At 43.0% G+C, this 57,671-nt stretch carries 49 protein-coding genes (2 of these 49 only partly in view); 23 read left to right on the top strand and 26 right to left on the bottom strand.

Annotated elements, in window-relative coordinates:
- The 5 genes from BLW16_RS03365 to pyrR form a co-directional block, all read right to left on the bottom strand.
- A protein-coding gene (locus BLW16_RS03365) for a hypothetical protein (protein ID WP_139298249.1) crosses the window boundary here: on the bottom strand, positions 1-700 show its 5' portion. 689 nt of this gene lie to the left of the window's left edge; 700 of the gene's 1,389 nt are visible here — the first part of the coding sequence; it begins with the start codon at positions 698-700; its stop codon lies off the left edge, out of view.
- 53 nt (positions 701-753) lie between these two features.
- Positions 754-2,508, bottom strand: a complete 1,755-nt coding sequence (locus BLW16_RS03360; RefSeq protein WP_090555132.1) for a porin family protein — start codon at positions 2,506-2,508, stop codon at positions 754-756.
- Between the two features lie 11 nt (positions 2,509-2,519).
- Entirely contained in the window at positions 2,520-5,537 is a 3,018-nt protein-coding gene (locus tag BLW16_RS03355; RefSeq protein ID WP_090555130.1) for a tetratricopeptide repeat protein, read from the bottom strand.
- A 129-nt stretch (positions 5,538-5,666) separates the two neighbouring features.
- Positions 5,667-6,599 carry an aspartate carbamoyltransferase catalytic subunit gene (locus BLW16_RS03350; protein ID WP_090555127.1) on the bottom strand — a complete coding sequence of 311 codons (933 nt, stop codon included), beginning with the start codon at positions 6,597-6,599 and terminating at the stop codon, positions 5,667-5,669.
- A gap of 3 nt (positions 6,600-6,602) precedes the next feature.
- Positions 6,603-7,151, bottom strand: coding sequence for a bifunctional pyr operon transcriptional regulator/uracil phosphoribosyltransferase PyrR (gene pyrR, locus BLW16_RS03345; RefSeq protein WP_090555124.1), 549 nt, complete (start codon positions 7,149-7,151; stop codon positions 6,603-6,605).
- Between the two features lie 121 nt (positions 7,152-7,272).
- Between pyrR and BLW16_RS03340 the strand changes: the two genes are divergently transcribed.
- A complete protein-coding gene (locus BLW16_RS03340) occupies positions 7,273-7,668 on the top strand; it encodes a thiol-disulfide oxidoreductase DCC family protein (RefSeq protein ID WP_090555123.1) in 396 nt (131 codons plus the stop codon).
- Positions 7,669-7,849: 181 nt separating this feature from the next.
- On the opposite strand, the gene rpsA is transcribed toward BLW16_RS03340, so the two are convergent.
- Positions 7,850-9,784, bottom strand: a complete 1,935-nt coding sequence (rpsA, locus tag BLW16_RS03335) for a 30S ribosomal protein S1 (protein WP_090555121.1) — start codon at positions 9,782-9,784, stop codon at positions 7,850-7,852.
- Between the two features lie 162 nt (positions 9,785-9,946).
- Positions 9,947-10,633, bottom strand: a complete 687-nt coding sequence (gene cmk / locus BLW16_RS03330) for a (d)CMP kinase (RefSeq protein WP_090555119.1) — start codon at positions 10,631-10,633, stop codon at positions 9,947-9,949.
- A gap of 141 nt (positions 10,634-10,774) precedes the next feature.
- On the opposite strand from cmk, the gene BLW16_RS03325 reads away from it, so the two are divergent.
- Positions 10,775-11,188: a peptide chain release factor-like protein gene (locus tag BLW16_RS03325; RefSeq protein ID WP_090555117.1), complete on the top strand. Its 414-nt coding sequence runs from the start codon at positions 10,775-10,777 to the stop codon at positions 11,186-11,188.
- 18 nt (positions 11,189-11,206) lie between these two features.
- Here the strand turns inward: BLW16_RS03325 and BLW16_RS03320 are convergent, their stop codons facing one another.
- On the bottom strand, positions 11,207-12,163 hold the full coding sequence (locus BLW16_RS03320; RefSeq protein WP_090555114.1) for a lipid A deacylase LpxR family protein: 957 nt from the start codon (positions 12,161-12,163) through the stop codon (positions 11,207-11,209).
- A 68-nt stretch (positions 12,164-12,231) separates the two neighbouring features.
- Positions 12,232-14,703, bottom strand: coding sequence for an endopeptidase La (gene lon / locus BLW16_RS03315; RefSeq protein ID WP_090555112.1), 2,472 nt, complete (start codon positions 14,701-14,703; stop codon positions 12,232-12,234).
- Between the two features lie 274 nt (positions 14,704-14,977).
- Here lon and BLW16_RS03310 point away from each other — a divergent pair, with 274 nt between their 5' ends.
- Positions 14,978-15,604, top strand: a complete 627-nt coding sequence (locus BLW16_RS03310; protein ID WP_090555110.1) for a tetratricopeptide repeat protein — start codon at positions 14,978-14,980, stop codon at positions 15,602-15,604.
- Between the two features lie 258 nt (positions 15,605-15,862).
- On the opposite strand, the gene BLW16_RS03305 is transcribed toward BLW16_RS03310, so the two are convergent.
- From BLW16_RS03305 to gpmI, 3 genes are all read right to left on the bottom strand, one after another.
- Complete coding sequence (locus tag BLW16_RS03305; RefSeq protein WP_090555108.1) at positions 15,863-16,255, bottom strand: hypothetical protein; 393 nt, start codon at positions 16,253-16,255, stop codon at positions 15,863-15,865.
- 117 nt (positions 16,256-16,372) lie between these two features.
- Complete coding sequence (locus BLW16_RS03300; RefSeq protein ID WP_090555106.1) at positions 16,373-16,903, bottom strand: hypothetical protein; 531 nt, start codon at positions 16,901-16,903, stop codon at positions 16,373-16,375.
- On the bottom strand, positions 16,903-18,423 hold the full coding sequence (gene gpmI / locus BLW16_RS03295) for a 2,3-bisphosphoglycerate-independent phosphoglycerate mutase (RefSeq protein ID WP_090555104.1): 1,521 nt from the start codon (positions 18,421-18,423) through the stop codon (positions 16,903-16,905). The genes BLW16_RS03300 and gpmI overlap by 1 nt, the downstream gene beginning before the upstream one ends.
- A gap of 137 nt (positions 18,424-18,560) precedes the next feature.
- On the opposite strand from gpmI, the gene BLW16_RS03290 reads away from it, so the two are divergent.
- Genes BLW16_RS03290 through BLW16_RS03275 form a run of 4 tightly spaced genes read left to right on the top strand, consistent with a single transcriptional unit; the run spans position 18,561 to position 21,338 of the window.
- Positions 18,561-18,956: a DUF4783 domain-containing protein gene (locus BLW16_RS03290; protein WP_245735110.1), complete on the top strand. Its 396-nt coding sequence runs from the start codon at positions 18,561-18,563 to the stop codon at positions 18,954-18,956.
- A 49-nt stretch (positions 18,957-19,005) separates the two neighbouring features.
- Positions 19,006-19,848: a carboxylating nicotinate-nucleotide diphosphorylase gene (nadC, locus tag BLW16_RS03285; RefSeq protein ID WP_090555098.1), complete on the top strand. Its 843-nt coding sequence runs from the start codon at positions 19,006-19,008 to the stop codon at positions 19,846-19,848.
- A gap of 4 nt (positions 19,849-19,852) precedes the next feature.
- Positions 19,853-20,500: a glycerol-3-phosphate 1-O-acyltransferase PlsY gene (gene plsY / locus BLW16_RS03280; protein WP_090555097.1), complete on the top strand. Its 648-nt coding sequence runs from the start codon at positions 19,853-19,855 to the stop codon at positions 20,498-20,500.
- Between the two features lie 10 nt (positions 20,501-20,510).
- Complete coding sequence (locus BLW16_RS03275; protein WP_090555096.1) at positions 20,511-21,338, top strand: M48 family metallopeptidase; 828 nt, start codon at positions 20,511-20,513, stop codon at positions 21,336-21,338.
- A gap of 46 nt (positions 21,339-21,384) precedes the next feature.
- Here BLW16_RS03275 and BLW16_RS03270 read toward each other — a convergent pair whose 3' ends face one another.
- From BLW16_RS03270 to BLW16_RS03255, 4 genes are all read right to left on the bottom strand, one after another.
- Positions 21,385-22,647, bottom strand: a complete 1,263-nt coding sequence (locus BLW16_RS03270; RefSeq protein WP_090555095.1) for an anthranilate synthase component I family protein — start codon at positions 22,645-22,647, stop codon at positions 21,385-21,387.
- A 69-nt stretch (positions 22,648-22,716) separates the two neighbouring features.
- On the bottom strand, positions 22,717-23,994 hold the full coding sequence (locus BLW16_RS03265) for an adenylosuccinate synthase (protein WP_090555094.1): 1,278 nt from the start codon (positions 23,992-23,994) through the stop codon (positions 22,717-22,719).
- A 115-nt stretch (positions 23,995-24,109) separates the two neighbouring features.
- On the bottom strand, positions 24,110-24,598 hold the full coding sequence (locus BLW16_RS03260; protein ID WP_090555093.1) for a Fur family transcriptional regulator: 489 nt from the start codon (positions 24,596-24,598) through the stop codon (positions 24,110-24,112).
- A gap of 63 nt (positions 24,599-24,661) precedes the next feature.
- Positions 24,662-26,869, bottom strand: a complete 2,208-nt coding sequence (locus BLW16_RS03255) for a RelA/SpoT family protein (protein WP_090555092.1) — start codon at positions 26,867-26,869, stop codon at positions 24,662-24,664.
- A gap of 109 nt (positions 26,870-26,978) precedes the next feature.
- Between BLW16_RS03255 and BLW16_RS03250 the strand changes: the two genes are divergently transcribed.
- From BLW16_RS03250 to BLW16_RS03235, 4 genes are all read left to right on the top strand, one after another.
- Complete coding sequence (locus BLW16_RS03250) at positions 26,979-27,599, top strand: DUF4294 domain-containing protein (protein WP_090555091.1); 621 nt, start codon at positions 26,979-26,981, stop codon at positions 27,597-27,599.
- Positions 27,600-27,601: 2 nt separating this feature from the next.
- Positions 27,602-28,099, top strand: a complete 498-nt coding sequence (locus BLW16_RS03245) for a glutathione peroxidase (RefSeq protein WP_090555090.1) — start codon at positions 27,602-27,604, stop codon at positions 28,097-28,099.
- A gap of 78 nt (positions 28,100-28,177) precedes the next feature.
- Entirely contained in the window at positions 28,178-28,894 is a 717-nt protein-coding gene (gene bshB1, locus BLW16_RS03240) for a bacillithiol biosynthesis deacetylase BshB1 (RefSeq protein ID WP_090555089.1), read from the top strand.
- Positions 28,895-28,988: 94 nt separating this feature from the next.
- Positions 28,989-30,128, top strand: a complete 1,140-nt coding sequence (locus tag BLW16_RS03235; RefSeq protein ID WP_090555088.1) for a TlpA disulfide reductase family protein — start codon at positions 28,989-28,991, stop codon at positions 30,126-30,128.
- A 105-nt stretch (positions 30,129-30,233) separates the two neighbouring features.
- Here BLW16_RS03235 and BLW16_RS03230 read toward each other — a convergent pair whose 3' ends face one another.
- The 7 genes from BLW16_RS03230 to BLW16_RS03195 all read right to left on the bottom strand — a co-directional run bounded on the left by BLW16_RS03230 (position 30,234) and on the right by BLW16_RS03195 (position 41,177).
- The gene (locus BLW16_RS03230; protein ID WP_090555087.1) at positions 30,234-30,638 is read right to left on the bottom strand and encodes a hypothetical protein; all 405 of its coding nucleotides are present in this window, start codon (positions 30,636-30,638) and stop codon (positions 30,234-30,236) included.
- Positions 30,635-31,966, bottom strand: a complete 1,332-nt coding sequence (gene lat / locus BLW16_RS03225) for an L-lysine 6-transaminase (RefSeq protein ID WP_090555086.1) — start codon at positions 31,964-31,966, stop codon at positions 30,635-30,637. The genes BLW16_RS03230 and lat overlap by 4 nt, the downstream gene beginning before the upstream one ends.
- Before the next feature lie 621 nt (positions 31,967-32,587).
- Positions 32,588-33,739 (bottom strand): acetyltransferase domain-containing protein, encoded by a 1,152-nt coding sequence (locus BLW16_RS03215; protein WP_090555084.1) that lies wholly within the window; start codon positions 33,737-33,739, stop codon positions 32,588-32,590.
- 161 nt (positions 33,740-33,900) lie between these two features.
- Entirely contained in the window at positions 33,901-36,300 is a 2,400-nt protein-coding gene (locus BLW16_RS03210; RefSeq protein ID WP_090555083.1) for a TonB-dependent receptor, read from the bottom strand.
- A gap of 32 nt (positions 36,301-36,332) precedes the next feature.
- Positions 36,333-38,177, bottom strand: a complete 1,845-nt coding sequence (locus BLW16_RS03205; protein ID WP_090555081.1) for an IucA/IucC family protein — start codon at positions 38,175-38,177, stop codon at positions 36,333-36,335.
- 39 nt (positions 38,178-38,216) lie between these two features.
- The gene (locus tag BLW16_RS03200; RefSeq protein ID WP_245735109.1) at positions 38,217-40,058 is read right to left on the bottom strand and encodes an IucA/IucC family protein; all 1,842 of its coding nucleotides are present in this window, start codon (positions 40,056-40,058) and stop codon (positions 38,217-38,219) included.
- A 24-nt stretch (positions 40,059-40,082) separates the two neighbouring features.
- Positions 40,083-41,177 (bottom strand): TauD/TfdA family dioxygenase, encoded by a 1,095-nt coding sequence (locus tag BLW16_RS03195; RefSeq protein WP_090555079.1) that lies wholly within the window; start codon positions 41,175-41,177, stop codon positions 40,083-40,085.
- Between the two features lie 292 nt (positions 41,178-41,469).
- On the opposite strand from BLW16_RS03195, the gene BLW16_RS03190 reads away from it, so the two are divergent.
- The 9 genes from BLW16_RS03190 to BLW16_RS03150 all read left to right on the top strand — a co-directional run bounded on the left by BLW16_RS03190 (position 41,470) and on the right by BLW16_RS03150 (position 50,720).
- Entirely contained in the window at positions 41,470-42,096 is a 627-nt protein-coding gene (locus tag BLW16_RS03190) for a nitroreductase family protein (protein ID WP_090555077.1), read from the top strand.
- A gap of 21 nt (positions 42,097-42,117) precedes the next feature.
- On the top strand, positions 42,118-43,647 hold the full coding sequence (locus tag BLW16_RS03185) for a pyridoxal phosphate-dependent decarboxylase family protein (protein ID WP_090555075.1): 1,530 nt from the start codon (positions 42,118-42,120) through the stop codon (positions 43,645-43,647).
- Positions 43,622-45,064 (top strand): GNAT family N-acetyltransferase, encoded by a 1,443-nt coding sequence (locus BLW16_RS03180; protein ID WP_090555073.1) that lies wholly within the window; start codon positions 43,622-43,624, stop codon positions 45,062-45,064. Before BLW16_RS03185 ends, BLW16_RS03180 begins: the two co-directional genes overlap by 26 nt.
- Entirely contained in the window at positions 45,051-46,406 is a 1,356-nt protein-coding gene (locus tag BLW16_RS03175; RefSeq protein ID WP_090555071.1) for a lysine N(6)-hydroxylase/L-ornithine N(5)-oxygenase family protein, read from the top strand. The genes BLW16_RS03180 and BLW16_RS03175 overlap by 14 nt, the downstream gene beginning before the upstream one ends.
- Positions 46,407-46,416: 10 nt before the next feature.
- Positions 46,417-47,814, top strand: a complete 1,398-nt coding sequence (locus tag BLW16_RS03170; RefSeq protein ID WP_090555068.1) for an MATE family efflux transporter — start codon at positions 46,417-46,419, stop codon at positions 47,812-47,814.
- Between the two features lie 41 nt (positions 47,815-47,855).
- Entirely contained in the window at positions 47,856-48,098 is a 243-nt protein-coding gene (locus BLW16_RS03165; RefSeq protein ID WP_090555066.1) for an acyl carrier protein, read from the top strand.
- A 15-nt stretch (positions 48,099-48,113) separates the two neighbouring features.
- The gene (locus BLW16_RS03160; RefSeq protein ID WP_217631502.1) at positions 48,114-49,508 is read left to right on the top strand and encodes an AMP-binding protein; all 1,395 of its coding nucleotides are present in this window, start codon (positions 48,114-48,116) and stop codon (positions 49,506-49,508) included.
- A 181-nt stretch (positions 49,509-49,689) separates the two neighbouring features.
- Positions 49,690-50,187 (top strand): sigma-70 RNA polymerase sigma factor region 4 domain-containing protein, encoded by a 498-nt coding sequence (locus BLW16_RS03155; RefSeq protein ID WP_139298248.1) that lies wholly within the window; start codon positions 49,690-49,692, stop codon positions 50,185-50,187.
- 20 nt (positions 50,188-50,207) lie between these two features.
- Positions 50,208-50,720, top strand: a complete 513-nt coding sequence (locus tag BLW16_RS03150; protein ID WP_245735108.1) for a hypothetical protein — start codon at positions 50,208-50,210, stop codon at positions 50,718-50,720.
- Between the two features lie 60 nt (positions 50,721-50,780).
- Here BLW16_RS03150 and BLW16_RS03145 read toward each other — a convergent pair whose 3' ends face one another.
- Both BLW16_RS03145 and BLW16_RS03140 read right to left on the bottom strand, forming a co-directional pair.
- Positions 50,781-51,647: an SDR family NAD(P)-dependent oxidoreductase gene (locus BLW16_RS03145; protein ID WP_090555062.1), complete on the bottom strand. Its 867-nt coding sequence runs from the start codon at positions 51,645-51,647 to the stop codon at positions 50,781-50,783.
- A 131-nt stretch (positions 51,648-51,778) separates the two neighbouring features.
- Positions 51,779-54,223 carry an outer membrane beta-barrel protein gene (locus tag BLW16_RS03140; RefSeq protein WP_090555060.1) on the bottom strand — a complete coding sequence of 815 codons (2,445 nt, stop codon included), beginning with the start codon at positions 54,221-54,223 and terminating at the stop codon, positions 51,779-51,781.
- A 235-nt stretch (positions 54,224-54,458) separates the two neighbouring features.
- Here BLW16_RS03140 and pxpB point away from each other — a divergent pair, with 235 nt between their 5' ends.
- Both pxpB and BLW16_RS03130 read left to right on the top strand, forming a co-directional pair.
- Positions 54,459-55,169: a 5-oxoprolinase subunit PxpB gene (gene pxpB / locus BLW16_RS03135; RefSeq protein ID WP_090555059.1), complete on the top strand. Its 711-nt coding sequence runs from the start codon at positions 54,459-54,461 to the stop codon at positions 55,167-55,169.
- A complete protein-coding gene (locus BLW16_RS03130; RefSeq protein ID WP_090555057.1) occupies positions 55,159-56,130 on the top strand; it encodes a 5-oxoprolinase subunit C family protein in 972 nt (323 codons plus the stop codon). The genes pxpB and BLW16_RS03130 overlap by 11 nt, the downstream gene beginning before the upstream one ends.
- Positions 56,131-56,194: 64 nt before the next feature.
- Here the strand turns inward: BLW16_RS03130 and BLW16_RS03125 are convergent, their stop codons facing one another.
- The gene (locus BLW16_RS03125; RefSeq protein WP_245735107.1) at positions 56,195-57,100 is read right to left on the bottom strand and encodes a 1-aminocyclopropane-1-carboxylate deaminase/D-cysteine desulfhydrase; all 906 of its coding nucleotides are present in this window, start codon (positions 57,098-57,100) and stop codon (positions 56,195-56,197) included.
- 161 nt (positions 57,101-57,261) lie between these two features.
- Between BLW16_RS03125 and BLW16_RS03120 the strand changes: the two genes are divergently transcribed.
- On the top strand, positions 57,262-57,671 hold the 5' portion of the coding sequence (locus BLW16_RS03120) for an RluA family pseudouridine synthase (RefSeq protein ID WP_090555194.1). It continues 619 nt past the right edge of the window; 410 of the gene's 1,029 nt are visible here — the first part of the coding sequence; its start codon is at positions 57,262-57,264; its stop codon lies off the right edge, out of view.

Below are 57,671 nucleotides of genomic sequence, written 5' to 3'. Positions count from 1 at the left end.
CGATCTCCTCGCGCAGCTGCTGCTCGTTCTTTTTGTATTGTGCAAATGGATTTACCGGTTCCGTGGCAGGTGTTTCCTGGTTTTCCTGCGGTACCTCAGTTTCCGTTGGTGCAGTCGCTTCCGGGGCGGCAGGAGTTTCCCCGTCGCCGGGATTTTCTTCCATGCTGGTATTGTCTGCTATTACGGATTCAATTGTCGGTTCTTCTGTTTCAGCAGGAGGCAGCGGTTCAACAGGATCTGCAGGAGTTTCCTCTACATCCTGAATATCTGCCAGGATCTCGTCCGGCGGCAGTTCCTGTTCGTCCTTAACCACGGGCAGGCCATAGAAATCGAAGCCGTAATTGATAGACTCCGCTGGTTCAAATCTGATCTGTTCCTCGACCTTTACCAGTTTGCCCAGTCCGGCAAAATCTGCCTCATGGTCATTATTTAATCTTCTGAGCGTGTCGGCGCTGAATTCGCTGATAAAATAGGTTGCAGTGTCACTGGAAACATTTCTCTTTTTACCAATATAGGCCGCAAGTATGACATCCTCTTTCACCTCTGTGGTAAAATCCAGCGTATAGCTGGGCGGGACGAATGAATGCGTTTCCGCATCATACCTTCCGGGTATTTTCTTTTTAAACACAGTTCCCAAACCGGTAATCCCAACTGCTTTACGCGTTTGAATAAGCTCTGAGAGATAAGACAAGACATCCATTCTGGTAAAAATAAATTTTAATTCCGTATCAACCAATTATAAAATCGATTTGCTTAGAATGAGTAGCTGATTCCGCCGAAAACATTAACGCCGATCACCTGGTAATACAAATATCTGCTGTATTTGGTATTCAGTAAGTTGTTTGCTTTAACGAAAGCCGAGAACCTGTCGTTGATCTTGTAGGTAGCACCAATTCCAAGGTCAACAAAACCTTTCACATTTGCAACGGTTTCAATGGCCTGGTTTGGAATCACATAAGGACTGGCAGGGGCAGCGGTGTATATTTTCGCGTTGCTTGCATCCTGGATCACTACAGCTGCATTAAAGCCAATCTTATCAGTCACATTATACAGCAGGTTAGAGCTGATGCGCAACTGAGGTTTAAACCAACTATAACTTTCCGAAGCCGGTTTGTAATCTTCAAGGTTTAACTTACCTGTCCACCTTAGCTGGTCGCTCACCTGTACAGACAATTCGCCTTCCAGTCCGAGTATTTTGGTATTTCCAAAATCGTAGATCACATCAAATTTTGTAGGATCATTAAAGTTGTTGACAAAAAGTGGCATGTCTGTAATCTCTTTGCGGTATACCCTTACTTTGTAGCCAAAACCTGGTCCGCCTGTACCTTTAATACCTGCGCTGAAACTTAGCTTTTCAATCGAATTCTTAATGGCAATATTGCCGTTCAGGAAAGGGTTGTCATCGGTAAGGTCTTTCATTGAATTCCTGTTCACATCTCCTTTTAACTCAGCAAAAATCTGCAGGTAATCGGGGATCACCGTGAAGTCGGCCGTTACAGCAGGGAATAAATGGCCTGCCGAAACGGTACCAAACTCCTGCACGTAATTAATTCCCGCATTGATCTTTATTCCATTTGCCTCTAACCTGATATAAGGATTCAAGCGCAGCAGGTTATTGGATACATTTGTCAGTTCATCTTTGGTATTTCCAAATTCTGTAGATGCAGCCAGGCCTAAATTAAAGCTGCTGATCCTTTTGTTCAGGTATCCGTTTACTACCACTGAGTTCTCCTTTGCTGACAGCTGATCGCCCCATACATAACCGTTCACCTTCGCGGCGTAACTCAGTGCATCAGGATCTTCAGTATATTTATTAACCACCTCGGCTTCAGCTTCAATAAAGTTAAAAGCCTGTTTGCCCGGGGTCAGGTTCCTCAGTGGGTTATTCTCATCAAAGCCATAGAAATAGAAACCTTTTCTCTCGTAGTTCACACGGCCGCTTAATATTGGCTTATCGCCGATACTGCGTCCAAAAACGCTTACCTGCTGCTGATTGAACTTCTGGCCTTCCAGTTTGCCATCCTGGCTGAAATGCCTGAAAAAACCGCCTGCCTGTAAAGCTTCATCGCGGCCCAGGTTGATATATGCCTCTCCCAGGATCGTACTTGCAGAACCAAGGCCTCCTTTCACGTAATTGTTGATCAGTTCGGCTTGTTTTTCTGCGGCTACATCCTGTGCATACAGTTTATCGATATCAGAGTTCAGCTGCAGCTTCCTGTCCGTCAGCGCATAATTGAAACGGGCCTTGTAAGTTTTAACGTCATTCAGGTCGGGGCTTCTTCTCAGTTTTACGGCTTCAGCCAGAATCGGCTTATAGGGCCTTACGACTTCGATCTCTTCCGTTACCGCCTTGTCGTCGTTTTTCTCTTCCGGTTTTTGTTCAGTTTTTTTATCGGTCTTCTTCTCGGTAGTTTTTTTATCCGTAGTTTTCTTATCCTGGGCATTTACGGTCAGGGTGCCTGCCGTTAGGAAGAATATTGATAGATATAATAATTTGCTCAATCTCATGATGCTTGGTCTTATTTAATTTTTTCTAATTTTTCTTTGGCAGTAGCTACAATTTCGTCTTTACCGTCATAGTTGTCGATAATACTGAGCAGTGTACTTTTTGCCTGCAGGTTATCTTTCAGTGCAACGTAATTGTCTGCCAGTAAAATGAATGCTTTAGCTACCCAATAATCGTAAGAAGGCATATTGTTGATGATATCGAAACAAGTTTTTTGTGAAGTTTTGTATTCACGTTTATTGTACTGGATCTGGGCAAGTGTATACTTTGATTCAGCTGCTGCCAGGGTTTTTGTTTTACTGGCTACATTAGCGAAGGCTTTTACCGCTGATGCGGTATCTGCTTTTAACAGATAAGCTTTACCGGCATACAGGTCTGCACTGTTGATCTCCTCTTCCGAAGCCTTGTCAGACTCTTTCGTGAGCTGGACATACTTGAGCATGTCATCAGCACTGTTCAGCTCCGTATATGCTTTCAGCAGGTTGTTGATGGCAAAAGAATAGTGCGATTTATAATCGGCCGTAGTTTCCAGTCTTTTCAGATAAACGATTGCCTCATTGTATTTCTTCTGGTCCAGGAATAATTTAGAGATACTGATCAGCGAGCGTTCTGTATAATCGCTGGTCCAGTCGTTCAGAATAAATTCATAGTCCGGCACTGCTTCATCCGGGCGGTTCAGTTTTACGAGTGACTCAGCTCTGATGAACCTGGCTTCTTTGGCATGTATCGCTTTGGGGTACTTATCAAAATAAGCATTGATACTTTCCACAGTTCCCTGGGCATCACCTTTCAGGTACCTGGTATTGGCTGCCTGGAAAACGATATTGTCCTGATCAGCTACAGTGTAGTTCCCGATAGGGGTAGTGGCAGCATAGGTGATGAACCCATTCGCATCCCCGCGGTCTACATAGATGTTTTTGATCGATTCCAATGCCTGTTTCGCCTCCTCTGTGCTTGCATAATCTGCGATTACCTTCTTGAAGGTTTCCAGTGCTGCATCATCCTGGTCCTGGTTGTATTGTACCAGGCCTATGGTTACCAGTGCCCTTGGCACGTAACTGCTGTTTGGATATTTTGCAATCAGTGCTGTCAGGTCATTTTTGGATTTATCCAGTTCCCCTTTATTGAAATAGGTATAGGCTGTTTCAAAACCTGCGTCATCTGCATAGTTTGATGAAGGGAATTGTTGCAGCAGGCTTTGCATGGTAGCGATTTTGGTATCGTTCTGATCCTGCAGCCCCTGGATCATTCCTCTCTGGAAAAGTGCGTAATCATCACCGGTAGATTTATCGCTGATGATCCTGTTGTAATAGGTTAAGGCATTGCCATAACTTTTATTGACGAAGTATGAATCTGCCAGACGTACTGTAGCATCCACAACCGTGTTTTTATCTTTATCATCCCCGCTGAGGAAACGTTCAAAATAATTGGCAGCTTTTGAATATTTTTCATCTTCGAAGGCTGCGTAGGCCAGTGCATAATTGGCGAAGTTGTATACTTTCGTTTTATCCGCGTCAGGCATGGTGAGGAACTTCTCAAATGTTTTTACGGCTTCGCCATACTTGCGCAGTTCATACATGGACTCTGCCATCCAATACGTACTTAAGGCATGGATCTCTTTGTCGTCCGGAAAAGTATTTGAGCGGATGAACATCGAAAGCGCATTCGGGAAGGCACGTTCATTGTAAAATTCAAGTCCTCTGAAGTAGGTTACTTTCTGATAAGCTTCTTCAGCTTCAGGTGATTTTTTTGCAATAGGCTCCAGGATATCGATTGCTGCCTGGTAGTTCTTGCTGGTCAGCAGGATCTCTCCCAGTAACGTTTTGGCTTCATTGATCTTTGCCGATCTTGGAAACTGTTTCAGGAAACTCTGTGTGGATTCCAGCGCCTGCTGATTAAAATCAAGCTCATAGCTCAGTCTTGCATAATTGATCCAGGATTCTTCCTGTATGCCTTTGTCGAACTCTAAGCGGGAAGCCCTGAAAAATGCGCTTCTTGCTTTTTCTTTATCGGCCAGTTTAATGAAAGCGCGGCCCAGTGTGTACATACCACTTTGCAGGTATACATCATCAGTATTTAACTGCGACAGGATGGTAACTGCTTCTTTAGTCTTGTTTAACTGGAAGAGGGAATATCCGTACTGGTAAATAAAGAGGTTATTTTTCTTTTCTGATTTATCTTTGGAATAGAAATCCCTGAAGTAGAGCTCTGCATTTTTAAAGTCAGACTTTGCAAAGTAGGAAGCCGCGATCAGGCTCAGCATTTCTGCTTCGAACTGCTGTTTAGAGCTTTTCAGTATGGGGATAGCGTAGCTGATCACATCGTCATATCTTTCATCCAGGTAATACATGGAGGTGATATAATAAGGATAGCTGGCCTCATAGGTTTTAGAACCTTTTAGCTTTTCGAAATTTGTTAAAGCTGTTTTATAGTCCTTGTTCTGGTATCTGATATAGGCAAAATAGTAAGTAGCGCTTTCCTGGAAAGGGCCTTCTTCATTCTTCACCTGTTCGAACAAAGGCTCCGCTTTTACGATATCTTTCTGTACAAAGTAAGAATAGCCCTGTTTGAACTGGTATTCTGTACGTTGTTTTTTTGAAAGGGTAGAAGGATCTGTTTTCTCAAACCATTCCAGTGCCTTTGCATAGTTCTTTTGTGCAAAGTATGATTTACCGACATGGAAGAATGCCAGTTTGGTGTTCGGGTTTAGCGGGTAGTCCCTGATAAAAGTCTGGAAGAGGCTTTCAGCATCGTTATTACCCAATTCAAGGGCACAAACGGCGGCGTAGAACTTCGCATTTTCTTTTAAGAGGGAAAGCTCAGCGTTACTTTCCTGCTGAGTTCCCGGTTTTTGTCTCAGCTGTTCCACCAGTCTGAACTGTTGAGCGGCAGCAACATATTTTTCGTTATCGAGTAATTCGAGGCCAGTCTGATAATTTTTATTGAGGTTTACTAACGCACTTACCTGCGCATAACCTGCGGTAAGGTTACCGGCTAATAAAAGCGGAATAAAAAGGTATTTTTTCTGCATTTGGTTTAAATATATTGGTGCTAATATAAAAATTGTAGAATCACTTGTTAACACTAGAAGTTAACAAGTGTTAATAACACTGTTTAACGTAAAGTTCTCCGAAATGGTATTAAGAAAGTTACAAAGAGGCTAATCTCTCTGAGAAGCAAGCAAATAGAGTACTGCCATTCGTACAGCTACGCCATTTTCCACCTGGTCTAAAATGATGGACTGTTTACTGTCTGCCACATCGCTGGTGATCTCCACACCCCTGTTGATCGGCCCAGGATGCATCACTATGATCTCCTTATCCAGGTTATCAAGGATCTGTTTGTTAAGACCGTACATCATTGCATACTCTCTTAAAGAAGGGAAATATTTGATGTCCTGTCTTTCCATCTGAATCCTCAGCATATTGGCCACATCACACCAGTTCAGTGCCTTGATCAGGTTGTGCTCTACCTTTACCCCGAGGCTTTCAATATGTTTCGGGATCAGTGTAGTAGGCCCGCAGACCATCACCTCGGCACCCAGTTTCTGCAGGCAGAGGATATTGGATATCGCCACCCGTGAATGCAGGATATCTCCAACGATCACTACCTTCTTGCCCCTGACCTCTCCGAGTTTATGGCGGATGGAATAGGCGTCCAGCAGTGCCTGCGTAGGATGCTCATGTGCCCCGTCTCCTGCATTAACGATCTGTGCGTTGATATGTTTGCTCAAAAATACACCAGCCCCTGCATAGGGATGTCTCATTACCACCATATCTACTTTCATCGCCAGGATATTGTTCACCGTATCAATCAGCGTTTCTCCTTTACTGACAGAAGAGGAAGATGCAGCGAAGTTGATCACATCTGCAGACAACCTTTTTTCTGCAAGTTCGAAAGAAAGTTTGGTACGGGTAGAATTTTCGAAGAAGATATTCGCGATAGTGATATCACGCAGAGAAGGAACTCTTTTGATCGGCCTGTTGATCACGTCCCTGAAATTATCTGCAGTTTCAAAAATCAATTCAATATCATTCAGGTTGATGTCTTTGATGCCCAAAAGATGTCGTGTTGATAGTTTTTCTGCTGCCATTTCTTATTTATTTCGTTCTGATAATAAAATTACTTTGTCTTCACCCTCGGTTTCTTTCCAGCTCACTTTTACCAGCTGTGAGTCCAGGCTGTCCACCTGCTGCCCGATATAATCAGGTTCTATAGGTACATGTCTGGAAAACCGTCTGTCGATCAGTACCATGAGCTCAACCTTCGCCGGGCGCCCGTAAGCCAGTAAGGCATCTAAAGCTGCCCTGATGGTCCGGCCGGTCCACAACACGTCGTCAATCAGGACTACATTACATCCTTCAATAATAAAATCGATAGTGTTGCTGCTTGCGGATACGATTCCGTCCTTTCTCCTGAAGTCATCCCTGAAGAAAGTGATGTCAAGATTACCTTTTCTGATGTTCTCTGTTTTGAGTATTTCGGAGAGTTCCTGCTTTACCCGGTCAGCGAAGTAACTGCCGCGGGGTTGTATGCCAATCAGTACAGTATTAGAAAAATCGGTATGATTCTCAATTAATTGATGACAAAGTCGCTTAATTGTGATTTGGAACTTATTACCGTCTAGCAGGGTTCTTTTTTGCATTGACAAATTGATTAGGCAAATATAAAAAATCGGATTGAATTACTGGGATGCAATTTCAATTAATTTGAGAAGGTCATCCTGAACAAGGCTCAAACTTATGCTAATTAATTAACTTTGAGGCATGGAGCATTCTATAATTTTTTTTGACGGGGTATGTAACCTGTGTACCGGCTCTGTGAAATTTGTGATCAAAAGGGATAAAAAAGATGTCTTCAGATTTGCTCCCCTACAGAGTGATGTGGCCCGGCAGTACCTGGCGCCTGCGGATACTTTGGAGGTAATGCCAAGTTCTATCATCCTGGTAGAAAAGGGTAAGGTTTATAAACGTTCCACGGCGGCATTACGCATTGCTGCCCATTTAGGAGGCGGATGGAACCTGTTGTATGGCTTCCTTATTGTTCCTGCATTTATCCGCGATTTTGTTTACGACCAGATTGCCAGAAGGAGATACCGCATCTGGGGTAAAGAGGAGAGCTGTATGGTTCCCACTGCGGAGCTGAAAGCTAAATTCCTGTAATGATACATGAATATTGATATCCTTATCTTATGATATCAATATTTATATATATCTGCAGGCATAAAACAGGCGAGGTATACGGTCTTATACCATATCAAAAGATAACGTACCCATTTAAAATACAAGACATAAAAAAAGCATCCCGGTTAGGGGATGCTTTTCAAATATATAAGCTTTAAGATTATTTAGCTTTGTTTTTGCTTTCTTCGCCTTCCATTTGTTCTTTCAATTGTGCAAGAACACCCAGGTCACCAAGAGTTGATTTCTCAACTGAATCTTTAACTTTTTTAACTGCATTGCTGGATGCTTTAGCGTCTTTTTTCTTAGAAGCTCTTTCTTCAGCAGCAACTTCAGCTTTAGCCTCTTCCCAGATACGGGCGTGAGAAACAACGATACGTTTGGCATCTTTGTTAAACTCAATGATTTTGAAGTCATTGGTTTCTTCAGCTTTGATTGTAGTACCGTCTTCTTTAGCCATGTGTTTAGTTGGTACGAAACCTTCTACACCATATGGTAAAGCAATCACAGCGCCTTTATCCGTTACTTTAACAACAGTTCCCTGGTGGATTGAATCTAACGTGAAGATAGTTTCAAAAGTATCCCAAGGGTTTTCTTCTAATTGTTTATGGCCTAAGCTTAATTTACGGCTATCCACGTCTAATTCTAAAACAACTACGTCTAATGTATCACCAACTTTAGTGAATTCGTTAGGGTGGTTAACTTTTTTAGACCATGAAAGATCAGAGATATGGATTAAACCATCAATACCTTCTTCAATTTCAACGAATACACCGAAGTTAGTCATGTTTTTAACTACAGCAGTATGTTTGCTTCCAATAGGGTATCTTTCAGCAACATTTTGCCAAGGATCCTGAGTTAATTGCTTAATACCTAAGCTCATTTTGCGTTCATCGCGGTCTAAAGTCAATACTTCAGCTTCGATTTCATCGCCAACTTTAAGGAATTCCTGTGGACTGCGTAAGTTTTGTGACCAGGACATTTCTGAAACGTGGATTAAACCTTCAACGCCAGGAATGATCTCTAAGAATGCACCGTAATCAGCTACAGTAACGATTTTACCTTTAACTTTAGATCCAACAACAAGGTTAGTATCTAAACTTTCCCAAGGGTGTGGAGTTAATTGTTTCAAGCCTAAAGCAATACGTTTTTTCTCGTCATCAAAGTCAAGAACAACAACATTGATTTTCTCATCTAAGCTTAATACTTCTTTCGGATGCTCTATGCGGCCCCAGGAAATATCAGTAATGTGCAGTAAACCGTCAACACCACCTAAATCGATGAATACACCGAAGTCTGTAATGTTTTTAACAGTTCCTTCCAGTACCTGACCTTTTTCAAGTTTAGATACGATCTCAACTTTTTGACTTTCCAAATCGTCTTCGATTAAGATTTTGTGCGATACTACAACGTTTTTAAATTCGTGGTTGATTTTCACAACTTTGAATTCCATTGTTTTACCTACATAAACATCGTAATCACGGATCGGTTTGATGTCGATCTGAGAACCAGGTAAGAAAGCTTCAACACCCATGATGTCAACGATAAGACCACCTTTAGTACGGCTTTTAACAAATCCGTTGATGATTCTGTCATTGTCAAGGGCTTCGTTGATAGATTCCCATGATCTTTGTGTTTTAGCTCTTTTACGAGATAAAATCAACTGACCATTTGCATCTTCAGGAGCTTCTACGAATACATCAACTGTATCGCCAATCTTTAAATCAGGAGTATCACGGAATTCAGATGTTGATACTAAACCGTCAGATTTAAATCCTACGTTTAATACAACGTCTTTATTGTTGATTGATACAACAATACCGCTGATAATTTCACCCTGGTTGATTTGATTGAAAGTATCGGTATACATGTCCTCAAACTTTTTACGGTCTTCGTCAGAGTATTTTCCGAAAGCTTTGTCGTCTGCATCCCAGTCAAAATCCTGATCTGGTGTTGCTAAAGATGATTTGATCTGTTCGATCGATAATGAATCAGCTTCTGATTCAATAGTTTCTCTTTCAGTGAGACGGGCGTCTGCACCTTGTAATTCGGCTTTTTTAGCCTCTAATTCTTTTTCTGCTACTTGTTTTTTTGCCATTAATCATTTAATCTCCTTTTCCCTTTAGGGATTGCAAAGATAGAAATTATTCTTTTTAATGAAAGAATTTTTTAATAAATGTTGTTGATTTTGAACTGCTTGTGGGTATAAAGCTTGAATTCAAATGACAATAGGTGCAGATTTTGCCTTCTGGTTTGGTGCTTAATCCGGCTGGTGTAAATGGGGCGTAACCTTGTTCAGCGCAAATTCCAGTTGTTCTTCCGGCGTAATATCAGTGTTGTCAAGGATAATCGCATCTTCGGCACGCACCAGCGGGCTTTCCTTCCGGGTAGTGTCTGCATAATCGCGGTGTGCGAGGTTTTCAAACACATCCTCCAGCGAAGTTTCCGTATCGCCCTTGCTTTGTAATTCCTTAAATCTCCGCTCTGCCCTGATCTTTGGATCGGCCGTCATAAAGAACTTTACCTGTGCATCTTCAAATACAGTAGTGCCGATATCCCGTCCGTCCATTACAATATTTTTAGATTTACCCATCCGCTGCTGTTGTCTTACCATTTCCTTGCGAACTTCTTTAATGGCAGAAACTTCGCTTACATTTTCAGAGACAGGCATCTTTCTGATTTCTTCTGATACCTCTTCACCGTTCAGGGTAATGTGCGACTCATAATCCCTCGAATGAAAGTTCAGTTCTATATGCTGTAATGCATCGGTCACGGCGTCATGGTCATTTGCATTGACATGGTTGCGGATAAAATATAAGGTTACTGCACGGTACATTGCGCCGCTATCGATATAAATAAAACCTAATTTCTTAGCGAGTGCCTTTGCCAATGTACTTTTGCCGCAGGAAGAATAACCATCAATAGCCACAACCAGATTTTTTCTCATATGCCGCAAAGTTAGTCTTTTGGCGATTTTTTGAAACATTATTCAGATTATTTATGAGGTTTTGCTTTCAGGTCCTGCAGACGGGGGTGCCTGCCAGTATTTTGTTTCACATTTATTCCTGAAAAGAATTATTTTTGCCTGATGTTACCAGATAGAAAAGACCTTGTTAAAGCTGTATCCTTTAAAACTTCGCGAAGCGGAGGTAAGGGCGGGCAGAATGTGAACAAGGTATCCAGCAAAGTAGAGCTGATAATGAATATTGAAGCGGCTGAGTTCTTCAGCCCTGAAGAAAGGCAATTGTTAGCTGCGCGGCTGGCGCACCGGCTGGACCAGGAAGGTAACCTGCATGTGGTTTCCCAGGATGACCGCAGTCAGCTGGTGAACAAGGAAAATACGGTGGATAAACTAATCGCACTCTTAACATCCGCTCTTCACGTAGATAAATTAAGAAAGCCCACCCGCACACCCCGCAGTGTGATCATGAAAAGGAAAAGTGATAAAAAATCAATTGCCCTCAAGAAGGAGAGCCGGAAGCGGCCCGGGCTTGATGCGTAGCCCGGTGTATCATCAAAGTTATTTGTCGAACCTGTAATACAGGCCAATTGATCCCCACTGATGGGCCCTCGCTGTACTTTTGATCTCCCTGGTTTTAAAGAGTACACTAAAATCAAATGTGAAACGCTGCGAGCTGTAATCCACACCCAGCTGCTGCGCAAATACTAAGGGTTCCCGGCCAAAGGTTACAGGGCTGTTATTGTTAAACAGACTTCCCTGTATAGTGGCATCATATCCCACAAAGTTTAGCTGCGGTTTGGCATAAAAGAAGATCTCTCTCTTCACCAGTGCTTTTGTTTTGGCATGATTGCCGATAACCGAGTTGGTATAAGCAGAATTGAAGAGCTGGTTCAGGCTACCCGTTCTGAAAAGTAATCCTGCGCCTGCCCCGGTAAGGGTGGTTCCCAGGTTAGCATATCCTTCAAAAGAGAATTCTACGGCATTATCCGCTATGCGCGTCAGTAATTTTGAGTATTGCCCGGAAAGGTTCAGGGCCAGTTCATTTTTTATTTGGTAGTCCCAGCCCTCGATATCATAGAAGCCAATGGCCCTATGTAATAATTTCTGGCCTGCTTCGCCCAGGGAGTTTTTTCCGGTAGTACCGATCTGGGCACTGGCTTTAATAATGCTTTCATTGCTGTAGAACCAGTTCATTGCTCCCTCAACATACAGATATCCGGCAAATGGGCGGTCCTGTGTGGCCGGGTCAGGGGCATATCCCGAATACGGATTGAACATCTTTTGTCCGAGCGAGATCTCGTAAGTTTTCTTTTCCAGGTTTTGCGGCAGCTTTTGCTGATCCAGTGCATGACGGAAATTAAAGAACAGACCATTGGTATAATAGCGGTCGGAACCCTGCCCGAGGTAAGAATCGTTGTCGCTCCTGAGGCCTAATTCATTTTTGTAGGTTTGAGCATTGGCAAGGGTTGATAATAATAACAGGAACAGCAGGAACGAATAACCGGTGTATTTCATATAAATTCAAAAAAAAGCCCCGGTTATTCCGGAGCTTTAAAGATATGAGTTAAAATTTATCTGTGCAATTAGTTTGCTGAGGGTTTAAGTTTAATACTCAGATCCTGTGGATCTTTAACCTTATCCTTAGTCAGCGCCAGGTCTATCACTTCTTTCATCTCAGTAACATAGTGAAAGTTGAGGTCCTTAATATAACTTTCTTTGATCTCAAGGATATCCTTACGGTTAGATTTGCATAGGATGATATCTTTGATATTCGCTCTTTTTGCGGCAAGTATCTTTTCTTTGATTCCGCCTACAGGTAAAACTTTACCGCGCAGTGTGATCTCGCCTGTCATGGCCAGGTTGGATTTTACCTTACGCTGGGTAAAAGCAGAAGTTAATGCGGTAAGCATGGTTATGCCTGCAGAAGGGCCATCTTTTGGCGTTGCTCCGGCGGGAACGTGTACATGGATATCCCACAGGTCAAACAACTGGTTGTCGATATTGAATGCAGCTGCATGTGCCCTGAGGTAAGCCAGTGCAATTACGGCAGATTCTTTCATTACATCACCAAGGTTACCGGTCAGCGTTAATTTTCCTTTTCCGGGGCTAAGGCTGGCTTCGATAAACAGAATATCACCTCCAACCTGTGTCCAGGCCAGTCCGGTAACCACACCTGCCACTTCATTGCCTTCATACAGGTCTTTGTCATATATAGGAGCACCCAAAATACGCTCTACATCCTCCAGGGTAAGGGTTACCTCGTAGGTTTCTTCCATGGCAATTTTTGTTGCGATTCCGCGCACCAGTGAGCCAATTTTCTTTTCTAATCCCCTTACACCGGATTCGCGGGTGTAATCTTCGATTACCTTTTCAATCAGGCTGTTTTTTAATACAATGTCTTTGGTTTTGATACCATGCTGTTCCTTTTGTTTTGGCAGCAGGTATTTTTTTGCGATCTCTATCTTTTCTTCGACGGTGTAACCGTTCACTTCAATGATCTCCATACGGTCCAGCAGAGCCGGTTGAATATTGCTCAGAGAGTTGGCGGTAGCGATGAACAATACGTTAGAAAGGTCGTAATCCGTTTCCACATAATGGTCATTAAATGCGTTGTTCTGTTCGGGATCAAGAACTTCCAAAAGGGCAGAAGAGGGATCTCCCCTGAAATCTGAACCCACTTTATCAATTTCATCCAGAACAAACACGGGATTTGCCGCACCGGCCTTTTTAATCGACTGGATGATACGTCCCGGCATTGCGCCAATATATGTTTTTCTGTGTCCGCGGATTTCGGCTTCATCCCTGATCCCGCCTAAAGCCATACGAACATATTTCCTGTTCAGTGCTTTGGCAATTGATTTACCCAGGGATGTTTTACCAACTCCAGGAGGGCCAACCAAGCAGATTATCGGTGCTTTCATGTCCCGCTTCAATTTCAGAACGGCTAAATATTCTATTATACGCTGTTTTACCTTATCTAATCCGAAATGGTCTTTATCCAATACTTTTTGGGCACGTTTTAAGTCAAAGTTATCTTTGGTAAAATCGTTCCACGGAAGGTCAAGCAAGAGCTCAAGATAATTGATCTGAACCGAGTAATCCGGTGCGGCAGGGTTCATCCTTCCCAGTTTTTCCAGTTCCTTACTGAAATGGGCTTTTACCTGTACAGACCATTTTTTCTTTTTGGCACGGGTTTCCAGAGCTTCATATTCAAGGTCTGAGGAGTTTCCCCCAAGTTCTTCCTGGATGGTTTTAAGCTGCTGGTTCAGGAAATAATCCCTTTGCTGTTTATCGAGATCGGTACGTACTTTTGACTGTATCTGGTTTTTCAATTCCAGCATCTGCAGTTCGAGTGTAAGCAATTCCATCACCATCATGGCCCTTTGCCTCAAATTTTCCATTTCAAGCATCTTCTGCTTATCTTTTACATCTGCGTTCATGTTAGAGGAGATGAAATTGATCAGGAAAGAGGTACTTTCAATATTTTTAAGGGCCATTGCTGCCTCACTTGGGATATTGGGCGACAATTGTATGATCTGTGAGGACATTTCCCTAATAGAGGCTACCAGTGCTTTAAATTCCTTATCTGTTTTATGTTTGCTTTCATTGAACTTACTGATCGTAACTTTAATGTAGGGCTCAGACTGAACCTCTTCAATGAGGCGGAAGCGCTGCTTTCCCTGGATGATCACTGTAGTGTTGCCATCAGGCATCTGGAGCATCTTGATAATATGGGCCACTGTACCCACTTTATTTAACTGCTCGAAGGTCGGATCTTCAATAGAAACATCCAGTTGAGATACTACACCAATAATTTTATCACCCTTGTAGGCTTCTTTTATTAGTTTAATGGATTTATCTCTGCCCACGGTAATCGGAATGACAACACCGGGAAATAAGACTGTATTTCGAAGCGGAAGAATTGCTAAAATATCAGGGGTTTCCTCGTTATTCATCTCATCTTCATCTTGTTGGGACATTAATGGAAAAAATTCCGTATCTTCATTTATGATGGGTAGTGCGTTGCCAAAATCAAACTGATCTTTTATACTCATTAAATAGGCCTTTCTAAATAAAAAACGACAATCTGACAGTATGCCGTTTCAAAAAATAATAATTATATATAGTTTGCTATAATTTCAACTCCTATGCCAAAGAGTCAATATCGGCTTTTGTCTGTTAAAAAGGCAGGAATTAAAAAATTAATTGTCGCGCCTATCATATTTTATCTTTTTGAGCGTTTACCCATTGAATATTTATAAATGATATTTTAATTTTAGCTACTTAGTCTATGATTTTATATCTTTATTCTTTATTAAAAGAAATTTGATGAATTACATTAAAAGAACGCTTGTACTATTTTTTATTGTTTATGCTCAAGTCAGTTTTGCCCAAAGCGGAAGTTATGATAAATTAGGGATGCAGGCAATGATGAAAGGCGATTACAAAGGGGCTGTGGCCCAGTTGGAAAAAGCCGATTCCAAAAGTCCGAACAACCCAAGTATATTAAAGATGCTGGGATATTCTTATTTTCAATGTGGCAATTTCGAAAGCTCTATTGAAACGTACAGCAGGTTGATTACCATTAAGCCGTCGGACTATTCTGCTTACTATTACCGTGGCAAAGCCAGACAGAATGTTGCAAACGATCCTAAAGAATCTTTAAACCAGATGCGTGAGACATTTTACCTGTCTGCGATTAAAGATTTCAGCAAAGCCATAGAGATCAATGGGGAGGAAGATACCCAGTTATTACAGAACAGAGGGCTGGCTTATAAGGATTATGCGATTTATAAATCCTATAAAATTAAGAAAAAAGCGGATAAGGAAGCCTGCATAGCGATCTTTAACAGCTCAATTGCTGATTTTCAGAAAGTGCTGATCGTTCAGCCTTTGCGTAAGGATATCATCTCGCTGATCGATTATGTGAAAGCGCAGATCTCAAGTTTGAAATAAACTTATTGTTAAATATATACGATTGTGTATGGTGTTTGTACAAGCCCTGTCTTTGTCTTAGTTTGACCGGGTCTTGTCCGTACCATGTATATCGATAAATATCCTAACTGTACGACATTAATACTGCAACTATACCCTTAACGTGTAGTTGCAGTATCGATGGGGTATAGCTGCCATATGCATGGTACGGGCCATATATGAAGCTAATACGGCCAGATACAGGTTTTGCATCGACCAATAACAGTCCGGATACAGTACCTATTTAAAGAAATAGCGCGCAAGGAGTTGTACAATGGTCATTCTAACAATCCAGAGTATCGTTTGAATTTTAGAGAAATTGATCCTGTCTATCAGATCAAATTTTACATCGTTCAGTTCCGTTTTTACATCACTTATTCTTTCAGTCAGCTCAACTTTTAAATTGCTTATTTTTTCAGTCAATTCAGTTTTTACGTAACCGATCCTTACCGTTAATACATTGAATTTGTCAGATTGCTCAATCTTTGCCTCTTCAAATTTGACAGCAGTCTCACTTTTTACTTCTTCTTTAATCGCATGTTGAAAAACCTGGATTGCATCTAGGGCAGTCTGTTCATTTGTTTTATTTTTAATGAGCTGAAATAATCTGATACTTGAATTTTGATTTTCCATACCTTGCTAGTTAATTTATAAATCAAAATTAACACAAAAAAGGCTTTAATTAAAAATTAAATTTACGTAAAGTTACAGTTTAATTTATTTTGGTTAAAAATCAAAATAATTGGATAACTAATGAAATCTTCCGGTAATCCTGTAATTCTTCCCGTTCAGCAATCTGATGTGCTGTGTTTTCCTGATCTCGTACAAGCTGTCCGGAAAATAGGAAAGCGTGTCGTTCGATGTATACAGGGTATTTGAGTTGCTGTTCAATACCTCGATCTTATAGATCCGGCCGTTCCTGTACTCCACGACCAGTGATTTTACAGGTACCTTATCGTTGTCAGAAAGATAAGTCTCGGAGTCTTTAGCTTTATGCAATTTAAACAATTCCTCCCAGGCAGATTTATTGATGTCTGCATCCGAGAATGCTGACAATTCCTTTTGCCAGTCAGTAATCTTTAGTTTCCTGTGCTCTTCCGCATTGTTTACCATGACTGTTTTATCGATCTCCGGGTTCATTTGTTTCAGGCGTTTAACTTCCTTTTCCATATAACCTTTCAGATCAAAATACTGCAATGCTGACGTTTGTTTTTTTGGGGCTGCAGAATTACAGGCCCCAAATAACAATACGATCAATAAAAGGAATTTGTTATCCCTCATTATACCAATGAATTTCCTGTCATGATTGCAGGTTTTTCAATACCCATGATGGTAAGGATAGTCGGTGCTACATCTCCAAGTTTACCATCAGCAATGCTGGTATATTCAGTGCCGGCCAAAATACACGGAACCAGATTGGTGGTATGTGCTGTATTGGCAGAACCATCATTGTTTATCATGAATTCTGAATTTCCGTGATCTGCCAGTATGATAAAAGCGTACCCGTTTTCAAGTCCTTTTTTCACCACCGCTTCGGCACAACGGTCTGCAGTTTCTACCGCTTTCACTACCGCTTCAAATACACCTGTATGGCCAACCATATCAGGGTTTGCAAAGTTAAGACAGATAAAATCTGCCCAGCCAGATTCAATCTCTTTGGTAATGGCATCAGTAATACCTTGGGCGCTCATTTCCGGCTGAAGGTCATAAGTGGCTACTTTTGGGGAAGGAATCATAATTCTTTTCTCATTCTCAAAAGCCTGCTCCCTGCCGCCTGAAAAGAAGAAAGTAACATGCGGGTATTTTTCTGTTTCCGCAATACGGATCTGATTTTTATGATTTCTCTCCAGGATCTCTCCGAGAGTTTCAGTCAGGTCATCCTTAGTGAAGATTACCTTTACATTTTCAAAATTCTCATCATAGCTGGTCATAGTCACATAATATAACGGCAGCTTATGCATGTCAAAGTCGGGATAATCATTTTGGGTAAGTACAGCAGTGATTTCTCTGCCTCTGTCAGTTCTGTAATTGAAACAGATCACCACATCATCAGGTTGAATCGTAGCAATAGCCTTACCATCATTTTCTGTAAGTACAATGGGCTTGATGAATTCATCAGTAACACCTTCAGCATACGATTTTTCAATAGCTGTAACTGCATCCTGCGCATATTCGCCAATCCCTTTGGTCATCAGGTCATATGCCTGTTTTACGCGTTCCCAGCGCGAATCCCTGTCCATCGCATAGTAACGGCCGATCAGACTGGCAATCTTCCCTGTGGATGTTTTCAGGTGCTGATCAAGGTCTTTGATGAAGCCGAGTCCGGAATTCGGATCGGTATCCCTGCCGTCTAAAAAGGCATGAACAAAAACATCCTTTAAACCTTTTTCATTTGCCGCATCACATAATCCTTTTAAATGGTTGATATGGGCATGCACGCCGCCGTCAGAAACCAGGCCGATAAAATGGACAGCTTTATTGTTGTTTTTTGCATAGTCGAATGCATCAACCAGCGTTTTATTTGTTTTGATGGATCCGTCACTGATTGCTTTATTGATCCGTCCGAGCTCCTGGTAAACCACTCTGCCTGCACCCAGGTTCATGTGTCCAACTTCAGAATTCCCCATCTGTCCTGCAGGCAGCCCTACTGCTTCTCCTGAGGCTTCGAGTTTTGAATTTGGATATTGTTTAAGTAAAGAATCAAAGAAAGGTGTATTGGCCGCATACGCTGCATCAGAATTGTCCTGTTTTCCGTAGCCCCATCCGTCAAGAATGAGGAGCATCACTTTTTTATTGTCCATTTGAATAGTGTTGTTATTTCGCTGGTTTTTAAAACCTAACAAATATAGGCCTATTGAAGTTTGATCAATAATCTAATTGCATTTTTTGATCTGCTAATGGCATAATTTGTGTCCGAATTATTTGTTATCTTTAGAGTATGATGAAACCATTACTTCCGGCACTGATTTTATTTACGCATATATTCTATGCTATGGCCTTTCAGGGCGATATCGTAGACACATTATCGGGATTATTCAAGTCTGCGAATTCAAAAGAGATCAGCAAAAATTTCTCTTCATCGGTTGAATTATCGATAAATGAAGAAGAAGATGTCTACCCAAAAGCACAGGCAGAACAGATTATAAGAGAATTTTTTACCAAAAACCCGCCTGTCAGTTCCGCGGTTATTCATTTGATCAACACTAATCCAAATTACAGGTTTGGCATCCTGGCACTGAATACCAAAAACGGGAAATTCAGGGTTGCTATTACATTAAAAAAAACAGCCAATACCTTTTTTATCACGGAATTAAGGGTTGAACCCGATAAATAATAACATTAATTTATGTTAAAAATGCTATTTTTGATCTAAAATACATGTTTTGGATAAGAAATTAATAGACCTGTTTATAAAAAATGCCATCGCCGAAGATCTGGGTGATGGGGATCATACCTCACTTTCAACCATTCTTGCCGGCGCAAAAGGCAAAGCAAAATTATTGGTCAAGGAAGATGGTATTCTTGCCGGTGTTGAACTTGCAATCGAAATTTTTAACCAGATAGATCCGGGTTTGCAAACAGCAATTTTTATGAATGACGGTGATGCAGCGGTCTACGGCGATATCGCCTTCACTGTTGAAGGCAGCACGCATTCAATCCTGCTTGCCGAGAGGTTAGTATTGAATTGTATGCAGCGGATGAGTGGAATTGCGACAAAAACAAACAGGATTGTAAAACTGCTCAGTTCATATCAGACAAAACTACTGGATACACGTAAAACCACACCGGGATTAAGGTACCTGGAAAAATGGGCTGTCAGAATTGGCGGAGGTGTCAATCACCGGATAGGCCTGTATGATATGATCCTGATTAAGGACAATCATGTGGATTATGCAGGAGGGATAGCAAATGCGATCAGCTCTGCCAATAAGTATCTTGCCGATAAAGGAAAGCAACTGGAGATTGAAATCGAAGTGAGAAACCTCGAGGAACTTGGGCAGGTACTTGAAAAAGGGATGGTAAACAGGATCATGCTGGATAATTTTAATTTTAGCGACTTGAGAAAGGCTGTAGAACTGATAGACCACCGCTATATCACAGAAGCTTCAGGAGGCATTACGGAAGAAAATATAACAGGGTATGCAGATTGCGGGGTTAATTACATTTCAATGGGTGCAGTCACCCACTCGGTTAAAAGTTTAGACATGAGTTTAAAAGCCTATTAGGGGTATGATATCTATCTTTTCTATTTCTGCAGTTATTTTAGCTTACCTCTGTGGTTCCATTCCTACTGCAGTGTGGATAGGACAAGCTTTTTATGGTATCGATGTCAGGGAATACGGCAGCGGAAATGCGGGCGCTACCAATACCTTTCGGGTATTGGGTAAAAAGGCCGGGATCGCGGTGATGACGATTGACATTGCCAAAGGGTATACTGCCACCAAACTGGCCTATTTTATTGGCCTTTCGGTGACCGGGCCGCATAACTCCTCACAATTTGTGAATTACGAACTTGCTCTTGGCGTAACTGCTGTAATGGGGCACCTGTTTCCAATATTTGCCGGGTTTAGGGGCGGTAAAGGCGTGGCTACACTTTTTGGAATGATTTTAGCAGTTAATTTCCCGGCAGCTATGCTTTGCGTTCTTGTTTTTGTGGTGATCTTACTGGTAACGAAATATGTCTCACTAGGATCCATATGTGCAGGGTTTACTTTCCCGCTGGGAATTGTTTTTGTACTGCACTCCACGATCAAGTCTGAGGTATTATACAGCATGTGTGTATGTATACTCATTCTGGTAACCCATCAGAAGAACCTGGAGCGGTTACTTAAAGGCAAGGAATCAAAAGTATATCTGTTTAAAAGAAAAACTAACTAAATAAATACTGATGAAGAAGTTACTACTAACAGGTATTGCCTCGGTAATATTGCTGAATTACGGTTGCTCTACCGTACCGCTTTCAGGGAGAAACAGGATAAGTTTTGTGAATGAAAGTGAAATGCAGACTGCCGCTGCACAGAGTTACTCTACGCTTTTAAAAGCTCCTGAAACTAAAGTTTTAAATAATGCCGACGCAGCCAGGATCAGGCAGGTTGGTCAGAGAATAGCTGCGGCTGTTACGAAGTATATGAATGCAAACGGGTATGCCTCGCAGATTGAGGGCTTCAAATGGGAGTTTAACCTGATTGACAGTAAAGAAGTAAATGCCTGGTGTATGCCGGGAGGTAAAGTAGCTGTCTATTCTGGAATTTTACCGGTTACTAAAGACGATTCAGGACTGGCAACAGTAATGGGGCATGAGATTGCGCATGCTGTTGCCCATCACTCTTCTGAAAGGGCATCTAAAGCTGCTGTGGCACAAGGCCTGGGCGGACTGTTAGGCGCAGCAACAGGAGGTCAGTCGTCAGTAACGCAGGGGGTGATCAACCAGGTCTATGGCATAGGTGCGCAGGGACTTTATCTGCTGCCCAATTCCAGAACACAGGAGCTGGAGGCAGATCATTTAGGTTTGATCTTTATGTCGATGGCCGGGTATAATCCTTCTACTGCAGTGGGCTTCTGGCAGCGGATGGCTGCGGTTAGCCAGGGTGGACAAAAACAACCGGAATTTTTAAGTACCCATCCTGCTGATGCCACCCGGATCGCACAGATCCAGAAGGACCTTCCGGAAGCGCAAAAATATTTTAACTCCGCTACAGGAAAACCGGTCAATTAATTATCAGCCGGTTTATATATACTATACATTAATTCATGATGAAGGGTCAGGTAACTGACCCTTTCAGCGTTTTAATGATTGCTGAAGCCTTTAGCAGGCATTCTTCATATTCCGCTTCTGCCGAGGATGCATACGTGATGGCACCCCCAACCTGGAACGATAAATATTTACTGGTCTTGTCGTAAAGTATACTGCGGATCACCACATTGAAATCAAAATCATCATTGGGATCAAAATAACCGAATGCGCCTGAATACACACCACGCCTGCTGTATTCCGTTTCTTCGATCAGTTCCATTGCGCGCAGTTTGGGTGCCCCTGTCATAGATCCGGCGGGGAATGTGTTTTTTATAGCCTCTACCACGTGTATACACGGATCTATCGTGCAGCTGATGGTCGAGATCATCTGATGCACCTGCGGAAAGGTGTAAATACCAAACAGCTCTTCTACTTTTACTGAACCCTTTACCGCGCTTTTGGTCAGGTCATTCCTCACAAGGTCTACGATCATCACATTCTCGGCCCTCTCTTTACTGTTATTCGCCAGGGCTGACTTGATAAGCTGATCTTCCACGCCGTTCTTACTCCGTTTTGCTGTACCTTTTATCGGTTGCGAAAATAGTTGATCCCCTCTCTTACATAAAAACCGCTCAGGACTGGCCGAGAGAATATATTTACCGGCAAGTTTAAAGAAACCCGAAAATGGAGTAGGAGATACCTGGTTTAAGTTCAGGTAAACCTGATAGGGATCGATCGCTGCATTTTCGGCAAAGAATTCCTGGCAAAAAGTAACCTCATAAATATCACCCATTGCAATAGATTTTCTGAGTTGCTCCACCTTAGTGATATAAGTGGCTTTGTCCATTCTTCGTTCGATGGCCGGAATACTGCCTGTCTCTGCGGGCTGATAGTTGATCCGGCTGATGGTTTCCAGTAAATCAGGATTTCCTGTTACAACCTCCGTGCGCCCATTTTTTACCATGATGAGGTATTCAGGCACAAAGAAGAACAGATCAGGAAATGCAAGTGTATCCTTATGTGCTGTGCGCAGATCTTCCAGTTCATTTTTGAGATCATAACTGAGTATGCCGAACATCCATTCCTGATGGGCGTTACGGAATTCTTTCAGGGCCTGAAATGCATTTCCGGCTGAGGTGCTCAGCTGATGTTTTGAGCCCGCCGCGAGTAAAAAGTCGTATTTTGAATAAGGATCTGTATATTCATTGGAGTCTAAACAGCAGCAAACGTCAAACTGACCTGCCCATTGTAAAGCTTTTTGTTTAAATACGGTTAATTCCTGTGTGTTCATTTGGCCTCTGGAATAATGAGCATAAAAAAAAGGCGGCACACACGGCCGCCTTTTTTAATGAAGTAGATTCTAGTGAAGAATCAATGTTTGCACCCTGTCAGGGCCAACAGAAAGATATTTTACGGGTACTTCAAGTTCCTTTTCCAGGAAGGCGATATAGTGAGCCAGCTGGGCAGGAATTTCATCCACCTTTGTGATCTTAGTGATATCCGTTTTCCATCCTTCAATTGCCTTTAAAACAGGAGTTGGTTTGATAGAAATGATATCGTAAGGCATGTAGTCGATCGTTTCGCCATTGTGTTCGTAATGTGTACAGGCATAGATCGTATCAAAGCCGCTCAGTACATCAGCTTTGGTCATTACCATTTCGGTAACACCATTGAGCATGATCGCATATTTTAATGCAGGAAGGTCAATCCAGCCGCAGCGGCGTGGTCTTCCTGTAGTGGCACCAAATTCATGCCCTACCTGGCGCAGGTTTTCACCTACTTCATCTTCCAGTTCTGTAGGGAAGGGGCCGCTTCCAACACGGGTACAATAAGCTTTAAAGATACCTACCACACTTCCGATCCTGTTTGGGGCAATACCCAGTCCTGTGCATGCACCGGCAGTTGTGGTGTTTGAGGAAGTTACAAAAGGATAAGAACCAAAGTCAATATCCAGCAGTGTACCCTGTGCACCTTCGGCCAGTACTTTTTTACCTTCTTTCAGGTAACCATTTACAAAATGCTCGCTGTCGACATGTGGAATGCTTTTCAGGAACTCCACTGCTTCAAAGAAAGCTGCTTCTTTTTCTTCAAGGTCATACTCGAAATTATAATGAGAAAGCAACTCTTTGTGTTTGGTGACCAGTTTGGTATAACGCTCTTTAAAATCAGGCAGGGTGGTATCTCCAACACGTAAACCGTTACGCCCTGTTTTATCCATATAGGTTGGACCTATTCCTTTAAGTGTAGAACCAATCTTGTCCTTACCCATTTTCTGCTCATTTGCCGCGTCCAGTAACTGGTGTGTTGGCAGGATCAGATGTGCCTTGCGTGCGATCATCAGTTTGCCTTTGGCAACAGGATCGTGGCCGGCTGTTTTGAGGTTATCTAATTCTCTTTTTAAAATGATGGGATCAATTACCACCCCATTACCAATCAGATTCATGGTTTTCTCGTTAAAAATACCAGAAGGAATAGTATTTAAAACGAACTTTTTGCCATCAAACTCTAAGGTGTGGCCGGCATTCGGTCCGCCTTGAAAACGAGCTATCAAATCATATTGCGGACATAAAACGTCAACAATTTTTCCCTTGCCCTCATCGCCCCATTGCAGGCCAAGAAGCACGTCTACTTGCGTCATTATTTTAATTTAAGAAAAGATTATAATTGTGTTTTTTCAAAGTTAATATTAGTTTTCACCGGTCTTCAGGCTATCATGAGCGATCAGTACTTTGATGAATGTAAACTCATAATGGTTAACTGGCATTCTTGATTTCTTCCTTCTGTTTGATTGTGGCTTTGGCCGAACAGTCAAAGCAAGTGCCATACAAATTTAAAGAATGATGTTTGATATCAAATTTCAGCAGGTCGCCCACCATAGTTTGAATCTGGTGGATACGCGGATCACAAAATTCAACTACTTTTCCGCAATCGATACAAATAATATGATCGTGCTGATGGTAACCATATGACTTTTCGAACTGGGCCATATTTTTTCCAAACTGATGTTTGGTCACCAGATCGCATGAAACAAGCAGCTCCAGGGTATTGTACACTGTCGCTCTGCTGACCCTGTATTTCTGGTTTTTCATATGGATGTAGAGTGTTTCCACATCAAAATGATCATCTCTGGAATATATTTCTTCTAAGATCGCAAAACGCTCAGGCGTTTTTCTCAGACTTTTATTTTCGAGGTAGGCTTCAAATATTTTTCTAACCAACTCGCTGTTGTGGTGTGTAGACATAGTTTTAAAACTCCTTTCAAAGGTATCAATTTTTAAATAGAACTTTACGATTTATTCAATTTTTTAGGCATCGAAACGTGTAACCCCTGTTACGCCCTTCACTTCCAAAAGATTTTTGATCAGGTTGTCAAGGTGCTCTTTATCATTTACAAAGATCATAATTGATCCGTCAAATATACCATTGTCGGTATCTACGGTGATAGAACGCATATTCACCTTAAAGTCATTGGAAATAACCTTTGTAATATTATTGATCAGGCCTACATCATCAATTCCTACAATATGTAAGCCGGTAAGGAAAGTTAATTCCTGGGCTTTGTTCCATTTTGCCTTTACCACCCTGTAACCATAATTTGCCATTAGCTGTGCGGCGTTAGGACAATTGGTACGGTGGATTTTAATCCCTTCACTTACGGTTACAAAGCCAAATACATCGTCTCCCGGTATCGGGTTGCAGCACGCAGCCAGTGTATAGTCTATTTTCTGAAGGTCTTCCCCTATGAGTAAGATATCCGATTCAGGGCCCTTTACTTTACTCAGCAGCGCTTCGATCTGCTGACCGTCGTTTCTTTCGGTACCTCTGTTTTCAATTTCTTTCTCACTTGCAAGGTATTCTTTCAGGTCTTTTAATTCAATCTTGCCGTTGGCAACTGCTATGAACAGTTCCTGTGTAGAAGCCAGCTTGAAAAAATAGCTCAGCTTATTCAGGTTATCCGTATTGTAAGTGATCTTTAAAGATTTCAGTTTACGTTCAAGCGTTTCTTTGCCTTCCTCAGCAATTTTTCTTTTTTCTTCTTTGAGTGAAGACTTTATTTTGGATTTGGCCTTTGCCGTTACTACAATGTTGAGCCAGTCTTCTTTAGGTGTTTGCTTGCTGGAGGTAATGATCTCCACTTGGTCGCCATTCTGCAATTTATAGGATAGCGGCACCAGTTTATGGTTTACCTTGGCACCTATACACCTGGCGCCAACGTCAGTATGGATCTCAAAAGCGAAATCCAGTGCGGTGGCTCCCAGAGGAAGCTGAATCAGGGCACCCTTAGGTGTAAAGATGAAGATCTCATCTGAGAAGAGATTCATTTTGAAATCGTCCAGGAAATCAAGTGCGTTGGCCTCAGGATTATTGAGCATCTCACGCACCTTCATGATCCATTGGTCCAGACCGTTGTCATTGCTTGACTCTTTATATTTCCAATGCGCTGCAAATCCTTTCTCGGCAATCTCGTTCATTCGTTGTGTACGGATCTGTACCTCTACCCATTGTCCTTTCGGACCCATTACCGTGGTATGGAGAGACTCGTAGCCGTTTACTTTTGGTGATGATACCCAGTCCCTTAAACGGTCCGGGTTTGGCCGGTAAAGATCAGTCACAATGGAATAGGCCTTCCAGCAGTCGGCTTTTTCATTTTCAGGCAAACTGTCCAGCACGATCCTGATGGCAAAAAGGTCATATACCTCTTCAAAAGGAATATTCTTTTTCTTCATCTTATTCCATATCGAATGGATGGATTTAGGGCGTCCGTAGATATTGGCTACAAAACCCTGTTCGGCTAATATTTCATTGATAGGATCTACGAAACGTTTGACGAATAAAGTGCGTTCCGCCTTTTTTTCATTGAGCTGTGTAGCGATGAACTTGTAGGTATCAGGTTCCAGGTATTTCATGGAAAGATCTTCCAGTTCCGATTTTATGGCATACAGCCCCAGGCGGTGTGCCAGTGGCGCATACAGGTATATCGTTTCAGAAGCAATCTTGAGTTGTTTATGCCTTGGCATAAAATCCATCGTCCGCATGTTATGCAGCCGGTCTGCCAGCTTGATCAGAATCACCCTGACGTCGTCAGCTAAGGTGAGCAGCATCTTCCTGAAGTTCTCCGCCTGAAGGGAGCTGTTATAATCGAATACACCTGCGATCTTGGTGAGGCCGTCAATTATTTTAGCTGTTTTCTTTCCAAATTCCCTTTCGATATCTTCCAGCGTAATATCCGTATCCTCCACCACATCATGCAGCAGGGCACATACAATTGAAGTTGTTCCCAGGCCGATCTCCTCGGCAGCGATCTGTGCCACTGCAATAGGATGATAGATATAAGGTTCTCCAGACTTCCTGCGCATCTCCTTATGGCTTTCCAGTGCCATGTCAAATGCCTTTCTGATCTCCTTTTTATCCCCCTTTTGCATGGTTGGCTTACAGGCACGCAAGAGTGCCCGGTACCGCTTAAGGATTTCCTGCTTTTCTGCTTCTAAATCAATCACTAAGGTGTTCTTCATTGTATTATTTTCGTAATAATATTCGAGGGTCAAACGTTTAAAGCTATATTAGATTCAGTTATAAACCTAATGTATTAAATTTACTTTAACTTTGTGGGAGTATAAATTTATGAAATTTTGCAGGTTATTTATTCTGTTATTTGTCATTATTACCACAGAAAGGCTAAATGCTCAGGAAACGCCTGCGTCCTATAAGTTTCCTCCAAGGGGTAAAAATGATACAATCAGGGTAGCATCTACAAATGATAACGGAGAAATGATACCCTGGATGTCTTTGCATGAGGTAGTTATCTATGCTGAAAGAATATTCAGGACCCCTGCGGACCGTGCAGCATACAACAGGCTCCGCTATAATGTGTTAAAGGTGATGCCTTACGCACTTTTTGCAAAAAGAAGGTATGAACAGCTGGAAAGAGACCTGGCTTCGACTACTGACCGCAAAGAACATAAAAAGCTCGTAAAACAGTGTGACCAGGAGATCAAGCAAATGTTTAAAACTGAAATCAAAGAATTGACCATTACACAGGGACAGATACTGACCAAACTGATTGACCGGGAAGTGGGGCGTACAACCTATGAGATCGTCAAAGAGACCCAAGGTGGGGTAAAAGCCTTTCTTTACCAGTCGGTAGCAAGAGTAGTAGGGCATAATTTAAAGAGCACCTATAACCCCGAAGAGGAAAGGGATATTGAGGCTATTATTGCATCCTCCGGATTTTATCGCCAGTAAGAATGAAAGAAAATCCAAGGAGCATCTACCAGTTTAAGGCCAAACTGATCAGCGGAAGAGACAAGGCGTTAACAGATTACAAGGGCAAAGTGCTTTTAGTGGTCAATATTGCTTCAGCCTGCGGGTTTGCCCCCCAGCTGAAAGAGCTTCAGGAGCTGAGTGATAGCTTTAAACCTGAAGATTTTGAGATACTCGCCTTCCCGTCCGATGATTTTGGCGGGCAGGAGCCACTGGAGGGAAAAGCGATCGGTGATTTCTGTGAGCAGAATTATGGTGTTAAATTTCCTGTTTTTGCGAAAATTATGGTGAGGGGAGAGCAGGCAAACCCCATATTTAAATTCCTTAGCAATAAAGAACTGAACGGCCATTTTAAAGCAAGGCCAAGGTGGAATTTTCAGAAATACCTGATTGGCAGGGACGGGGAACTTGCAGACTATTTTTTTCCTTTCACCAAACCGATGTCGTCAAAAATCAGAAAGAAAATTCAACGTCTGCTGTAAGGGAATACAATAATGAACAATAAGCCTGGTGGATAAAATAGTTGCCCGGCTAATAGTAATAAAGAAGAATTAACGTAAATGAAATTAGATATACTTGTATTAGCCGTTCATCCTGACGATGCAGAACTGGGATGTTCAGGAACTATTTTAAAACATATTGCACTCGGTAAAAAGGTGGGGATAGTTGATTTTACCCGGGGAGAACTGGGGACGCGCGGAACCGCTGAAACACGTGATGCGGAAGCCGCCGATTCAGCAAAAATCCTGGGGCTGCATGCACGGGAAAATCTTGGATTCAAAGATGGCTTCTTTAAAAATGACGAATCACACCAGCTGGAAGTGATCAGAATGATCAGGAAATACCAGCCGGAAATTGTATTGAGCAACGCACTTTATGACAGACATCCTGATCACGGGCGTGCCGCAGATCTCGCCAATGACTCCTTTTTCTTATCAGGCCTGTCCAAAATTCATACCCTGCAGGATGGGATTGCACAGCAGCAATGGAGGCCAAGGTTATTGCTGCAATACATTCAGGATTCTTACATTGAACCTGATGTTATTGTAGACATCACTCCCTACATGGAAGCAAAACTGGAGTCTATCAAAGCATTTAAGACCCAGTTCTACAACCCTGACCTGGATGAACCCTCAACATATATCTCTTCACCGGAATTTTTTGAAAACACGATAGCACGCGCCAGGGAACTGGGCAGGTCGATCGGTGCTACCTATGCCGAAGGATTTACCTCAGCTAAGCTTTTGGGTGTAGAGAGTCTGTTCGATCTGCGGTAAACATTCCTGAAAGGGGTGTAAAAGATGTTGTTTTTTAGTTACTTGGGCAGGAACTGCTAAAAATTTCTCTAATTTGGGATAAAATAAAAATTGAATGAGAAAATTACTTTTATCATTATTGATAGCCTCTCCTGCACTGGCATGTGGACAGCAGAACGGAGAATATACACTTAATGGAAAGATCGGTACCCTGAATTCCCCGGCAAAAGCTTACCTGAACTATATTGCTGGCGAAAAGCAGGTGCTTGACTCTGCAGTGATCACTAAGGGCTCTTTTACCTTCAAAGGAATTGTTGCCGGCCCTACAATGGCACGCATTATTTTAGACCATAAAGGTGAGGGACTAAAGAAACTGGGCAGATCTGCAGATAATGAAGTTGTATACCTGGAGCCTGGTACGATTACCGTTACAGCTAAAGATTCTTTGAAAAATGCATCGGTGACGGGTTCTAAACTGAATGAAGAAAATGCGCAGTATATGCAATTCATTACTGGGCCTGTAACAGAACTAAAGGCTTTAAATACAGAGTTTGGTGCTGCTCCTGAAGAGAAACAAAAGGATGATGCTTACAGGGCCGCTATGCGCGCCAGGTATGAAAAATCCGCCGCTAAACTGGAAGCCCTTCAGTCTGACTTTATCAAAGCCCACCCGGATTCGTATATCAGCCTGCTGGCTTTGCGCGAAATTGCCGGAGATGGCAGCATAGATGCAGGCAAGATCGATCCCCTGTTTCAGGGACTTTCCACTAAGGTGCGCGGTACCCAGGCGGGTGTGGAGTTTAGTACAGCGATCAAAGCTGCAAAAGTAACCTCTGTAGGTGCCGAAGCTCCTGATTTTACATTGAATGACGTAAATGATAAACCGGTAAAATTATCGGGTTTCCGGGGAAAATATGTACTGCTCGACTTTTGGGCATCCTGGTGTGGCCCCTGCCGTGCCGAAAATCCAAACGTTGTGGTGGCTTACAACAAATTTAAGGACAAAGGATTTACTGTTTTAGGTGTGTCCCTGGATCAGCCGGGCAAGAAAGAACAGTGGCTTGCTGCAATTGCCAAAGACGGTTTAACCTGGACGCAGGTATCAGATCTTAAATTCTGGAACAGCGAAGCCGCCCGGTTATACGGTATAAACAGCATTCCTCAGAACTTCCTGATTGATCCTTCGGGGAAAATTGCCGCTACCAATTTACGGGGAGAAGAGTTACAGGCGAAACTGGCAGAACTGCTGAAATAGACGTCAGGTCCCTGATAGAATAAAAAAAGACATTGCTGAATGAATTCCGGCAATGTCTTTTTTTATACCTGAGATTCCCGGAAAAGGTCCGGTTGGCCCGCCTGTTTATTTGAATGGATGTTTGGTGATGATCACGTTTCCGATAGCACTCTTTTCATACATCGCTACGCAGGAGGCATTAAAAGATGGATCAAAATTCACATTGCCGGGTGAAAGTTCTGCCGGTGCAGGACTGCCTTCCATAAAATAATAGACTTTGGTAGTTCCGCCTTTATGATGCGGCTTATAGTTTCCATAGGTTTCCATTTCAGACCATAAGGTATCTCTCAGGCTGACGGAGAACACGTATTGAATAGGACCTGTATTGTTCTCATTTCTATATTCTGCTACCTGTTTAAATCCGGCTTTAAGGTCGCCCGCCCCTGGCTGGAAAAAGGTTCCTTTAAGCATCCACCCCACCAGAAAGAGTACGAGTATGACCAGGAAGATGTTTATTTTTTTGTTTCTCATATACCGGCTAATATTTTATTCATGACCTCAATACCCTCATCGATATGGATTTTTTCCATGATCAGTGCCGGACGGAAACGAATAGTTTGGGAGCCACAACCCAGGAACATTACATTTTCTTCCATTCCTTTCCGGATAAAGGTGTTGCGCATGGCTGAATCAGGAAAATCGAAAGCGCATAACAACCCTTTTCCCCTTACATTGCTGATCTGATCATATCTTAAGGCGAGGGCTTCGAGATTTTCTTTGAGGTATTGCCCAACTTCAGCAGCTCTGTCACAGAGCTTGTCTTCTTCAATGATCTGCAGGATCTGCGTGATCCTCACCATATCCACCAGGTTTCCGCCCCAGGTGGAATTGATCCTGGAAGGGATATTGAAAACATTATTCTCAATCTCATCAACCTTATTGCTTACCAGAATTCCGCATACCTGCATTTTCTTTCCGAAAGCAAGGATATCGGGACGTGCCTTTTCGCTGTAATGCTGATGGCACCAGAATTTACCGGTCAGGCCAACCCCTGTCTGCACTTCATCATAGATCAGGAAGGCCTCATTTTCATCGGCCAGGCTGCGGAGCTGGATGAGGAACTCTTCACGAAGGTGATTGTCGCCGCCTTCAGATTGAATGGGCTCTATAATGATCGCGCAAATATCATCTTTGTGTGCTGCAAAGGCTTGTTTGATCTGGGCGATTGACACATACTCAGTATGAATGGCTTGAGCTAAATTGTCGCCCTCCAGAGGAAATACCACCTTTGGAACCGATACTCTTGGCCAGTCGAACTTTGCAAACCACTTCGTTTTATCAGGAATCGTATTGGTAAGGCTCAGCGTATAACCTGTCCTGCCGTGGAAGGCCTTTTCAAAATGCAATACTTTAAATCCTTTCTCTTCCCTGTAACCCTTTGCAAAATTCTTTTGCACCTTCCAGTCCATTGCTACTTTAAGGGCATTCTCGATTGCCAGGCCTCCGCCTGCTATAAAAAAAGCATGAGGAAGATAGGATGGGATACCTATGGCGCCAAACGTTTTTACAAACTGGGCATATTGCTGTGTATATACATCCGAGTTGGAAGGGTTAGCCATTGCCGCCAGTAAAAGATTATGTTTAAAATTTTCGTCGTTCAGCATCTTGGGATGGTTATATCCAAGGGGAACAGAAGCGAAGCAAGTGAAAAAATCCAGCAGCTTACGGTTGTACTTTGAGTCGTAAATATATGCTCCCTGGCTTTGCTCCATATCATAGGTCAGGTCAAATCCATCGGCTAAAACGTGTTGGCTTAAGGTTTCATTTACCTGATCCGGAGCTACGGTAAGTTGATACATAATTCTATAGTTTGGTTCTGACCAAATGTAATGAAAAGCCCCTGAATAACAAATTTGAGGCCCATTTTGGGTAAAAATGCAAAAACTGGGTTTAAACGATTTAAAATGAGTTTGCCTGCCTCAATACCATTGACAGTCATCTGCAACAGTAACTTATATAGGATGATTATGGATTAATTTCTATTTGGTAGTCATAACTGCGGATCAATGAATCCAGTTCTTCACTCTGTGAGAATTCGATGCAAGACTTCATATACGGCTTCTTACCTTTATAATCTGCGATTTGGGTAGGTGTAATCGAATGGAACGCCATATAGGTAATATAGTTTATTCCTTTGTAGGCATCGTCTTTTATTGTTCCCTAAACAATATTGACCAGGATGTTTTCAACTCTTTCCAAATCTGTTATTCACATTCTCCATGATCAAGACCTCGAAGTTTTGGAAGCCCTTGGAATACTTAATTTTATAAGTGATGGAGTTTCCCTTAATTTCTGCCTTGTTTCTTAAAGATTGACTGCAGCCGGTAAAGGAGTATATTAAGCTTGTACTTATAACTAGAATATACAATATTGTTTTCATGATTTTATTGGCAAGGTGAATTTTTAAAGTTATTAATGAATCAAACCGTTCTTTTTGAAGAAAAAGAATGGTAAAATTTGCAGCATCCGTAAAGCATGAAGAGGAAGAGCAGCCAGAGGAGATAAACGGTTCCAAGCGGGTAACCATAATCCGAAAGTACGTTTCCCTGCTGATAAGAATCGGGAGTGATCAGCAGGGCAGACCAGGACCCGCCGGTTAGCTCCATGTTGATCATTGCTGCAAGGTGTATCACCAAAGTACTGAGCAAATAAGTGAACATTGGCGCAGAGCCGAAAGTCACAAAGAAATCTGTCAGCTTGTTTTGCAGCCCTTCTATACAATGCAGAACAATAAACATTGGCCCGAGGGTAATACAGATAAAATCCAATGAAGCAGGATACTTTGTAACGCTAAAAAAGGAAAGTACAGTTTTAGTGAAAGTTTCCTGTCTGATCCATGGCTTAGGGTCTCCGTACCAGTTCATACCCCGGAGGATAAAAAACAGGCAGGTTAAAACGATACCTGTTGCCAGCAGCCATTTCCTGCGGTAAAGATAGCCGGTAGTATAACCCAAACTGAGCAGGGCGAACCAGGGAATGATGGTGTAATTGACAATGAACAGGTATTCTCCTGAGGGAATATATTTTTGCTGGTGCAATATATACCATATGACGGATGCCGGTGATTTGCCTGTCACTGGTATGCCATCCAGTAAATGATGGGCAATCAGAAAAAGTAAACTCAATACCAGGAGAAACTTTTCGGGAAGAAACTGAAGAAAAGCCAGCAGGCCGATACTCAAACCCAGCGCCCCGATAATAAAAAGCCCGATGGTACGGTAAAAGGGATCAAATGTCCACAGAAAGTTATTTACCACCAGTTCTGTACTGATCAGCAGCAGTGCCAGCCTGAGCAATCCATAACAAACCTGCCTTTTGGATTTGGCTTTGCTCCATATAAACAAATAGGTGCCGGTGATAAAGAATACTGTAGGGGCAAAGAAATGGGAAATAAAGCGGGTAAAGAACAGGAGAGGGGTAGTGCTTTCCAGATTACCGGGGTTTGTATTCCAGTAATGGAAAAAAAGCCTGGTATGGTCTAAAATAGCAATGGTAAGGAGTATCCCCAATACTAACTCCTTGCTATATTGCTCTGAATCCTTTGTTTTCCTTTTAACAGCCGGGTCTTTCATTAAATATTGATTTATCCACAATTGAGAATTTTGAAAGAGGCTCTTCAATTCCGCTATCCCAGATTCAGTACTGATCGGGGGCAGAACAGACATAACAGAGCCTCTTTGTTAAGGATTGAAATCCTGAGTAGTTTTTACCGGGTACCCGTACTTTTTTTTGCCTAAAACTTGAAGGTTACGCTTGTCAGGAAGTTTACCGGTTTTTGCGGGCGTGCGTAAAAGCCATCAGAGATCCAGTACTTTTCATTCAGGATGTTATTCGCTTTAAAGCTGAAACGGTATTTTGGCCTGTTAAAGAACACAGTGGCATCAATAACTGTATATTGTGGCAGGACAAATGTGTTCGCCGCATTGAAATAAGCATCATCTACGTAAATGGCACCGGCACCAAAGCCCAGGCCTTTAATGGAACCGTCCAGTAAAGTATAACCTAACCAGATGTTAGCTACGTTTTTTGGTGTTCCAACAGCACGTTTGCCAGCCACTGCAGGAGCACCGTCTTTAAACTTGTTGTCGTTGTAGCCATAACCAGATACGAAATTGAAGCCCGGGAAGGGATTACCAATGAATTCAATTTCCACACCTTTACTTTCCTGCGTACCATCCTGTACGGTGAAGTTCTGGTTGTTAATAGACGTTACCCTGGTGATATTTTTAACTGAGATGTCGTAATAACTGATCGTAGCATTCAGTTTTTTATTCATCAGGTCAAGTTTTACACCACCTTCCCACTGATTGGCCTGTTGCGGTTTGAAATTAGAGACAGAACCGTCCGGTTGTGTTGTACTTGCAACGTTTTTAAAACCGTTCATATAATTTCCGAAGATGGCCACCTTATCCTTTATAGGCTGGTAAACGACTCCGAATTTTGGAGAAAAAGCAGTCTGGTTGTATTTACCGGTTATTACTTGCGTAAGATTATTTTTCGTGCCGCTATTCATAAAGCGGTCTGCACGTAAACTTACCATTGCCATTAGTGCGTCGGTAAAGTTAAATACATCAGAGACATATGCGCTGTACGTATTTTGCTTATTCAGACTCTCCGGGGTACTGACCGTACCTAAACGGTTTTCTACCTGCTGTACGCGGATATCCTTAATGGTACCGGTAATGTTGAGCGTATCCAGCTGCAATGCCGTATACTTGAAGTTCCTGAACTGCGACATATAATCCAGTCCAACTACCAGCCTGTTTCTGAAGGTACCGATTTTAAAATCTCCGATAAAATTCTGCTGGATCTCTTTTCTTCCGGATTTGTCCGGTGAAAATACACCTATTGCCCTGGCGATGGTGGTATTGGTCAGCCAGGTCTGGTTGAAATAAAGGAGGTCATTATATTCTCCGTTACCAAATGAATAGTTGGTTTGCGAGGTCCATTCATCAGAGATCTTGTATTCTGCCTGCGCATAAACATTATTTGAAGATTGGTGACCCACAAATGAGTTGTCAATCAGTGAACGTTTATAGTCCAGGCCTAGCTCATCGTAACTTTTGGCAGTTATCCCCGCTCCAATGGCCCAGGCTGTAGAAGATGTGCCTTTGTAAGTCTGCAGATCTGCATCAAGCCTGAAGATCAGGCGGTCATTCACCTGGTAGGAGATACTTGGTGCAACAACGTATGTGGTTCCGAATCCCTGGTCCTGAAATGAGTTCTCCTTTTGTGTAGCCAGGTTCAGACGGAATAACAATGATTTATCCTCATTCACAGGTGTATTGATGTCGGCACTTAACCTGCTCAGGTCAAAACTGCCCTGGATATAGGAGATTTCACCGCCAAACGTATCATAGGGTTTTTTAGTTACATAATTTACGAGCCCCCCGAAAGAAGTCATTGCAGCGCCAAACAGCGTAGCTGATGGTCCTTTGACTGCTTCTACACGTTCAACCATGGATAGGTCAATGCCTGTTCTCAAAGAGGTAGCCATCCCATTTCTGAAGTTCTCACTCGTCTGAAATCCCCTGGAGAAAAACGCAGGCATACCTGCACCTGTTTTTGCAGGAGCTGCTCCCGGTATATTGCGGAATGATTCTTCCAGTGTAAGGGCCATTTGTTCCTTGATCAGCTCTTTGTCTACCACAGAATAGACCTGCGGGTTCTCGAGGTTTTTAAGCGGCAACCGGGATACGTAACGGCTTTCCTTTCTTGACGACACGTTGTATTTATCGCCAACAATCAGCACTTCGTTCAGGTCTTTGGCGGTAGAAGAAAAGGAGAAGTCTGCCGTAGCTTTTTCTCCCGCCTGCAGGACAATGGTTTTTAGCTGTGGTTTCTGGCCTACAAAGCTCACTTTAAGCGTGTAGGCGCCCGGGGCAAGGTTCTCAAATATATATTTTCCCGTTTTGTCTACCTGAACACTTGTTTTTCCTTCCAGCACAACGGTAGAAAATTCCGCAGGTTTCTGGTCGCTCGTTGTGATTTTACCGGAGATTGAACCATTCTCCTGCCTGCTGAAATTCGCCAGTAAACCGGGCGGGCTAGTCAATAGCATCGTTGTAAATACCAGCAGGAAGTTTAAACATTGCCTCATCCGGGCTGAATGAGAGACGTAAAATTGTTTCATAATAATTGGTGTTGATATGTTTGTAATTGTGTTTATTCTTTTTGATGGTGTATATATTCCTCATCTGCAGGATGATGCTGATAAGGGGCAACAGGGTTTGCCATATTTCCGATATAGGGAAGGTCTTTAAACGGATTTGCCCGGTTGCGCAATTGCCGGTTATTGTTTAGCTGCAGCCTGTTCAGGGCATCAGGACTAAACTCACTGACGAACAGGTCATATTTTTGATAGGACTCATTAAATTCGGGATGATCCTTCTGATAGTCGAGGATGCAATCCGCAACCAGCTTCCAGAATCTTTTTTCACTGAAACCCGCATGTTCAACCAGTATTGCCGAGATGAACCTGAAGATGGAATCGAAGATTTGTGTAAACAGGGGTAATGTTTTAGCTATCTCAGGGACAGTTACTGATAACCTTGATGCTGCTTCCGGAACAGGATGGGCGGTATTGAGCAGAGACACTTCCTCACCAATATCTTTCATAATGGCACGTACGGGAATATGGTTTTCAAGTACCATGATCAGGTTTTCGCCATGTGGCATAAATACCATGTCCCATTGGTAAAAACAGTGCAGCAGGGGGCTTAGGTAACAATCGAAGTATTCCTTTAGCCATTCAGATGTAGTTAAGCCCGAAGCACGGATCAATTCCGGCAGGTAGGCATTCCCCTCATTGTCAACATGCAGCAGCGCTGCCATCGTAATGAGCTGCTGATCTTTCGTGATTTTACTTACCGGGCTTTCCCGCCATAAACAGGCAAGCATTTTTTTGTAATGGCTGTCGGCACCCACTGCAGATTCGTAATAGCGATGGGCAAAACTTACGCTGGCAATTTCTCTCAGGATGAAGAACCTTTTTTGCTGCAGGTAACTGTCGTTTTCCACTAAATTATAGATCCACTCATTGATTGGTGGGTTGGTCATCATGAATTTTGGGGATAAGCCCCTGACATAACCCATATTCAGTACTGACAGGGCAGTTTTTACATAAAACTTTTCGGGATGGCTGACATTGAAAAATGTTCTTATGGATTGCTGCGGGAGGTATTGGTCATCACTGTATCCCAGGCAGACCAATTGCTGCGTGGCAATATCGGCAGCGAAAATATTTGATAGTTTATTGAACCATTGCCATGGATGTACGGGGATAAAGAAATAGTCATCCGGATTCAGTTTTTTGGCGGTCAGGATGCCGTTAAAGCGTTTCAGGTTTTCCTCTCCAAGCTCCTGCAGGATGACCTGTGTATATTCCAGCGAAGAAACTGCGCTGAAGACCGCCGTCTGCCTGTTACCGGCAAGCCATACCAGGGCAAACGGTGCGGCTGTTTCAGGGGCGTATTCCCTGTAGTCGCCGGCGTCAAAACCAATCCGGCCGTTATTGGCAATAAAGCGGGGGTGCCCGGTCATAGTAGATTCTGTTTGCTGGTAGCCTGCATTTAACAGCTCTCTTGATTCGGGCTTGCCGTAAAAATTCATGTATGAACTTCCGCTCAGCGTACTGCAAACCTCTTCCAGGTATACCGGCAGTGATTCATCAGGGATGCCAAGCTCTTCCCTGAATTCAATGATAAAGTTCAGGGCATCAATTGTGGCAGGTTTGCCTTCAATATGTTTCTCCTGGGAAGCGGTGTCAACGTACCAGTGGTTCAGGGCAAGGATCTTTGCCCGGAAGCTGTAAGTGATCTCCCCGGTTTTATTCATTAACAGGTAATGGCCCCAGCCATCTTTCTCAGCGGTGAGTTTCGGGATTATAATGCGCTCATGAGAAAATTCTGCAATTATTTTCCGCAGGTGCAGGCGGTTTACCTTTTCCCATACGGGCTTTTCCAGGTGTGCTGAAGCCTGAGTTGGGGTAACCTTTGTTTGTATGTTCATTTTTCTTAGGATTAAGGGTTGGTAGATGCAGGGTGTATTTTATAATAACTTTGCCTGGTAAGCGGCCAGCGGATTTTTTAAGATGCCGGCGAACTTCTGGTTCCTGAACGGATCGGCACCATCCAGCATTTTCTGACTATTCTGCATCTGAAGGCGGTTAGAACAGGTTTTGATGATTTCCGGCGCGAACAGGTCGTATTTTCTGAACTTATCTTCCAGCTGAGGATACTCAAACTGGTAATCCGTAATGCAATCTGCTACTAGCTTCCAGAACTGTTCTTCAGGATAACCTGCATGCTCTACCAGGATGTGGTTCAAAAAGCGGAAGAAGGAATCAAAGATCTGTGTGAAAATGGATAGGATCTTCAGGTCTTCGGGAACGGGGATAATGATCCTCTTTACGATTTCAGGCAATTCCTTTTGCTGGTTGACCACGGCTACCTCTTCACCAATATCTTTCATGATGGCCCTTACAGGGACATTGTCTTTAAACACCAGGATCAGGTTTTCGCCATGTGGCATAAAGCGCATGTCATGAAAATAAAAACAATGCAGCAGCGGGCTTAAATAACATTGCAGGTAACTTTCCAGCCATTGTTCTGTATCCAGCGGAGAACTGCGGATCAGTTCAGGCAGGAGCGCATTTCCATGTGTATCTACATGCAGCAGGGCGGCCATGGTCATCAGTCGCTCACCGGGTTCTATTTTGTCCATCGGGCTCTCCCGCCAGAGTGTTGACAGCATTTTTTTATATGGGCTGTCGGTTTGAATTGCATTTTCGATATGCTGGTTGGTATAGCCGACTGTGGAAATCTCTTTTAACACTGTAAATCCTTTCTGTTGCAAATAAAGGTCGCTGCTTACGATTTCCGCTACCCATTCATTGATGGCCGGAGTAGTGCGCATGAAATAGGGTGAAAGGCCCCTCATGAAACCCATATTTAAGATTGACAGGGCTGATTTTACATAGAACCGGCCGGTATGGCTGACATTGAAAAATGTACGTACAGATTGCTGGGGCAGGTACTGGTCTTTGCTATACCCCAGACAAACCAGTTTTGATGCTGCGATATCCGGAGCGAAGAGGTGGATCAGTTTATTAAACCACTGCCATGGATGGATGGGAAAACAGATGTAATGAGCAGGGTCGAGACCTTTTTTCAGGAGTTCATCATGAAATGACTGATTGGTTTCAGCGTCCAGTTCCTGTGCGATTACCTGCTGATAGGTCAGCGGGGCAATACTTGTGAATTCAGTACAATCCCTGTGGCCCGCTACCCAGATCAGTGAAAGTGGCGCCGCGGCCTCAGGACTATAGTTTTGGTAATCAATGGCATCAAAGCCTATTCTTGCGCTGTTGGCAATAAAACAGGGATGGCCCGCGATCATGGCATGTTCTGTATCCGCATAACTTGCCTGTGTTAAATCTTTGGAGCTGAGTTTTTCGTTTGCATGCATATAGGCACTGCCGTAAAGGCAGCTGATAATTTCTTCCAGATAAGTGGGCAGATTTGTGTCGGTAAAGCCGAGCTCCCTGGTAAATTCAGTAATAAAAGCAATGGCATCCAGTGCCTCTACTTTGTCGCCTCTCATTCTGGTGATCGATGCAGTATCGATATGCCAGTGGTCCAGTCCCAGCACCCGCGCCAGAAACTGATATTCTATTTCCCCGTCATTTGTAGACAGGATATACAGGCCCCAGTTGCCATGAATGCGTTTCAGTTGAGGAACAAGAAGCAGTTCATGCGAAAACTCGCATAACATTTTCCTGACCTGCAGGCGGTTTACCTGTTCCCATATCTGAGGACTCAGGTGGGCGATGGCTGATTCAGGGGATAACTGATGATTTTGAGGAATGCTCATTTCGGCTTGTTTTTCCATTTGGTTGAATATTTAGGTAATAAGTTAGCTTGCAGTGATGACTTTGCCATAATGATCTTCCATGATCATAAAAGGATTCTCGGGATGTGCTACGGACTGCACGTGAATCAGACTGCTTTTGCTCATCATGCGCAGCATTTGCCGCCGTTCACATGGCACAATCTTCCCGTCAACTTGCCTGACACCGGCCTGGAAAGCCGTTCGTCCGTGGGCGCATAAATGATTGTTCACAAAAATCAGGTCGCCTGCATTCGGAATGAACTGGTCATAGATCAGCTGTTTGGCTTTCGCCCAGAACTTTTTTAAGATGTCTAAAGCCTCCGGCGTCTGGTCTGCCTGTTCATTATAAATTTGCTCTGCCGCGTCAAAGCGGATAAACGGCCGCTTGATATTTCCGTATAGAACAGGGGTTGTTTCTTCCTGTGCAAGTGCTTCCTCAGGATTGAAATTTGCGTCTTTCGGGCACTTGTAAATGGGTTTGAAAAGCTCTTTCATCAAATCGTCTGTTTCTCCGTGAGAGCGGATAGAATATAACGTGGAGTTTACCTGCTCTTCGTTCCTGAGATATAAAAAGCTAAGAAAATCTGCCGGATGATATAAGAATGCATCTTCTGTATGTACAAACAGATCTGTTTTTGAACCTGCACCTGTTTGCGAGAATGACATACTTTCCTCAGGAATAATGGCATGTAAAATCCCTCCGCCTTTGCGCTGCACATAATATTGAACAGGTTTGGAGGGAACGGCACCGTGAAGCAGGGAGGAGATAAAACCGTAGAGATTATGTTTATGGTCATCTGCTTCTTTCCATGATGCGGGCGTTGGGCCTAATGCATCCTGGTCTACATCAACAAGTCCTTTGAAAACAATTGCCCCATACTGCTGACTTGAAAAGTCGGTACTCAAATTACTGAGCAATGCAGCGATACGTTCAGGAAGTAAATAGTAAGCATTCAGATGGAGGGATGCGATGTAGGCGGGCGATTCGTAATGTCCGAATTTTTTTTGAAGCTGCAGGGACGAACTTTTAATAATTGCGCGTTCAACAGGCGAAACTTCAATCATTAAGGGCGCCATTGGAGGTAACTGACGGAGTGATTCTTCGTTTTTTAATTCCATATCGGTAGGTTTTTATAGACAGGTTAATAGTAATACATGATTAATTTGAGTGATGATAATTGTTATTTAATAGTTAATTAAGTTTGCTAAATCGGTTTGTTGACGCTTTTAAATATCAAGAGTTGAAATAAATATTGTTTTAATCATAAGAACTTTTACATTTGCCATTGTTGTTATTTTTAACAAGTCTAAATAGATGGATTGTTGTTGACAAATCTATTTGTAATAAATCTAAATAGCAACATATATTTTGTGTTTTTTTCTTAAGTATTAACTAAAATCTCTGTTTGCCATGAAAAACGACAATATTGCGACCGAAATACATTTTAGGTGCGACCATGAAATAGTCACTCATTATATTCGTCAAAGGAAAAGTATTTATGCTGATCATTATCGCTCAGGTAGAATTCCTGATGCTGAATTAAAAGAGATATTGATCAATTCCACATGGGCGCCAACCCATAAAATGACTGAACCCTGGAGGTTTGTGGTGCTAACAGAAACTGAGCTGATAAAATACGGAGCATACATGTGCGCCTATTATCAGGATCTGTACATGGATATACCTGATGCTGAAAAGCGGCTGGCGAAATACAATTATCTGAAAGAATACCCGCTTAAAGCCGCATGTATGATCGCTGTCATTTTCGCCCGAAGCACCAGGGTAAATATTCCTGAATGGGAAGAACTTGCTGCAGTTTCCTGTGCGGTACAAAATATGGCCATCAGCGCTACCTCATTTCAGATCGCTTCCTACTGGGCAACAGGCGGATCTGCAATTGACTATGTTAAAACGCTTGGTTTAGCAGAAAATGAAACTTCGCTTGGCCTGTTTTTCATGGGATATACTGACGAATCAACCCTGCCTGCCCGGAAAAGAAGAACATCTATTGATGAAAAAGTAACCTGGCGGTCCTAACCTGAAATCAACCTCATAATTATGGAAAATATATCTTACGCTAATCTGACGGCGGAGCAAACCCTGAACGCTGCTGATCAGTCGCCTCAATTCCTGGACATCTTTCATCAGCATACAGCTGAATCTTACAGCCTGGCCATAGATCAGGCGAAGGAGATGGTGCTTAAATTTCTTGAAAATCAGCAAAAGCCCTTTAGCGGCATTACGCCCCTGCAGTTGGGCGAGCAGTTTAATAAAATTGAATTTGATGTGCCGCTGGCAAGTTATGATGAGCTGTTCAAAGAAGTACAGGGTTTGTATGTTGACCACGCTACGGCTTTTCATCTTCCTAATTATATTGCTCATCTGAATTGCCCGGTAGTGATCCCTGCACTTGCTGCAGAAGTACTGATCAGCGCCATCAACTCTTCACAGGATACCTGGGATCAGAGTGCAGGGGGAACCCTGATAGAGCGCCGGTTAATTCACTGGACGGCCCATCAGATCGGGTTTGGAGACCGTGCAGACGGAGTATTTACCGGCGGGGGATCTCAAAGTAACCTGATGGGATTGTTACTGGCCAGGGATTGTTTTGCACTGAACCGGCTGAACCACAATATCAAGGTAGACGGAAATCCTCCGGAAGCGTCCAGGTTCAGGGTTTTTGTTTCTGATAAATCACATTTCAGCAACCAGAAAAATGCCTCACTGCTCGGACTGGGAGAACAGGGAGTGATGCAGGTGGAAACCGACAGCCGTTTTAAAATGAAGTCTGATGCGCTTGAAGAAGCCATTCTTAATGAACTTGAACTCGGAAATATCCCCTTTGCCATTGTGGCTACCGCTGGTACTACAGACTTTGGTAATGTAGACCCATTGGAAGCAATCAGTGCTTTAGCTGCAAAATATAAGTTATGGATGCATGTCGATGCTGCCTATGGCTGCGGCCTGCTGCTAACGGATCAGCATAAATACTTATTGAAGGGAATAGAAAAGGCAGACTCTGTCACTATCGATTACCATAAGTCTTTTTTCCAGCCCATCAGCAGCAGCGCATTCATTGTTCGTGATAAAAACTCCCTGGAGATCATCAGGCACCATGCAGATTACCTGAATCCCAAAGAGCAGGATTATGAAGAATACCCTGCACAAATCAATAAGTCCATTACTCAAAGTACAAGGAGATTTGATGCGCTGAAGTTATGGTTTACCCTCAGATTGCTTGGCAGGGAAAAGCTGGGTGAGTATATGGATGCGATTATTTCGACCGCCAAAGAGGCGGCTGATCTGATTAACCGCGATCCTGAACTGGAGCTGCTGAGTGAATCAGATATCAGTGTGCTGGTTTTCAGGTACAGGTCATTAAAGCTAAAACACGTTGATCTGTGTGCGTTAAATCAATACATCAAAAAGAAGATGTTCCATACAGGCGAGGTGTTGGTTGCCAGTACAAAGGTAAACGGCAGCTTTTATCTCAAGTTCACCATTTTCAATCCCATTACCACGGTAAATGATATTAAGAATATTCTAGGCATAATCAAAACTTATGGAGCAGCTTATCCCGAACAGTAACCCGACAGCGGACGGGCAGGTTCGGATATTTTCTGCCGCCATCAACCAGTACTGCAGGGAATTCGGCAACTGGACGCGTTACATGGGTATACCGGAATATGATCCTGTACTGGCTGAAGGGCTCCGCCAGAGCGGCTTGGATCTGCATTTCAAAATCAGCTTCCCGGCCAGCGCTGCGGAAGTTTTTATTCCCCTGCTCTACTTTAGTGATACCGGAAACCATGTTTTTCAATTTCCCGTCTTGCTGTATGATCAGGAAAATGATAAAATTACGGATATAGATGTGGTGAAGTTCCTGAAAATGGCAATCCTGGAAGCGCAGGGCATCTACCCGGAATGGCAGGTCCCTGATTTATCAGCATGTTTGCTGCATGCTGTGGAGACCGTCAGGTTAAAAGTTATCGGTCAGGTTGCTCAGGACACAGCACGCTCTGCTTTTATCTCCACGTTTGAGGTAAAGCCTGTTGATGATCAGTCGCCTCTCCGGGATTTGGCAATGCTAAGGTTTCAGAAACAGGTAAATAGCGTGATCTGTAACTCTCCATGCAGAGCAGGGATCGACGATCTTTTTGCAATTGTGGGAATATTAGGGCGTAACCGGATACTGGAGGAAAATGCGATGCTGAAATGCATTTATCTGGAACTGCAGTCTTTTGCGGAACAGCAGCAGGATGAAAATGCCGGAACCTTGCTGGATCAGCGGCACATAGAAATAGAGGGAGAGCTGTTCAGTGGGATGGGTAATTATAAACGGTCCATTTATAACCCGCTGCATAAAAACTTTTATAGTGCCGGGTTGCTTTTCCCACCAGCTCAGGAGGAGGTCTTCTACCGGTATTTTGACAAAGAGCAGACCGGCATCAGTATCAGGCCATTTGATATCAAACGGGATCTGCAAATGGTACACCAGTGGTTCCATTCAGAACATGCAAAAACAATATGGAAAATGGATTGGCCCTTAAAAGAACTGGAACATTTTTACCGTGCACTTCTGGCAGAGGGGCTTTCACATAGCTATATAGGCGAAGTAAACGGGGAGCCGACTTTCAATTTCGAGGTGTACTGGGCCACCACGGACGTTTTGGGCGACTATTATGAGGTGCTGCCCTCAGATTATGGTACTCATCTGTTTATTGCCCCAACGGATAAGAAAAAGAAATTTCCCTCGCTGATCACGCAAAGTATCGTAGACTGGCTTTTTATGCAGCCGGAGGTAGGCAGGCTGGTTGGAGAGGGCTCTGTTGATTCTCTTGCAGCACTGATGAATAAAGTGCATGTCGGTTTCAGGCTTCAGCACATCATCGAAATGCCTCATAAAAAAGCTTATCTCAATTTCTGCCTCAGGGAATGGTATTGGGAAAAGTTTCCCCGGAACAAAAATTATTCACCTAAACCATCTATCAATGAACACACCTAAAATATATGATCTTATCGGAATTGGTATCGGCCCGTTTAACCTGGGCCTGGCGGCCTTGTCTGAGCCGGTCAGGGAACTGGATACGCTTTTTCTGGACCAATCTGACGAGTTTAACTGGCATCCGGGTTTGATGTTAGACGAAGTAACACTTCAGGTACCCTTTATGGCAGACCTGGTGACGATGGCAGACCCTACCAGCCCCTATAGTTTCCTGAACTACATGAAACAAAGCGGGCGGCTGTACAAATTTTATATCCGCGAAAGCTTTTTTATCTTCAGAAAGGAGTATAATGCCTATTGCAGATGGGTGCTGAAACAGCTGGATAATTGTTTGTTCTCTAAGCAGGTGGTGTTAGTATCTTTTGAAAATTCCGTTTATAAAGTCACGGCAAGGGATACCAGGTCGGGAGGTGTAAACATCTGGCACACCCGCAAGCTTGTATTGGGTACAGGTACAAGTCCCTATATTCCGGCAGCAATCAAAGAAAAGTCCCTTGACAATGTGATCCATACTTCCCAATACCTTAACCACAAGGATCACCTGATGAAGCAGCAGTCGGTAACCGTTGTGGGCTCAGGACAAAGTGCTGCGGAGATCTTCCAGGATTTGCTGCCCGGGGTTAAAAAAGGGATGCAGTTAAACTGGTTTACACGGTCTGAACGTTTCTTCCCTTTGGAAAACCATACCAAGCTAACCCTGGAGCTGACTTCACCGGAGTATGTCGACTACTTTCATGCCCTGCCTGCCACACAGAGAAAAGATGTTCTTGCGCGTCAGAACATCCTGTTCAAAGGAATCAATTCTGATCTCATTAACCAGATATATAACAGTTTGTATGCAATGGACCTGACAGATAATGATCTCAAAGTGGTATTGATGGCAAACAGCAGGTTAAATGATATCCATGTTGAAGAAGATGGCTCTTATCTGTTAAACTTCTCTCATGTGGAACAGGAGAAAACATTTGAGACCAATACCAATTATGTGATCCTTGCCACGGGTTATAAATACATGGAGCCGGAGTTTCTGACCGGAATTTCTGACCGGATCAGAAGGCTGGAAGATGGCGGCTATGATGTACACAGGAATTATACGATCGACGAGGCGGGGAATGAGATTTTTGTCCAGAATGCCGAACTGCATACCCATGGGATCTCCACGCCCGATCTTGGAATGGGCGCATACAGAAATTCCCAGATCATCAATCAGCTGGCAGGCAGAACAGTATATGCGGTTGAGCAAAGGATAGCCTTCCAGTCTTTCAGTGCATCAGACCTTCCTGCTACCAGCGCAGCAGACCTTCGGATTACCGATAAGGTGGGTGCTGATTTAACCCTTTAAACCTAAACTTGTGTTGCTTAAAATACGTCATCTATTTAATTTATTCAGGATAGCCCTCCAGGGTACTGAAAAGAACTTTACCTCGGGGAGTGTCAACAGGGCCACCTTTTTGCTCGCCGTACCTACTATGCTGGAACTGAGTATGGAATCGCTTTTTGTGCTCGTTGACCTGCTGTTTGTGAGCAGTCTGGGCGAAAATGCGATTACGGTAGTGGGCATCACCAATTCGGTAGTCATTCTGATCCAGTCGGTAGCTACCGGCCTTGGTATTGCTGCAACAGCAGTAATTTCAAGACGCGTAGGTGAGCAGAAACCAAAGAGTGCAGGCCAGGCTGCGATGCAGGTTATCTACCTTGGGATTATTCTGTCCCTGATCTGCAGCTGCATAGCGCTGATCTTTAACCGGCAGATCATGCATTTTGCCGGCGCTTCAGACAGCCTCGTGAATTATGGGAATGTGTTTTCCAGAACGATGTTCGGCGGGCTTATTTTTATGATCATGCGTATTCTCATTAATGGGGTTTTCCGTGGTTCCGGGGATGCGTACATGGCGATGCGTACACTGGCCTTTTCAAATATTCTCAATGGCTGTTTATGCGCCGTACTGATTTTCGGGCTCGGGCCAATTCCTGCTTTAGGTTTATTGGGAGCTGCTATTGCGATGGTCACGGCCAATGTGTTCAGTGTAAGTTACCAGGTATGGTACCTGATCAATGGCAATCAGCGGATTATGATCGGTAAGCGGCAGCTGGTGATGATACCATCGTTAATGAAACGATTGCTTAAGCTGGCCGCGGCGGGTATGGTGCAGTACCTTGTTCCGTCTTCCAGCAGATTTATGATGATCGTTATTGTTGCCAGGCTGGGTGAAAGTGTACTTGCAGGTTATATCATTGCCAACAGGATTATTATGTTCAGTGTATTGCCCGCTTATGGTATTGCCAATGCTGCTGGCGTACTTACGGGTCAGAATCTTGGTGCCAGGCAGCCGGAGCGGGCAGAAGCCTCTATCTGGAAAACGGGAGTGTTCAATATGTGTTTTTTGGGCACCATCGCAATTTTTCTGTTGTTCTACTCCAGGTCTGTAGCCAGCTTTTTTGCCCACGAAGAGAAGGTGCTGGCCTATGCGTCTGAATATCTTCAGTATATGTCCATTGCTTATTTCTTTTTCGGTTATACGATGGTGATTTCAAGGGCACTGAATGCAGCCGGAAATGTAAATACAGTTACTATGCTCTATATCCTTATGTTTTATATCATCCAGCTGCCTTTGTCTTATTTATTGGGGATTTATTTCCAGTGGGGGGCAAAAGGGATTTTCATAGCCATCCTGATCTCTGAGATCGTATTGTCCTGCAGCTGCGTCATCGTTTTTAAAATGGGAAAATGGAAAACTGTTAAACTATAAACATCCGGACGAAAAAAATCATCATCAAAACAAAATACAATATGAACAACTTAAAAAAATTAAAACAGGCATTTGCTGAAGCACTGTGTATATCAGTCGATGAGGTGAACGAAGATTTAAGCTACCAGGGTATTGCAGAATGGGACTCCGTGTCGCATCTGTTCCTCGTTAAAGAGATTGAAGCCACCTTTGGCCTTACCATTGCAATAGATGATATCCTTGAAATGACAAGCTTCACAAATGTAAAACAAGTGCTGGGCAGATTCAATATCACGTTTAACTGATCAAATACCATACCTATGAAAAATATGCCCCGGCTTTACGACCTTATTGTAAATAATGAAGGTTTACATTATATCGATCCGCTGACGGGAATCTCCCGTACGCCGAAAGATTTTCATGAGTCTGTGGCGATAGATGATACAGCAGGCCTTGTATTTCTCTATCCCGACAATCAGCTGAAGTCAGTAGAGCTTCTTTTAAATTTCCTGAGGACCGACTTTACCATTGCACTGCTGAGCCCCACCTTAAACAATGACTATAAGGAGCAATTGGAAAAGCATTACCATCCTTATTATATCTATGACCCTTCAAGATCAGAAAGGGATGGTTATACGGCTGTCAATGCCGGACCGGAACATACGCTGTTTAAGCAAAAAGCGACTGTAAAAACGGTGGTTAACCCACTGATCAAACTATTGATCAATACTTCGGGAAGTACAGGCTCTCCAAAGTTTGTGAAATTGTCGGAACAAAATATAGTAAGTAATGCCTTATCCATCATTGATTATCTGCCGGTTAAACATTTTGATACCGCCCCGCTGAACCTGCCCCTATTTTACTCCTACGGTTTTTCTGTATTTACCAGCAATTCCATTGCCGGGGGAGGTATCGTATGTACCAACAAAACCGTCATGGAAAAAGAATTCTGGCTGGAACTTGATAAGTTCCAATATACTTCTCTGGCAGGGGTGCCCTACGTATATGAGATGCTGCAGCGGATCGGGTTTCTGAATAAAGAATACCCCTCACTGCGTTATATGACACAGGCCGGCGGGCGGCTGAATGCATCTGTTTTAATGGAATTCGGAGCCTATGCCCTGAAACATGGACTTTCTTTTTTTTCAATGTACGGGCAAACGGAGGCGACAGCAAGAATCTCCTATCTTCCTCCTGAATATCTGCAGGAAAAATCGGGATCTATTGGCAAGCCCATCAAAGGAGGTAAGCTCGATCTAGACCCCTTATCGGGTGAATTAAGATATTACGGACCAAATATATTTGGTGGATATGCTACCCGGATAGATGACCTGCTGGAATATAAACAGGATACCGTATTATATACCGGTGATATTGCCAGGCAAGACGAAGACGGTTTCTTTTACATTACCGGCAGAAATAAACGTTTTATCAAATTATTTGGTACACGCATCAATCTGGATGAAATTGAACAGCTATTAAAGGAAAATTTTGCGGGGGCATCTTTCATCTGCATGGCTGAGGAAGACCAATACCTTGTGGTCGCTTTTTTTGATGCCGGCATTAATGAGAAAGCTATTAAAACTTTGCTTTTTGATCAGATAAAAGTTCATCCTGCCAGTGTAAAAGTCAGGCTGCTGGATCATATGCCGTTAACACCAAATGGTAAGATAGATTATATCGCTGCGAAAGTCAAAATGACAGAGATACATTAATAGATTTAACGGTTCAACCATTAAATAATAAAGTGTCGTTGGAATACCGGTTAAGTTTTTAACTGGCCGGATACCGGCTAATTATTTTATTTATTTCTAAATCGTCTAAACTTTATTTAATTTTATACTTTATCAGGGCCGACAAAAGCTTGTGGTTGAGCTGAATTGTGAAATTACTGCCTTGATAAATAAAGAATGTATGCTGAAAACTGACACACAAGCAATCGTAGAAAATAAGCCTGAAAGCGTTCGTAATCTTTACGATAGATATGCGGGGATGTTATTGGGGTATATTTTTGAAATTGTAAAAGACAGTAAATTGGCTGAGCAGTATCTGGTGCATATATTTTGTAAACTTTCAGAAGAGTTTAAAGACAAAAAGTGGGAAGGGCCTGTAAACTGGTGCCAGCTGCAAAGGTTTGCGCAGCGTAAAATGGCGGCTCTTCCAGGCCTTTCGGCACGCCCCGCGGAACCCCGGATATCGGGAGCGGGCATGAACGGCCCAAAAGATAAGTATATTGAGCAGTTAAGCTCAACTCAGCAACAAATATTTATTGATATTTATTATTATAGAAAAACAACTGCTGCACTTTCGGTGGAATTGAACAAAACTGAAGAATTCATACGGAAGACGCTAAAAGAGGCTTTCGTCATGTTAAGAAAAAGTGATGAAAATTGAAAAGTGGTGAAAATTAAGGAATGCATAGCGTGAAAATTAACGAATACATAGAAAGTGGGGTGCTCGAAGCATATGTATTTGGTTCTGCTTCCGAAGCAGAAACCAAAGAACTATTATACCTGAAAGCAAAACATCCACAAATACTCGAGGCATTACATGAACTGGAAACAGACATAGAATTCATTGCTCAAAAGATGGCTATTACCCCTCCTCCCGGTATGTGGACGAAAATTGAAGCCAATATCAATGAACTGGTTAAAGCACGTGATTCAGAAGGTTTAACGATAGATATGCCATTGAGAGACCGGCCGCAGTATTCTTCCAAATCCCGGAAGAGCAGTCAGTTCGTGGAAATAGAAGCAGAATCCGGCCATATCAGGATCCGTAAAATATGGAGATGGATATTTGCAGCTGTTTTCGTATTAGGAAAGATCTTCCTGGCTTTTGCCATCTATTTTTATATTGAGAACCGTCACAATGAGAAAGAAATTGAACAGCTAAAGACAGAACTAAAGACACATCAGTTACCCTGATCTGAACGGCAATAAAGAATTTGAAAAAGGCATGCGGCTTAGAGAGCCCCCGTGCCTTTTTTATAAGTCTTCCTTCTCAATAACTTTATTTGAAATATCCGTAGATATCTTGTTAATTTCTATAATGGATGAAGCCAGGATATCCAGTCCGATAGTATAGATCATCTTCCTTTGTCCAAATGGGGTGCTGATAATGCTGCTGATCGTATTGGCAACTTCGGCAGGTTCATGAGTAGAGCGGTTTGCACCAAACATCTCAATAATATTCTTTTTTGCCTTCGGATACCATTCACCGTATTTCGATGAGATAGCCGTATTTTCAACAAAATTTGCGGATACATTTTTTCGAAGGGCTGTGTTTACGGCTCCGATCTGTACCAGAACAGAATCTATTCCCACTACTTTCAGCTCTTTGTTGTAAGTATTGCTTAAGGATCCCAAGGCTGCTTTAGCCGCAGCATAAGGACCTAAAAATGGTATCTGGAAAGTGGCCATTCTGCTGGAGATCTGTATTAAAAGACCTTCCTGCCTTTTGTGCATAAACGGAAGAACTGCTTTAATTATCCTGTCGGGGCTCAGTACCATCACCTGGAATATATGATCCATTTCCTTGCCGCTAAAGGCTTCCAGAAGCCCTGTGGAACCTAATCCTGCATTATTGATCAGTACGTCAATTGCTCCATTTGAATGGAGTGCAATTTCATCTATTGCTGTTTTTACAGAGCTCTCACTGCTGATATCAAGCTCAACTACTACAATATTTACTGAGTTCTCTCTAGCCCATGCCTTCATTCTATTGGCGGCGTCCTTATTTTTTGAGCCGATATTTCGCATGGTGGCATATACAGTATGCCCTTCTTTCGCCAATTGTTGTGACAGAAACCAGCCCACTCCACTGCTGCAACCTGTGATAATTATATTTTTCATTTTATTCCGAGTTAGTTCTCTCTTTATTCAACTGCCGGTGGCCTGATTAACATATTCTGGAACGCGTGTATTTATGCTATCGTATCTTTTTTTGCCCAAGATCACCTGTATTGGGGATTCCGGATCGGTACCTATGGTTTTACCCGGTTCTGTTCTTCAGCAGAACCTTTGTCCCGTTTGCGTGCCCCTTTGATTTCACTGCTGCCAAAACGATAGGTACAGGTTAAACGGAATACCCTGCTTTCGTCTTTGCTCCTGTATGTGAAATCCTGCCCGGGGATTGTACTTGTGTTTTTATACTTCAGCAGATTAAAGACATCATTCGCAGCTACTTTAATATTTAATTTTTTCTCCAGCAAAGATTTACTGAATCCCAGATCTATACTGTGCTGCTCCGATTCAGCAGTTGTACCGTTCACGCTTTTCGAGTGGTAGAATCCTGACAGTTCAACATTGAATGTAGGAGTAACAGTAAAAGTTTGTGTAGTATTAAAATTAAACGACAATTTTCCGCTGCTGAAGGGTGTTGCTAAAAGATCAGGAGCATTGAACTTATTGTAAAAAACGGTCAGATTGGTATTGGTATTCCACCATCTGGCAAGGGATAGCGGGGAGCTGATATTCAGGTTATATGAATTTAACTCTGCAAGGTTCTCATTACTGGCAGCCAGTGTTTTTCTTGCCGTGTCTGCTATCACAACAAAGGAAATTACGTCACTGGTATGGCTGTAACCAAATGTTGCGTTGATTGTTTTTTTATAAGAATAAGAGACTTCAAATGAGTTAGTATACTGGGGATTCAGGAAAGGATTTCCCCTAAAATAAGTAAAAGCGTCAAGGAAATGAACAAAGGGATTCAGGGATGAATAATCCGGGCGGTCAATCCTCCTGCTGTAAGAAAATCCGATTTCGTTGTTTCTGGAGAGTACCTGATTGATAAAAATTGTGGGGAATAAGTTCAGGTAATGGCGTTTAACAGTATTTTGTGTGGTGACAGAATTTCCCTTTGAATTGGTCTGTTCAGCCCTTAATCCCAGCTGTAATGTGGTGCTCCTGAACTCGCGCTTAAGGTTGGCATAAGCGGCATTGATGTTTTCATCGTATTTAAAATGATTAGTCTGTGTTACATCATTCTGCCATGTATGATTAATGAAATTTTCAAAGATTGAATTGTTGTCAGTATTCACAAAGCTGGTTTTTAACCCCAGATCTAATTTCGTTTTTTTGTTGAGAGGATAACTATAGTCGGCCTTTGCTACCCATATTTTTACGATCGCAGGTGTGGCATTCCTAAAGATTACAGGTGGCCTGGTCAATAAACCGGCAGCATCAGAGAAATTATTATTGTAGGTTTCAAGTTTATCCCTGTGGTACCTTGAGAAATCAAGATCTACATTAATTTCCTGGCCCAACGTATCCAGTACGCCCCTGTAATTTAGGTTATACGCTGTATTTACATATTTATATTGCGTAGGATTTATCGCTTTTACCAGGGAATCTGTCTGATTCGGATGGCTGCCGATTCGTGTTAAAATATTATCCACCTGATCCGCTTTGGTAACATAACCGTTTATAGCAACACCTATAGTGTTGTTATCATTAATAAAATAATCCAGGCCGGTTTTATAGTTCGTATTGTTCCTGATGCCTGTATATCCAGCCGTCTGGTCAAAGAATGTCTGATCTGTACCTGTATCATTTACCCGACTAAGTCCTTGTTTCACAGTTCGTTTGTTGCGGCCATAATTCACATCCCCAAAAACATTAAATTTCTTTTCCCTGTGGTTGAGTGTTAATCCGCCATTGGCCTTATAATTTTTTCCATATCCTCCTCCCGCTGTCGCTGTTCCATTGGTTCCGTAATTGCGGTTCTTTTTGAGTTTAATATTAATGATACCGGAATTCCCTGAGGCATCATATTTTGACGACGGATTAGTGAGCAGCTCAATGCTGGTAATAGCATTCCCTTCGGTTGAATTTAATAAATTGGCCAATTCCTCATTCGACAGATAAGTAGGCTTGCCATCAATCATCACGGTCACGCCTTTTTTACCTCTCAGGCTCACATTGCCATCTTTATCTACACTTACTCCCGGTGCCTTTCTCAGAATTTCCAGTGCGGTATTGCCGGTAGCCAGAACACTGTTTTCAATGTTCAGTACGGTTTTATCTACCTGCCTTTCCACAAGTGGCTTTTTCCCGGTGATATTTACACTATTCAGTTGCTTTGCCGTAGCAGTGAGCAGCACATCGTTTACCGAATATGCCCTGTTACCGGCGTTAATAGGGAATGGCCCTTTAACAACTTTCGTGTAGCCCAGCATATTAAAGGCTATCAGATAATTGCCGTCGGGCAAATGATCAAAGGCGTAGATTCCTTTTTCAAATGTAAATGAGCCCTTCACCACTGTGGAATCCTGGGCTTTCAGTAAAGCAATGGAAACATAGTCCAGTGGTTTTCTCTGCTCATCAATTACATTTCCGGTCAAACTGCCGTCATGACTGGTTTGCGCAGCCGCTTTAAAGAACAGTAAAAAAACTGCAAAAGAGGTAAATAGTAAAAATATTTTTTTCATAGAAGGGGGAGCTTTTCATGGTAACGTTATCATTTAACGACACGTTCATGCCAGACTTTGAGCAGTAATAGTTAATTTTATTTTTCCGGTAAAGGTATTCTGTTTGGGCTGACGACAAAACCCCCTTAAGAGGGGGTTTTTAAACGCTATCGGCGGGAGCTGCATAAAAGGATACAGCAATAGTTTTTTCAGGTTTAATTATTATATTTATTTGCGGCTAAAACTCAATAAATGAATGAATTCCACCATTAACGATGTACGGTTCTACCCATTGGGGGACGCGGCGATTGTTGTTCAGTTTGATGAAGAGATCAGTAATTCTACCCATGAGATCATACGGGCTGTTTGTAATTATCTGGAGGAGTATTCTTTCGACGGCTTTATAGAATATGTACCTGCATTTACAACAGTCACCATATTTTATGAACCAATAATTGTCAGTTATCAGTCGGTTCAGTCAGACCTCGAGGAAATGCTTATCGAGGTGATGGCGCATCCCGCAAAATCTGTATCTGGTATTGTGGAAATCCCTGTTTTGTATGGTGGCGTTTGGGGGCCGGACCTTGACTTTGTAGCTGCACATACGAAACTGACGACCGAGGAGGTGATCAGCATACATACCGGAACTGAATATCTGGTACATATGATCGGTTTTGCACCAGGATTCCCCTACCTGGCAGGCATGGATGAGCAGTTATCAACCCCCAGAAGGGAAACGCCGCGGTCAAAAGTGCCTCCGGGATCTGTAGGAATTGCCGGAAAACAAACCGGTGTCTACCCGATAGAGACGCCCGCAGGGTGGCAGATCATCGGGTGTACCCCAATTCATTTATTTGATGCAGGCAGGGCCGCACCGGCATTACTGAAGGCCGGCGACCGTGTCCGTTTTGTATCCATCACAGAAACAGAGTTTGAAATGACCAATAAGAGGCGCTATGGGAATTAAGGTGCTGAAAGGTGGATTGCTGACCACCATTCAGGATACCGGCAGATTTGGTTACAGGAAAGATGGTATTATTGTAAGCGGGGCAATGGATACTGTTGCCCTGAGAACGGGAAACCTGCTCGTTGGTAATCAGGAACACGAAGCCGGGATAGAATGTACGTTAATAGGACCTAAAATCTATTTTGAATCCGATCAGCTGATTGCGCTTACCGGTGCAGACCTCTCCCCTGCGCTTGATCATGTACCCGTAAAAATGTGGAGGCCTGTTTTTGCAAAAAGGGGATCAATGCTGAACTTCGGTACTTCGGTAACAGGATGCCGCAGCTATCTGACAGTGTCCGGAGGGTTTGACGTTTCTGAAGTTCTGGGCAGCCGTTCCACTTATCTGCGGGCAGGGTTTGGAGGCTGGAAAGGAAGGGCCCTGGAAACAGGGGATCACATATCTTTTAAAGAAGAGTACCAGGATACCCTTCGCAATTTTAACTGGTCCTGCGACCTGAGTACATTTTATCCTGATTTAAAAGATACTGTGATCAGGGTAATGAAAGGACCGGAGTATGAACTGTTTTCGCCGCTGAGCCAGCAGTCTTTTTTTGAGCGGGAGTTTCGGCTCACCAATGAATCAGACCGTATGGGATACCACCTGCAGGGGCCGGCACTGGAACTGAATCTGCCGCAGGAAATGATCTCTTCGGCCGTTGCTTTTGGTACCGTACAGGTGACCAGTAACGGGGATTCCATTGTGTTGATGGCCGACCATCAGACTACTGGCGGATATCCGAGAATTGTACAGGTGATCACGGCAGATTTTTCTAAACTTGCTCAACTGCAATGCGGGCAGAAAATACGTTTTGAATTGGTCACCCTGGCTGCCGCACAGGCTGCACTGCAGCAACGTGAACAGCAGCTGAAACAGCTCCGGCAGACATTAACATTCAAATATGACCATGACAGATACTAGGTATACGGCTGACTTAAACTGTGATATGGGCGAAAGTTTTGGCGCGTTCACGATGGCAGTGTGATCATAAAGCAAATTTTTCTTTCATCCCCATAATACCCAGCAGACCTCCGGTATGAATGGCAGCGATTTTTTCACCAGCTGAGAAGTGATTTTTTTCTGCAAGGTCATCAATCGCAAAGAACATCTTCGCCGTATACACGGGGTCAATGAGAATTCCATGCCGTGCAATAAACTGCCTTATGAACTGCAGTAATTCAGGCCGTGTTTTTGCATAACCTCCAAAATGATAGTCTGTATGTAAGACGAGCTGATCCGTAAGGGGAACATATCTGCCGATCTCTTTCCTGATGAAATCTCCTCCCTTTAAGACAGGTATCACATGAAGTTTTGTTTTTAACCCGCTTTCCCGGATACCTTTTAGCAAACCTGCTGCAGTGGTCCCTGTACCGGCAGCACAAAAGAGATGGTCTATGTCAGCAGGTAATTCTGTAATGATCTCTGCACAGCCCTTCACCGCTTCTGCAGAAGCGCCCCCTTCATCAATGAAATAAGCAGACGGATGGCCGCCGAAATGTTTTTCATAACATGCAGGCTTATCCCTGTAGGCCTCTCGGTCTGTAAAAATCAGCTCCATTCCATACAGCTGGCAGAGTACCAGCATTTCATTCATCACCTTTTCTCCCCTCACAAAAGCAGTGGCTTTGCGCCCTGATCTGGCAGCTGCTGCGGCTGTGGCCACGAGGTGGTTGGAATAGGCACCTCCGAAGGTGACCAGGTGTTCTTTTCCCTTCGCAGCAGCATCCTGGAGGATATATTTGAGCTTACGCCATTTGTTCCCTGAAATGTAAGGATCTATCAGGTCCTCTCTTTTTATCCATAAACAGGTTAAGTGAGGGTGTTGTAGCTGTTGAAAGGGACTGTTCAGGTCTGCAAACATTGCGCAAATATAAAGCGTTTTGTGATTCATTTTGTTAATAGCTAAACCATTAAGTTTTCGGCCTTATTTCTTTTGAGAAATGTAATTGTTAAAGGTTAGTTTTGTAAACTGGGATGACTAGGTTCGGCAGCATTAAAAAATGCAGGCTGTATGCTATGAATTCCTGTCAGGATCAAATCATAAAATTAAGAATGGAAAATACGAATAGCGGGCTGGAACTTGAAGAGCAGGACTTATACGAACATTTTAATATTGTCGTAGACAATGGACAGTCTCCGCTGCGGATTGATAAGTTTCTAATGCAGCGTATGCAAAATGCGTCAAGGAACCGTATTCAGAATGCGATTGATGCAGGGAATGTACTCGTGAATAAAGCTACTGTGAAGGCGAGTTACAAGGTAAAACCTGCTGATGAGATCTCCATTGTATTTCCTCATCCCCCCAGGGATACCGAGGTTTACCCTGAAGATATTCCATTGGATATTGTTTATGAAGACAATGATCTGCTGATCGTGAATAAACCCGCAGGTATGGTTGTACATCCGGGATTCAACAATTATACAGGAACACTCGTTAATGCACTGGCGTTTCACTTCGACCA

It is taken from the genome of Pedobacter hartonius (assembly GCF_900107535.1).
Classification (GTDB): Bacteria; Bacteroidota; Bacteroidia; order Sphingobacteriales; family Sphingobacteriaceae; genus Pedobacter; species Pedobacter hartonius.
Note: the sequence above shows the minus strand (reverse complement) of the source record. Positions and strands in the feature narration are given on the sequence as shown.

What these genes read in the sequence shown, in the direction of transcription:
- BLW16_RS03250 (WP_090555091.1), top strand. Translation starts at nt 26,979, where the DNA reads ATGAAATTTTGCAGGTTATTTATTCTGTTATTTGTCATTATTACCACA.
- BLW16_RS03175 (WP_090555071.1), top strand. Translation starts at nt 45,051, where the DNA reads ATGAACACACCTAAAATATATGATCTTATCGGAATTGGTATCGGCCCG.
- lat (WP_090555086.1), bottom strand. Translation starts at nt 31,966, where the DNA reads ATGTATCAACTTACCGTAGCTCCGGATCAGGTAAATGAAACCTTAAGC.
- BLW16_RS03130 (WP_090555057.1), top strand. Translation starts at nt 55,159, where the DNA reads ATGGGAATTAAGGTGCTGAAAGGTGGATTGCTGACCACCATTCAGGAT.
- BLW16_RS03185 (WP_090555075.1), top strand. Translation starts at nt 42,118, where the DNA reads ATGGAAAATATATCTTACGCTAATCTGACGGCGGAGCAAACCCTGAAC.
- plsY (WP_090555097.1), top strand. Translation starts at nt 19,853, where the DNA reads ATGATATCTATCTTTTCTATTTCTGCAGTTATTTTAGCTTACCTCTGT.
- BLW16_RS03125 (WP_245735107.1), bottom strand. Translation starts at nt 57,100, where the DNA reads ATGAATCACAAAACGCTTTATATTTGCGCAATGTTTGCAGACCTGAAC.
- BLW16_RS03265 (WP_090555094.1), bottom strand. Translation starts at nt 23,994, where the DNA reads ATGACGCAAGTAGACGTGCTTCTTGGCCTGCAATGGGGCGATGAGGGC.
- BLW16_RS03210 (WP_090555083.1), bottom strand. Translation starts at nt 36,300, where the DNA reads ATGAAACAATTTTACGTCTCTCATTCAGCCCGGATGAGGCAATGTTTA.
- BLW16_RS03325 (WP_090555117.1), top strand. Translation starts at nt 10,775, where the DNA reads ATGTTACCAGATAGAAAAGACCTTGTTAAAGCTGTATCCTTTAAAACT.
- BLW16_RS03215 (WP_090555084.1), bottom strand. Translation starts at nt 33,739, where the DNA reads ATGAAAGACCCGGCTGTTAAAAGGAAAACAAAGGATTCAGAGCAATAT.
- BLW16_RS03360 (WP_090555132.1), bottom strand. Translation starts at nt 2,508, where the DNA reads ATGAGATTGAGCAAATTATTATATCTATCAATATTCTTCCTAACGGCA.
- pyrR (WP_090555124.1), bottom strand. Translation starts at nt 7,151, where the DNA reads ATGCAAAAAAGAACCCTGCTAGACGGTAATAAGTTCCAAATCACAATT.
- BLW16_RS03235 (WP_090555088.1), top strand. Translation starts at nt 28,989, where the DNA reads ATGAGAAAATTACTTTTATCATTATTGATAGCCTCTCCTGCACTGGCA.
- BLW16_RS03245 (WP_090555090.1), top strand. Translation starts at nt 27,602, where the DNA reads ATGAAAGAAAATCCAAGGAGCATCTACCAGTTTAAGGCCAAACTGATC.
- BLW16_RS03165 (WP_090555066.1), top strand. Translation starts at nt 47,856, where the DNA reads ATGAACAACTTAAAAAAATTAAAACAGGCATTTGCTGAAGCACTGTGT.
- rpsA (WP_090555121.1), bottom strand. Translation starts at nt 9,784, where the DNA reads ATGGCAAAAAAACAAGTAGCAGAAAAAGAATTAGAGGCTAAAAAAGCC.
- BLW16_RS03310 (WP_090555110.1), top strand. Translation starts at nt 14,978, where the DNA reads ATGAATTACATTAAAAGAACGCTTGTACTATTTTTTATTGTTTATGCT.
- BLW16_RS03305 (WP_090555108.1), bottom strand. Translation starts at nt 16,255, where the DNA reads ATGGAAAATCAAAATTCAAGTATCAGATTATTTCAGCTCATTAAAAAT.
- BLW16_RS03260 (WP_090555093.1), bottom strand. Translation starts at nt 24,598, where the DNA reads ATGTCTACACACCACAACAGCGAGTTGGTTAGAAAAATATTTGAAGCC.
- BLW16_RS03150 (WP_245735108.1), top strand. Translation starts at nt 50,208, where the DNA reads ATGCATAGCGTGAAAATTAACGAATACATAGAAAGTGGGGTGCTCGAA.
- BLW16_RS03205 (WP_090555081.1), bottom strand. Translation starts at nt 38,177, where the DNA reads ATGAACATACAAACAAAGGTTACCCCAACTCAGGCTTCAGCACACCTG.
- BLW16_RS03160 (WP_217631502.1), top strand. Translation starts at nt 48,114, where the DNA reads ATGAAAAATATGCCCCGGCTTTACGACCTTATTGTAAATAATGAAGGT.
- BLW16_RS03230 (WP_090555087.1), bottom strand. Translation starts at nt 30,638, where the DNA reads ATGAGAAACAAAAAAATAAACATCTTCCTGGTCATACTCGTACTCTTT.
- BLW16_RS03290 (WP_245735110.1), top strand. Translation starts at nt 18,561, where the DNA reads ATGATGAAACCATTACTTCCGGCACTGATTTTATTTACGCATATATTC.
- BLW16_RS03300 (WP_090555106.1), bottom strand. Translation starts at nt 16,903, where the DNA reads ATGAGGGATAACAAATTCCTTTTATTGATCGTATTGTTATTTGGGGCC.
- gpmI (WP_090555104.1), bottom strand. Translation starts at nt 18,423, where the DNA reads ATGGACAATAAAAAAGTGATGCTCCTCATTCTTGACGGATGGGGCTAC.
- BLW16_RS03270 (WP_090555095.1), bottom strand. Translation starts at nt 22,647, where the DNA reads ATGAACACACAGGAATTAACCGTATTTAAACAAAAAGCTTTACAATGG.
- BLW16_RS03180 (WP_090555073.1), top strand. Translation starts at nt 43,622, where the DNA reads ATGGAGCAGCTTATCCCGAACAGTAACCCGACAGCGGACGGGCAGGTT.
- BLW16_RS03255 (WP_090555092.1), bottom strand. Translation starts at nt 26,869, where the DNA reads ATGAAGAACACCTTAGTGATTGATTTAGAAGCAGAAAAGCAGGAAATC.
- BLW16_RS03350 (WP_090555127.1), bottom strand. Translation starts at nt 6,599, where the DNA reads ATGGCAGCAGAAAAACTATCAACACGACATCTTTTGGGCATCAAAGAC.
- BLW16_RS03340 (WP_090555123.1), top strand. Translation starts at nt 7,273, where the DNA reads ATGGAGCATTCTATAATTTTTTTTGACGGGGTATGTAACCTGTGTACC.
- BLW16_RS03145 (WP_090555062.1), bottom strand. Translation starts at nt 51,647, where the DNA reads ATGAAAAATATAATTATCACAGGTTGCAGCAGTGGAGTGGGCTGGTTT.
- BLW16_RS03275 (WP_090555096.1), top strand. Translation starts at nt 20,511, where the DNA reads ATGAAGAAGTTACTACTAACAGGTATTGCCTCGGTAATATTGCTGAAT.
- cmk (WP_090555119.1), bottom strand. Translation starts at nt 10,633, where the DNA reads ATGAGAAAAAATCTGGTTGTGGCTATTGATGGTTATTCTTCCTGCGGC.
- BLW16_RS03320 (WP_090555114.1), bottom strand. Translation starts at nt 12,163, where the DNA reads ATGAAATACACCGGTTATTCGTTCCTGCTGTTCCTGTTATTATTATCA.
- lon (WP_090555112.1), bottom strand. Translation starts at nt 14,703, where the DNA reads ATGAGTATAAAAGATCAGTTTGATTTTGGCAACGCACTACCCATCATA.
- BLW16_RS03200 (WP_245735109.1), bottom strand. Translation starts at nt 40,058, where the DNA reads ATGGAAAAACAAGCCGAAATGAGCATTCCTCAAAATCATCAGTTATCC.
- BLW16_RS03190 (WP_090555077.1), top strand. Translation starts at nt 41,470, where the DNA reads ATGAAAAACGACAATATTGCGACCGAAATACATTTTAGGTGCGACCAT.
- BLW16_RS03140 (WP_090555060.1), bottom strand. Translation starts at nt 54,223, where the DNA reads ATGAAAAAAATATTTTTACTATTTACCTCTTTTGCAGTTTTTTTACTG.
- BLW16_RS03195 (WP_090555079.1), bottom strand. Translation starts at nt 41,177, where the DNA reads ATGGAATTAAAAAACGAAGAATCACTCCGTCAGTTACCTCCAATGGCG.
- pxpB (WP_090555059.1), top strand. Translation starts at nt 54,459, where the DNA reads ATGAATTCCACCATTAACGATGTACGGTTCTACCCATTGGGGGACGCG.
- bshB1 (WP_090555089.1), top strand. Translation starts at nt 28,178, where the DNA reads ATGAAATTAGATATACTTGTATTAGCCGTTCATCCTGACGATGCAGAA.
- BLW16_RS03355 (WP_090555130.1), bottom strand. Translation starts at nt 5,537, where the DNA reads ATGCAGAAAAAATACCTTTTTATTCCGCTTTTATTAGCCGGTAACCTT.